The 53,134-nt window shown below is 63.0% G+C and carries 59 protein-coding genes, 1 tRNA gene, 1 pseudogene and 1 riboswitch; of the genes and pseudogenes, 31 read left to right on the top strand and 30 right to left on the bottom strand.

Annotated features, from left to right (window positions below; genetic code table 11):
* Window positions 1-179: 179 nt before the first annotated feature.
* Window positions 180-1,916: a sulfotransferase gene (locus VKS22_15465; protein HLW72010.1), complete on the bottom strand. Its 1,737-nt coding sequence runs from the start codon at window positions 1,914-1,916 to the stop codon at window positions 180-182.
* On the opposite strand from VKS22_15465, the gene VKS22_15460 reads away from it, so the two are divergent.
* Window positions 1,893-2,390 (top strand): hypothetical protein, encoded by a 498-nt coding sequence (locus VKS22_15460; protein ID HLW72009.1) that lies wholly within the window; start codon window positions 1,893-1,895, stop codon window positions 2,388-2,390. The genes VKS22_15465 and VKS22_15460 overlap by 24 nt on opposite strands.
* A gap of 136 nt (window positions 2,391-2,526) precedes the next feature.
* Window positions 2,527-4,257 (top strand): choice-of-anchor Q domain-containing protein, encoded by a 1,731-nt coding sequence (locus VKS22_15455; protein HLW72008.1) that lies wholly within the window; start codon window positions 2,527-2,529, stop codon window positions 4,255-4,257.
* Here VKS22_15455 and arsB read toward each other — a convergent pair.
* The 3 genes from arsB to VKS22_15440 all read right to left on the bottom strand — a co-directional run bounded on the left by arsB (window position 4,254) and on the right by VKS22_15440 (window position 6,262).
* Window positions 4,254-5,378: an ACR3 family arsenite efflux transporter gene (gene arsB / locus VKS22_15450; protein ID HLW72007.1), complete on the bottom strand. Its 1,125-nt coding sequence runs from the start codon at window positions 5,376-5,378 to the stop codon at window positions 4,254-4,256. The genes VKS22_15455 and arsB overlap by 4 nt on opposite strands.
* The gene (locus tag VKS22_15445) at window positions 5,375-5,776 is read right to left on the bottom strand and encodes a hypothetical protein (protein ID HLW72006.1); all 402 of its coding nucleotides are present in this window, start codon (window positions 5,774-5,776) and stop codon (window positions 5,375-5,377) included. Before VKS22_15445 ends, arsB begins: the two co-directional genes overlap by 4 nt.
* Before the next feature lie 102 nt (window positions 5,777-5,878).
* A complete protein-coding gene (locus VKS22_15440; GenBank protein ID HLW72005.1) occupies window positions 5,879-6,262 on the bottom strand; it encodes a metalloregulator ArsR/SmtB family transcription factor in 384 nt (127 codons plus the stop codon).
* 213 nt (window positions 6,263-6,475) lie between these two features.
* Between VKS22_15440 and xseA the strand changes: the two genes are divergently transcribed.
* The 7 genes from xseA (at window position 6,476) to VKS22_15405 (ending at window position 12,319) form a co-directional block, all read left to right on the top strand.
* Window positions 6,476-7,834 carry an exodeoxyribonuclease VII large subunit gene (gene xseA, locus VKS22_15435; protein ID HLW72004.1) on the top strand — a complete coding sequence of 453 codons (1,359 nt, stop codon included), beginning with the start codon at window positions 6,476-6,478 and terminating at the stop codon, window positions 7,832-7,834.
* A gap of 12 nt (window positions 7,835-7,846) precedes the next feature.
* Window positions 7,847-8,161, top strand: a complete 315-nt coding sequence (locus VKS22_15430; GenBank protein HLW72003.1) for an exodeoxyribonuclease VII small subunit — start codon at window positions 7,847-7,849, stop codon at window positions 8,159-8,161.
* Window positions 8,162-8,193: 32 nt separating this feature from the next.
* Complete coding sequence (locus VKS22_15425) at window positions 8,194-8,925, top strand: TlyA family RNA methyltransferase (protein HLW72002.1); 732 nt, start codon at window positions 8,194-8,196, stop codon at window positions 8,923-8,925.
* Between the two features lie 74 nt (window positions 8,926-8,999).
* A complete protein-coding gene (locus VKS22_15420) occupies window positions 9,000-9,947 on the top strand; it encodes a LysM peptidoglycan-binding domain-containing protein (GenBank protein HLW72001.1) in 948 nt (315 codons plus the stop codon).
* 166 nt (window positions 9,948-10,113) lie between these two features.
* Complete coding sequence (gene msrB / locus VKS22_15415; protein ID HLW72000.1) at window positions 10,114-10,521, top strand: peptide-methionine (R)-S-oxide reductase MsrB; 408 nt, start codon at window positions 10,114-10,116, stop codon at window positions 10,519-10,521.
* A gap of 17 nt (window positions 10,522-10,538) precedes the next feature.
* Window positions 10,539-11,537 (top strand): ATP-binding cassette domain-containing protein, encoded by a 999-nt coding sequence (locus VKS22_15410; GenBank protein HLW71999.1) that lies wholly within the window; start codon window positions 10,539-10,541, stop codon window positions 11,535-11,537.
* On the top strand, window positions 11,534-12,319 hold the full coding sequence (locus tag VKS22_15405; GenBank protein ID HLW71998.1) for an ABC transporter permease: 786 nt from the start codon (window positions 11,534-11,536) through the stop codon (window positions 12,317-12,319). The genes VKS22_15410 and VKS22_15405 overlap by 4 nt, the downstream gene beginning before the upstream one ends.
* Before the next feature lie 331 nt (window positions 12,320-12,650).
* Here VKS22_15405 and VKS22_15400 read toward each other — a convergent pair.
* The 3 genes and pseudogenes from VKS22_15400 to VKS22_15390 form a co-directional block, all read right to left on the bottom strand.
* Window positions 12,651-12,870: pseudogene (locus VKS22_15400) on the bottom strand (IS5/IS1182 family transposase).
* Between the two features lie 350 nt (window positions 12,871-13,220).
* Window positions 13,221-13,679 carry a hypothetical protein gene (locus VKS22_15395; GenBank protein HLW71997.1) on the bottom strand — a complete coding sequence of 153 codons (459 nt, stop codon included), beginning with the start codon at window positions 13,677-13,679 and terminating at the stop codon, window positions 13,221-13,223.
* Between the two features lie 112 nt (window positions 13,680-13,791).
* Window positions 13,792-14,235 carry a VOC family protein gene (locus tag VKS22_15390; GenBank protein HLW71996.1) on the bottom strand — a complete coding sequence of 148 codons (444 nt, stop codon included), beginning with the start codon at window positions 14,233-14,235 and terminating at the stop codon, window positions 13,792-13,794.
* A 52-nt stretch (window positions 14,236-14,287) separates the two neighbouring features.
* On the opposite strand from VKS22_15390, the gene VKS22_15385 reads away from it, so the two are divergent.
* Window positions 14,288-14,761: a hypothetical protein gene (locus VKS22_15385; GenBank protein ID HLW71995.1), complete on the top strand. Its 474-nt coding sequence runs from the start codon at window positions 14,288-14,290 to the stop codon at window positions 14,759-14,761.
* 38 nt (window positions 14,762-14,799) lie between these two features.
* Here VKS22_15385 and VKS22_15380 read toward each other — a convergent pair whose 3' ends face one another.
* The 3 genes from VKS22_15380 to VKS22_15370 are packed head-to-tail and all read right to left on the bottom strand — an operon-like array spanning window position 14,800 to window position 16,684.
* Window positions 14,800-15,309 carry a hypothetical protein gene (locus tag VKS22_15380; GenBank protein ID HLW71994.1) on the bottom strand — a complete coding sequence of 170 codons (510 nt, stop codon included), beginning with the start codon at window positions 15,307-15,309 and terminating at the stop codon, window positions 14,800-14,802.
* A 58-nt stretch (window positions 15,310-15,367) separates the two neighbouring features.
* On the bottom strand, window positions 15,368-16,255 hold the full coding sequence (locus VKS22_15375) for a 4-(cytidine 5'-diphospho)-2-C-methyl-D-erythritol kinase (protein HLW71993.1): 888 nt from the start codon (window positions 16,253-16,255) through the stop codon (window positions 15,368-15,370).
* A gap of 21 nt (window positions 16,256-16,276) precedes the next feature.
* Window positions 16,277-16,684 (bottom strand): hypothetical protein, encoded by a 408-nt coding sequence (locus VKS22_15370; GenBank protein ID HLW71992.1) that lies wholly within the window; start codon window positions 16,682-16,684, stop codon window positions 16,277-16,279.
* Between the two features lie 157 nt (window positions 16,685-16,841).
* Between VKS22_15370 and meaB the strand changes: the two genes are divergently transcribed.
* The 4 genes from meaB to VKS22_15350 all read left to right on the top strand — a co-directional run bounded on the left by meaB (window position 16,842) and on the right by VKS22_15350 (window position 20,300).
* Window positions 16,842-17,840, top strand: a complete 999-nt coding sequence (meaB, locus tag VKS22_15365; GenBank protein ID HLW71991.1) for a methylmalonyl Co-A mutase-associated GTPase MeaB — start codon at window positions 16,842-16,844, stop codon at window positions 17,838-17,840.
* 10 nt (window positions 17,841-17,850) lie between these two features.
* Window positions 17,851-18,585, top strand: a complete 735-nt coding sequence (locus VKS22_15360) for a metallophosphoesterase family protein (GenBank protein HLW71990.1) — start codon at window positions 17,851-17,853, stop codon at window positions 18,583-18,585.
* A gap of 63 nt (window positions 18,586-18,648) precedes the next feature.
* Window positions 18,649-18,725 (top strand) — tRNA-Met (locus tag VKS22_15355).
* 117 nt (window positions 18,726-18,842) lie between these two features.
* Window positions 18,843-20,300 carry a Mur ligase family protein gene (locus tag VKS22_15350; protein ID HLW71989.1) on the top strand — a complete coding sequence of 486 codons (1,458 nt, stop codon included), beginning with the start codon at window positions 18,843-18,845 and terminating at the stop codon, window positions 20,298-20,300.
* On the opposite strand, the gene VKS22_15345 is transcribed toward VKS22_15350, so the two are convergent.
* Together VKS22_15345 and VKS22_15340 are read right to left on the bottom strand one after the other, a co-directional pair.
* Window positions 20,297-20,986 (bottom strand): HAD family phosphatase, encoded by a 690-nt coding sequence (locus VKS22_15345; GenBank protein HLW71988.1) that lies wholly within the window; start codon window positions 20,984-20,986, stop codon window positions 20,297-20,299. The genes VKS22_15350 and VKS22_15345 overlap by 4 nt on opposite strands.
* A gap of 17 nt (window positions 20,987-21,003) precedes the next feature.
* Window positions 21,004-21,489 carry a hypothetical protein gene (locus VKS22_15340; GenBank protein HLW71987.1) on the bottom strand — a complete coding sequence of 162 codons (486 nt, stop codon included), beginning with the start codon at window positions 21,487-21,489 and terminating at the stop codon, window positions 21,004-21,006.
* Between the two features lie 209 nt (window positions 21,490-21,698).
* Between VKS22_15340 and VKS22_15335 the strand changes: the two genes are divergently transcribed.
* Window positions 21,699-21,911: an ArsC/Spx/MgsR family protein gene (locus VKS22_15335; GenBank protein HLW71986.1), complete on the top strand. Its 213-nt coding sequence runs from the start codon at window positions 21,699-21,701 to the stop codon at window positions 21,909-21,911.
* An 81-nt stretch (window positions 21,912-21,992) separates the two neighbouring features.
* Here the strand turns inward: VKS22_15335 and rpmB are convergent, their stop codons facing one another.
* Window positions 21,993-22,184 carry a 50S ribosomal protein L28 gene (rpmB, locus tag VKS22_15330; protein ID HLW71985.1) on the bottom strand — a complete coding sequence of 64 codons (192 nt, stop codon included), beginning with the start codon at window positions 22,182-22,184 and terminating at the stop codon, window positions 21,993-21,995.
* Between the two features lie 153 nt (window positions 22,185-22,337).
* Here rpmB and mutL point away from each other — a divergent pair, with 153 nt between their 5' ends.
* From mutL to VKS22_15275, 11 genes are all read left to right on the top strand, one after another.
* The gene (mutL, locus tag VKS22_15325; GenBank protein HLW71984.1) at window positions 22,338-24,179 is read left to right on the top strand and encodes a DNA mismatch repair endonuclease MutL; all 1,842 of its coding nucleotides are present in this window, start codon (window positions 22,338-22,340) and stop codon (window positions 24,177-24,179) included.
* A complete protein-coding gene (miaA, locus tag VKS22_15320; GenBank protein ID HLW71983.1) occupies window positions 24,176-25,168 on the top strand; it encodes a tRNA (adenosine(37)-N6)-dimethylallyltransferase MiaA in 993 nt (330 codons plus the stop codon). Before mutL ends, miaA begins: the two co-directional genes overlap by 4 nt.
* A gap of 7 nt (window positions 25,169-25,175) precedes the next feature.
* A complete protein-coding gene (locus VKS22_15315; GenBank protein HLW71982.1) occupies window positions 25,176-26,069 on the top strand; it encodes an acetyl-CoA carboxylase carboxyltransferase subunit alpha in 894 nt (297 codons plus the stop codon).
* 100 nt (window positions 26,070-26,169) lie between these two features.
* Entirely contained in the window at window positions 26,170-27,312 is a 1,143-nt protein-coding gene (gene pheA / locus VKS22_15310; protein HLW71981.1) for a prephenate dehydratase, read from the top strand.
* On the top strand, window positions 27,309-28,409 hold the full coding sequence (gene hisC / locus VKS22_15305; protein HLW71980.1) for a histidinol-phosphate transaminase: 1,101 nt from the start codon (window positions 27,309-27,311) through the stop codon (window positions 28,407-28,409). The genes pheA and hisC overlap by 4 nt, the downstream gene beginning before the upstream one ends.
* A 38-nt stretch (window positions 28,410-28,447) precedes the next feature.
* Window positions 28,448-29,311: a prephenate dehydrogenase/arogenate dehydrogenase family protein gene (locus tag VKS22_15300; GenBank protein HLW71979.1), complete on the top strand. Its 864-nt coding sequence runs from the start codon at window positions 28,448-28,450 to the stop codon at window positions 29,309-29,311.
* A complete protein-coding gene (cmk, locus tag VKS22_15295; protein HLW71978.1) occupies window positions 29,308-29,994 on the top strand; it encodes a (d)CMP kinase in 687 nt (228 codons plus the stop codon). The genes VKS22_15300 and cmk overlap by 4 nt, the downstream gene beginning before the upstream one ends.
* Before the next feature lie 74 nt (window positions 29,995-30,068).
* Window positions 30,069-31,808, top strand: coding sequence for a 30S ribosomal protein S1 (locus tag VKS22_15290; GenBank protein ID HLW71977.1), 1,740 nt, complete (start codon window positions 30,069-30,071; stop codon window positions 31,806-31,808).
* A gap of 48 nt (window positions 31,809-31,856) precedes the next feature.
* Window positions 31,857-32,156 (top strand): HU family DNA-binding protein, encoded by a 300-nt coding sequence (locus VKS22_15285; GenBank protein HLW71976.1) that lies wholly within the window; start codon window positions 31,857-31,859, stop codon window positions 32,154-32,156.
* 101 nt (window positions 32,157-32,257) lie between these two features.
* Window positions 32,258-33,667, top strand: coding sequence for a hypothetical protein (locus VKS22_15280; protein ID HLW71975.1), 1,410 nt, complete (start codon window positions 32,258-32,260; stop codon window positions 33,665-33,667).
* A complete protein-coding gene (locus VKS22_15275) occupies window positions 33,639-35,276 on the top strand; it encodes a VWA domain-containing protein (protein HLW71974.1) in 1,638 nt (545 codons plus the stop codon). Before VKS22_15280 ends, VKS22_15275 begins: the two co-directional genes overlap by 29 nt.
* Window positions 35,277-35,283: 7 nt before the next feature.
* Here VKS22_15275 and VKS22_15270 read toward each other — a convergent pair whose 3' ends face one another.
* From VKS22_15270 to VKS22_15255, 4 genes are all read right to left on the bottom strand, one after another.
* Window positions 35,284-36,063 carry an MBL fold metallo-hydrolase gene (locus tag VKS22_15270; protein ID HLW71973.1) on the bottom strand — a complete coding sequence of 260 codons (780 nt, stop codon included), beginning with the start codon at window positions 36,061-36,063 and terminating at the stop codon, window positions 35,284-35,286.
* A 285-nt stretch (window positions 36,064-36,348) separates the two neighbouring features.
* On the bottom strand, window positions 36,349-36,936 hold the full coding sequence (locus tag VKS22_15265; GenBank protein ID HLW71972.1) for a hypothetical protein: 588 nt from the start codon (window positions 36,934-36,936) through the stop codon (window positions 36,349-36,351).
* A 53-nt stretch (window positions 36,937-36,989) separates the two neighbouring features.
* Window positions 36,990-37,988 (bottom strand): methyltransferase, encoded by a 999-nt coding sequence (locus VKS22_15260; protein HLW71971.1) that lies wholly within the window; start codon window positions 37,986-37,988, stop codon window positions 36,990-36,992.
* A 48-nt stretch (window positions 37,989-38,036) separates the two neighbouring features.
* Window positions 38,037-39,005: a quinone oxidoreductase gene (locus tag VKS22_15255; protein ID HLW71970.1), complete on the bottom strand. Its 969-nt coding sequence runs from the start codon at window positions 39,003-39,005 to the stop codon at window positions 38,037-38,039.
* Window positions 39,006-39,124: 119 nt separating this feature from the next.
* Here VKS22_15255 and VKS22_15250 point away from each other — a divergent pair, with 119 nt between their 5' ends.
* A complete protein-coding gene (locus VKS22_15250) occupies window positions 39,125-39,760 on the top strand; it encodes an HAD family hydrolase (GenBank protein ID HLW71969.1) in 636 nt (211 codons plus the stop codon).
* A 101-nt stretch (window positions 39,761-39,861) separates the two neighbouring features.
* On the opposite strand, the gene VKS22_15245 is transcribed toward VKS22_15250, so the two are convergent.
* Window positions 39,862-40,278: a hypothetical protein gene (locus tag VKS22_15245; GenBank protein HLW71968.1), complete on the bottom strand. Its 417-nt coding sequence runs from the start codon at window positions 40,276-40,278 to the stop codon at window positions 39,862-39,864.
* Between the two features lie 37 nt (window positions 40,279-40,315).
* On the opposite strand from VKS22_15245, the gene VKS22_15240 reads away from it, so the two are divergent.
* Window positions 40,316-40,594: a hypothetical protein gene (locus VKS22_15240; protein HLW71967.1), complete on the top strand. Its 279-nt coding sequence runs from the start codon at window positions 40,316-40,318 to the stop codon at window positions 40,592-40,594.
* 331 nt (window positions 40,595-40,925) lie between these two features.
* Here the strand turns inward: VKS22_15240 and VKS22_15235 are convergent, their stop codons facing one another.
* From VKS22_15235 to VKS22_15180, 12 genes are all read right to left on the bottom strand, one after another.
* Window positions 40,926-41,078: a hypothetical protein gene (locus VKS22_15235; protein HLW71966.1), complete on the bottom strand. Its 153-nt coding sequence runs from the start codon at window positions 41,076-41,078 to the stop codon at window positions 40,926-40,928.
* A gap of 462 nt (window positions 41,079-41,540) precedes the next feature.
* A complete protein-coding gene (gene sat / locus VKS22_15230) occupies window positions 41,541-42,716 on the bottom strand; it encodes a sulfate adenylyltransferase (GenBank protein ID HLW71965.1) in 1,176 nt (391 codons plus the stop codon).
* A complete protein-coding gene (cysC, locus tag VKS22_15225) occupies window positions 42,713-43,258 on the bottom strand; it encodes an adenylyl-sulfate kinase (GenBank protein ID HLW71964.1) in 546 nt (181 codons plus the stop codon). Before cysC ends, sat begins: the two co-directional genes overlap by 4 nt.
* Before the next feature lie 93 nt (window positions 43,259-43,351).
* Window positions 43,352-44,254: a sulfite exporter TauE/SafE family protein gene (locus VKS22_15220; GenBank protein HLW71963.1), complete on the bottom strand. Its 903-nt coding sequence runs from the start codon at window positions 44,252-44,254 to the stop codon at window positions 43,352-43,354.
* A 218-nt stretch (window positions 44,255-44,472) separates the two neighbouring features.
* The gene (locus VKS22_15215; protein HLW71962.1) at window positions 44,473-45,189 is read right to left on the bottom strand and encodes an HAD family hydrolase; all 717 of its coding nucleotides are present in this window, start codon (window positions 45,187-45,189) and stop codon (window positions 44,473-44,475) included.
* Between the two features lie 30 nt (window positions 45,190-45,219).
* Window positions 45,220-45,822: a hypothetical protein gene (locus VKS22_15210; protein ID HLW71961.1), complete on the bottom strand. Its 603-nt coding sequence runs from the start codon at window positions 45,820-45,822 to the stop codon at window positions 45,220-45,222.
* 49 nt (window positions 45,823-45,871) lie between these two features.
* On the bottom strand, window positions 45,872-46,207 hold the full coding sequence (locus VKS22_15205; protein ID HLW71960.1) for a hypothetical protein: 336 nt from the start codon (window positions 46,205-46,207) through the stop codon (window positions 45,872-45,874).
* 19 nt (window positions 46,208-46,226) lie between these two features.
* Window positions 46,227-46,472, bottom strand: a complete 246-nt coding sequence (locus VKS22_15200) for an NIL domain-containing protein (GenBank protein HLW71959.1) — start codon at window positions 46,470-46,472, stop codon at window positions 46,227-46,229.
* Window positions 46,442-47,506, bottom strand: coding sequence for a PLP-dependent cysteine synthase family protein (locus tag VKS22_15195; protein HLW71958.1), 1,065 nt, complete (start codon window positions 47,504-47,506; stop codon window positions 46,442-46,444). The genes VKS22_15200 and VKS22_15195 overlap by 31 nt, the downstream gene beginning before the upstream one ends.
* Entirely contained in the window at window positions 47,460-47,738 is a 279-nt protein-coding gene (locus tag VKS22_15190) for a ubiquitin-like small modifier protein 1 (protein ID HLW71957.1), read from the bottom strand. The genes VKS22_15195 and VKS22_15190 overlap by 47 nt, the downstream gene beginning before the upstream one ends.
* 37 nt (window positions 47,739-47,775) lie before the next feature.
* Window positions 47,776-49,038, bottom strand: coding sequence for a threonine synthase (locus VKS22_15185; protein HLW71956.1), 1,263 nt, complete (start codon window positions 49,036-49,038; stop codon window positions 47,776-47,778).
* Window positions 49,039-49,079: 41 nt separating this feature from the next.
* On the bottom strand, window positions 49,080-49,793 hold the full coding sequence (locus VKS22_15180) for a HesA/MoeB/ThiF family protein (GenBank protein HLW71955.1): 714 nt from the start codon (window positions 49,791-49,793) through the stop codon (window positions 49,080-49,082).
* Window positions 49,794-49,887: 94 nt separating this feature from the next.
* Window positions 49,888-49,999, bottom strand: a riboswitch (SAM riboswitch).
* A 279-nt stretch (window positions 50,000-50,278) separates the two neighbouring features.
* Between VKS22_15180 and VKS22_15175 the strand changes: the two genes are divergently transcribed.
* The 3 genes from VKS22_15175 to VKS22_15165 are packed head-to-tail and all read left to right on the top strand — an operon-like array spanning window position 50,279 to window position 52,814.
* Entirely contained in the window at window positions 50,279-51,463 is a 1,185-nt protein-coding gene (locus tag VKS22_15175) for an acetyl-CoA C-acyltransferase (protein HLW71954.1), read from the top strand.
* A gap of 19 nt (window positions 51,464-51,482) precedes the next feature.
* The gene (locus VKS22_15170) at window positions 51,483-52,376 is read left to right on the top strand and encodes an NAD(P)-dependent oxidoreductase (protein HLW71953.1); all 894 of its coding nucleotides are present in this window, start codon (window positions 51,483-51,485) and stop codon (window positions 52,374-52,376) included.
* Window positions 52,377-52,436: 60 nt separating this feature from the next.
* Window positions 52,437-52,814, top strand: a complete 378-nt coding sequence (locus tag VKS22_15165; protein HLW71952.1) for a carboxymuconolactone decarboxylase family protein — start codon at window positions 52,437-52,439, stop codon at window positions 52,812-52,814.
* Window positions 52,815-53,134: the final 320 nt, after the last annotated feature.

Below are 53,134 nucleotides of genomic sequence, written 5' to 3'. Positions count from 1 at the left end.
GATCAGGTGGCGTATCGCGATCTCGGGTCGCTCTACTTCGCCCGCATGGATAAGGAGCGGACCGCGCAACGTCTCGCGCGTCGCATCAAAGAACTCGGCTACGAGGTCGAAATTCGCAAAGCCGCCTGAGTTTCTTGGTAGAATGGCCGTTCAATACGATCGAATTAACCGATTGCAGCCTAGCTTTCGGGTAATTGCTCGAAAAGCCTGTGCAAGAACGGTTCGTAGCTACCGGAGCGTCCGACCGAGTGCCGGTACACCGGCTCACGGACCTGGACCACGCTGGCAGTACGAACCGGTCGCATACTCTCATGGAATTTGAGGCATGCATCTTCCCAGTCGAGGCCGAGCCAGTCGAGCATCCGGCGCACCGTGACTCCCGGATTCTCAACCATCCTCTCATATTGCACTTCCAGCGTCCGGTTGGGCAGGACTTGCCGCCAATGTTCAGTAATGCGGAGGTAGTCCTTGATGCGCTCGGCGATATGGTCTGCCTGCGACGCCCATCTTATCGAGCGAAAATTCGTCAACCAGCACGAGAGTGCGATGTCGCGCAAATTGCGGCGGCAATGAATGATTCGGGCTTGAGGAAACATCACATGCAAGACGCCGACGAGAAGATAGTTGTCGGGCATCTTGTCGGTGATGCGAGTTTCCCCGCAACCGGATCGAGGCAGGTGGTTGAGGTAACGCGAGGCCGCTTCCCGGACGTTGCTCTCCTCAAGCTGAGGGATGCAGTCAAGGGGCGCGCCGCGATTGCCGCAGATCTGGGGCAGCGCGTCGAAACATTCACGCAGCAGCTTCAACTCGCCCGCCGCATGAACCTGCGAATGGCTCGCGAGGATCTGTTCGACGAGCGAAGTGCCCGACCGCGGCATACCGACGATGAACACTGGAAGTTGAGTATCGACCCCCATTCTCTCCGAGCGTGCAAAGAACTCCGGGGTGAAGATCGCACGTAACTGCGTTATGAAAGCGCGATGCTCCCCGGGATCGTACAGTTGACCCTGGCGCGTTCGCCGCTCCACGACGAGCGCATTACCCTTCGCTGAGTTTTCCGCCGCCTCGGCGAATTCCCCCCGCGCATCAAGCGCGTGCGCCAGTCCGAAATGCAAACCTGGCAACCGACTCTTTCGCACCGCGGTACTTGCAAGGCGGCGCAGACACTCAAGATCCGCCTCCGGCAGACGCCGGCCCATCAGCGACGCCAGCAGACCATAGGAGTCGCTGTCAGCCCGATCGCAGCGAATTGCGTCGCGCAACGCCCGCTCTGCTTCCGCCAACCGCCCGAGTTCCGTGTCTAGCTGGGCGAGCCCGGCATAGGCGGGTGCGAAATCCGGTCTGACAGCGAGCGCTTTGCGGCAGAGCGCATACGCCTGATCGTAATTACCCTCATCGCGAAGGATCGAGCTCAGCCCGACATTAGCTTCAGGCCATGCGGGGTCGCGCCTGAGCGCCTCCTCGTAGGCGGTGCGCGCCTCGACCATGCGTTCCTGCTCAGCCAGGCAACTGGCGAGATTCGCATAGGTCCGCGCCAATGCGGGATCCGCCTGCAGCGCTCTGTCGTACCAGGCAAGCGCTTCGTCGATACCGCCCTCCTCCTGGAAGGCTTGCGCGATGTTGCCGAGGATCATCGGATTGCGCGGGTCGAGGCGCAGCGCCTCGGCATAACGGCGCTGCGCCTCATCGAGCTTGCCGGCCTCCCTCAAAGCATTTCCGAGGTTGTTTTGCACCTCCGCTAGATGGGGCATCAGCTCCGCCGCGCGTGAACAGTGACCCAGCGCAGTAGTAATCTCGTGACGGTCGAGCAGGAGCTGGCCCAGATTGGAGTGAGCCTCGCCATATGAGGGGTCCGCCTGGACCGCCCGCCGGAATGCTGCGACGGCGCCAGCGTGATCGCCGAGCAGACGCAGCACGTTGCCAAGATTGTTGTGCGCCGTAGCAAACTCGGGATTGAGGCGCACGGCCTCCTCAAGGACCTCGCGCGCCTCGCCGGCCGCGCCCTGCTCCAGCAGTGCGACGCCCAGGTTGTTCATCGCGCCGACGTGCTGCGGATCGAGCGAAAGCCCGGCGCGGCAAGCCTGGATGGCGCGGGCCGAGTCCCCGAGGCGCCGATGGGCCTCGCCCAGATGCGCATGGAAGTCCGGGTTCCGCGCGAGTGCGATTGCCCGCATGATCCGCTCGACTGCGAGCTGCGGGTTCCCGGTTTGCATGGCCAGGACCCCCGCGAGATGGAGAGCGTCAGCATTATCTGGTTGGCGCTGAAGCACTGCGCCATAGAGCCGGTCTGCTTCAGACAAGCGCCCGCCCTGATGATGCGCCAGCGCCTCGGCCAGGGTATTCGGGATGGAGAATTTCTCTGGCAACGCCACTCCTCGAGCTCCAGCTAAGTCTTATCGAAGCGATAGAGAAGTTAGCGACAGTGACGATAAGAAAGACGTGGAGCGTGAATATTCTGCTTAGAGAGATTTGCACAAATTGCAGCGCGCAGCTATCGTTCAGCCATCACCGCCTCTGGGGAAGACCATGCGTAAGTATCAGCAAGTTGCGCGACAGCTTACGGCAGTTGAACGGACGGCGTCGAGCGACCCGCGTTTGCGCCGGCTGCTCGCCGCGGCCCCGATGGTGGTGCTGTTTGCGCTCCTGAACGTGCGTCCGGTCCGCGCTGCCTGCACCTTAAGTCCGAGCCCCGATCCGACCGTCGATGGCTCTTCCGCCAGTCTCCGCGCGGCCATCGAGACGGCGAATGCGAGCACAGAGGATTGTGTGATCAACCTCGCGACCGGGACCTACACGCTGACCATCAAGAACACTGACGGGCAGGATGACACTGCGGCGGAGGGCGATCTCGATATAACCGCCCCCGGCCAAACGGTGACCCTGCAGGGTGCGGGCCGTCGGCTCAGTATCGTCAATGCCAACGGCATCGACCGAGCTTTTCAAGTGCTCGGCGGCGCTAATGCAGTCTTCCGCGACCTGACGATCGAGGGCGGTGTTGCGCAAGACGACGGGACTGCGGGCGCGCTGGCCGGCAGCACCGAAGCGGAGGGCGGCGGAATCCTGGTGCAGGACGGCGGCCATGTTCTTTTGTCGCGGGTCTGGCTCACCAACAATCAGGCCATCGGCGGACTCGGAACTCAGACTGGTAGCTTCCTTGACGGGATCATCGGAGGAGCCGCGGCCGGTGGGGGACTTTTCCTTTCCGCCGGCACGATTCAGTTAACGAACTCCAAAGTGTTCGGGAATACAGCGACCGGCGGTGCTGGCGCTCGCGGCTTCTTCGGCGGGAGTACTGTCTGCCTTGTATGCGGCACCTTTTATGGTGGCGCCGGAGGCAGTGGTGAGGGCGGCGGGCTCTACGTCCTTTCCGGGAATGTGGCAGTGTCAACCTCTACGCTTTCCGGCAACAATGCCACCGGGGGCGCCGGCGGCTTAAGCGAAGCGCCCGGTACTTCGAATTACCAGCTTACAGGTCCTCCGGGAAACGGTGGAGCTGCGGAGGGCGCGGGCTTGTTCCTTGCTTCAGGCACGGTAACCGTTGGGCAAACGACGCTATCTGGCAACGTGGCAACAGGAGGTATAGCCGGCTATATTCCGTATGCGAACTATACTGGGGCGAGCGGCTCCGCGCTGGGCGCTGCGGGATCTATCGCCAGCGGCAATTTAAGGCTCACGAACAGCACGCTCTTCGGCAATACGGCGGAGAACGGCACGTTTGGCTATGGCGGTACCGTCGCCGGCGGTGGTCTCTACGCGGGCGGCGGGTCCCTTGAGCTCAAGGGTGTGACGGTCGCATCCAATCAGGCGTTGGCGACTTCAGGACGCTTGTCGCCGATTCCAAGTTCGGGCGGCGGGATCGCCAACGCCGGCGCGACCAACCTGCTCATCAACACCACGCTGATCGCCAACAACACCCAGAATTCCGGCAATCCTGACAATGGCGCGGACGTTTCCGGCGCGATCACTGCATCATTTTCGCTGATCGGTCAGAGCGCCGGCGCGACCATCACGGACGACGGCCACAACCTGCTCGACGTTAACCCGGTGCTGGATCCTCTGGGTCTCAGATCGAACGGCGGACCGACCCAGACCGTCGCATTGGAGAGCGGCAGCCCGGCGATCGATGCAGGCGACAACCCCATCTGCGCGGCAGCGCCGCCAAGGGGCCTGGGCGGCATCGACCAGCGCAGTTTCGCGCGCTCCGATTCCGCCGGCGACCACTGCGACATCGGCGCGTTCGAGGTCCAGGCACCCTAGCTATCACCATCGCGGCCCGACGCGATGAACCGAGCGTCTTCGACGGCGGCCGGCGGTGCCTGAAAAACCCTCGCCCGCGCCCAGCGCGCGACATCCACCAGCCCGATCATTACCGGAACCTCGATTAGCGGCCCGATTACCGCCGCGAACGCCGCGCCGCTATCGATCCCGAAGGTCGCGACCGCCACCGCGATCGCCAGTTCAAAATTGTTGGAGGCCGCCGTGAACGATAGCGTCGCGCACTGCGGATAAGTCGCCCCGACCCGCCTGCTCAGCGCAAACGAGACCGCGAACATAATCGTAAAATAGAGCAGCAGCGGCACCGCGATGCGCACCACGTCGAGCGGCATCCGCACGATCGCCGCGCCCTTAATCGAGAACATTACGACGATCGTGAACAGCAGAAACGTCAGCGTCAGCGGACTGATCTTCGGAATGAACCGTTGCCGATACCAACTCTTGCCCTTAGTCCTGGTCAGAATCATCCACGTGCCGAGGCCCGCGACAAATGGCACGCCGAGGTAGATGCCGACGCTCTCGGCGATCTGCCCGATCGTGACGTGGACAATCGCGCCGCCGAGGCCGAGCCAGTGCGGCAACACGGTGATGAACACGAAGGCGTAGAGCGAAAAAAACAGCACCTGAAAGATCGAATTGAAGGCCACCAGCCCGGCACAGTAATCCGAATCGCCCTCCGCCAGATCGTTCCACACGATGACCATCGCGATACAGCGCGCCAGCCCGATCATGATCAGGCCGACCATGTACTCCGGGCGGTCGCGCAGAAAAATCACGGCGAGCGCGAACATCAGAATCGGACCGATGATCCAGTTCTGCACCAGCGACAAGACTAAAATTTTCACATCGCGGAAAACGTCGCCCAACTCGTCGTAGTTCACCTTCGCCAGCGGCGGATACATCATCAAGATGAGGCCGAGCGCAATCGGCAGCGAGGTCGTGCCGACGCTCATGCGATCAAACGCCGCCTTCATCCCGGGGAAAACGGCGCCGAGCCCGATCCCGGCCGCCATCGCGAGAAAAATCCACAGCGTGAGATAGCGATCGAGGAACGAAAGCCGGCGCAATATCGACGCCGGCGCCACTGCGATACTTGCACTCATTTCCCCGGATCTCCTCCGCACCAAGCCCGTTGTTGCGTCTGCGATCCGGAGCAACAGGCGCTGCTCGCCGAGGGCGCGGGCGCGCAGCACGCCTCCTCCACCGGCCCTTTCGGTGTTGCCGGACGCGATACAACATCGGCGCCGTAAACCGTGCTCTCACCGAAGGTATAAAACGTCTCCCACGAAATCCCGCTCGGATCGGCGACCCAGCCCTTGTTGCCGCGCGCATAGCAGCACGATGCATTCTCCTGCTTCCTCACTGACTGCCCGGCGGCTTCCAGGCGCCCCGCGATTATCGTCAGCTCCTCATCCGAATCGACCTGCAGCCCCAGATGGTCGAGCCCGGTGACTGACGCTCCCGCGGTGATCGCAAAGTTCACCCGCGGATCATCGAGCATCCACTTCGGCTTTCAGCACGACCGGTTCAGTCCCGAACAGTGTCGAGTAAAAGCGCACCGAGGACTCCAGGTCCTCAACCATGACGTGAGCGTGAAAGCGTTTCATCCCGATACCCTCCGAGTTTTTCTGGTTGCAATCGTTGATTGTGGCGCGCACTCCGATTCGCAGCCGGACAAGCTGGCCGGAGCGCAGAGCTCAGGCCGCCCGCCGCAGCAATTTTCGGTCAGGTAACCAAGCAATGCGGTCATCAGCTTGAAGTTGGCGCTGTAGATGATCGACCGGCTGGCGCGCCGCGAGCTCACCAGCCCGGCGAACTTGAGCTGATTCAGGTGAAACGATAGCGTCGGCGACGGCTGCCCCAGCCGCGTCCCGATCTCGCCCGCCGGCAGGCCCTCGGGCCCCTTCTGCACCAGCAGGCGAAAAATATCCAGCCGGGTCTCCTGCGCCAGCGCGCCCAGCGCGCCGATCACCGCTGATTTCTTCATAGTTCTATATTTATAGAGATTTATGTATACAGAGTCAACCCACCGGACGCCGCGATTTGAAGCGCGAAGCACGGCATGGCGCGACCATCCTGCTCGTGTCGCCGCGCTCCACGCGCAAACCCGTGCGCAACTGGATTTCATCGATTTAAGCTCTGTGGCGATTCCCTGGCGCCGACTCCGCTTCACCCCCTCCGCGTGCTAGCCTGCTCAACGATGGCCGGGCAACTGGAATTCGCGCTGCGCGAGACGCCCCGACGGGTCGCGCTCAACGTCACGCAACTCGTCCGCGCGGTGCGCGAGACCCTCGAAGTAAACCTCGGCGAATATTGGGTCGTCGGTGAGGTCTCGAACGCCCGCCTCGCACCCTCGAACCATCTCTATTTCACGCTCAAGGACTCGCGCAGCGCCATCAGCGTCGTGATGTTCAGTACGGCCGCGCGCCGCCTCCGCTTCAGCCTCGAGAACGGGATGCAAGTCCTCGTGCGAGGACGGGTCAATCTGTATGAGGCGCGCGGGACGCTTCAGCTTTACGCCGAGGAGCTCGAACCGCGCGGACTCGGCGCGCTCCAGGCCGCCTTCGAGCAGCTCAAGCAGCGGCTCAGCGGCGAAGGGCTGTTCGATCCCGAGCGCAAGCGTCCGTTGCCGCTCTTGCCGCGCAGCATCGGCATCGTCACGGCGCTCGGCGGGGCGGCGCTATACGACATGCTCCGCGTGCTTTTTGATCGTTTTCCGAATCTGCATGTCATCGTGCGCCCAGCGCTGATCCAGGGTCCCAAAGCTGCCGCGGAAATCGCCGCGGCGCTCGACGATCTCAGCCGCGACGCGCGCGCCGAAGTCATTATCGTCGGCCGCGGCGGCGGTTCCCTCGAAGATCTCTGGCCCTTCAATGAGGAAGTCGTCGCGCGCGCGATTCGTCGCTCCGCGGTTCCGGTGATCTCTGCGGTCGGCCACGAAATCGATTACACGATTGCCGACTTTGCCGCCGACCTGCGCGCGCCAACCCCGACCGCCGCCGCGCAATTGGTCGTGCCGGTGAAAGACGACCTGCGCCGCCGCCTCGACGAACTGGGCGCGGCGATGGCGGGCTCGATGCGACTGGCGCTCGCGGCTCATCGCCGCCATTTCGGCCAACTCGAAGCGCGCCTGCGCGATCCTCAAGGCCTCATCCGCCAGATTCGGCAGCGTGTCGACGAGGCCGCGGCGGATCTCAGCCGCGCGATCGCGATTCGGCTCGCCGCCAGCCGCAGTCGCTTGCACGAGATGCGCGCGCGGCTCCGCAGTCCCGCCGCCCTCGCCCGCGAGCAGCGGCTCCGCCTGGCGATGGATTCGGCGCGGCTCACGGCTGTGATGCGGGTGCGTCTGGAGGTCGCCCGCGCGCGGCTCGCCGCGGAGGCGCGTCGGCTCGACGCGATCTCGCCACTGCGCGTGCTCGAACGCGGCTACGCCGTGGTCACCGATCCGCGCGACGGCCGCGTCGTCACCGACGCCGGCCCGGTTGCGCTCGGCGACGAGCTCATTCTCCGCCTCGCGCGCGGCCGCCTCCGCGCCGCAGTCATACAACGAGATCCTTGAGGAGCATTGTGCATGGCTGTCAACTCCGAGCGAAAATTCGAAGACGAACTGGCCGACCTCGAGGCCGTCGTCACGCGCATCGATTCCGGCGAGCTCTCGCTTGAGGATTCGATCAGCGCCTTCGAGCGCGGCGTCGCACTCGTGCGCTCGCTCAATCAGAAGCTCGATCAGGTGGACCGGCGCGTGGAAATCCTCACCCGCGGCCCGCACGGCGAGCTGAATAGCGCGCCGTTTGAACGTGACGACTCAGCCGCGGACCTCGCCAATGGCCAGTCTCCAGCCACGACCCGGAACGGACCAAAGGATGACGACGATATTCCCTTTTGATCCCGAGCTGTTGCGCGCAACGATTTAGCCCTATGCGCTCACGGCTCGATCTGGAGATGACGCGGCGCGGACTCGCCGAGAGCCGCGAAGCCGCCCAGCGCCTGATCATGGCCGGCCGCGTCCGCGTCAATTCCCGGCCCTCGGCCAAACCTGATCTCAAGGTGGACGATTCCGTCCCGATCGAGCTGGTCCGCGGCGCACGCGAATATGCGAGCCGCGGCGCGTACAAGCTGCTCGCCGCGCTCGAGCGCTTCGCGACCCCCGTGGTCGGACGCTGCGCGCTCGACGTCGGCGCCTCGACCGGCGGCTTCACCGACGTTCTGTTGCGCCGCGGCGCGGCTCACGTCATCGCGCTCGATGTCGGCTACGGCCAACTCGCCGAGCATCTGCGCACCGACCCGCGCGTCACCGTGATGGACCGCACCAACATCCGCGGCGTCCGCCCGGCTGATCTGCCTTGGCCGCCCGAGCTCATAGTGATCGATACGAGCTTCATCTCGCTGCGGCTCGTATTGCCCGCGGTCGTTGGGCTGCTCGCGCATCCGGGCGAGATTCTGGCCCTGGTGAAGCCGCAATTCGAGGTTGGCCGCGGGAAGGTCGGCAAAGGCGGGCTCGTGCGCGACCCCGCCCTGCGCGAAGCCGCCTTGCGCGACATCGTCAACGCCGCCGCGGCTCTCGGTCTCGAATTCGGCGGTTCAATCGATTCGCCGATAACCGGCGCTACCGGCAATCGCGAAATTCTGACGTACTTCGCCGCTCCTTGAGTCAAGCGCAGGTGCGCGCGCGGTCGCGAATTTCGCGTTTGCATCGCCCGGCGATTCTATTACGCTTAAATCCATTGGACTCAATCGCAATCAACAGCGGCCGGGCGCTCTTGCCGGGCCGTCTGCTGGCGACTGCGGCCGCGACGATGCTCGCGCTGCTGGTCTGTCGCCTTCCCGCCAATGCCCTGTCCGAGGAATCAATCGAGCCGTCGCCGACGACCCATACCACCTCACACGCGACGACTGCCCGCGATGAATCCGTCGAGGCGGCGCCACTACCGCCGCGCGCGACCTTTCCTTATGCGATTCGAGAGGGCGACACACTCGGCGCGATCGCAAATCAGTTCGGCCTCGCCGTCACGGACCTGACCCGCATCAATCACGTCACCGAGGAGACCGATCTTGAAGTCGGACGCGTGCTCCGCATCCCCAACCCGGCGGTCGCCCACGAACGTGAACTGACCGCCGAGATCGCACGGCTCCAGCGCGCACTGCAGGATGCGACATACGGCGCGCAGGCCGCAGATCAGCGGCTGGCCGCCGCCCGCACACGCACCAACGAGCTGGAAACCTTCGTCGGCCAAACCGGCCATGCGTTGCGTCTTTTGACCTGGTGGCGCGCCGCCGCCTACATTTCCGGTGCTCTGGGACTTCTCGCCGTCGGCGCGATGCTGCTGGCGTTGATCGAATGGTGGCTGCTGCGCAGCCGTTTTCGCGCCGTCGCTGAGGCGAACGAATCGATGCGCCGCCTCGACTATCGCTACCGCACCGCGTTGGCCAAAGTCGAGCTCCGCCTCCAGGAACTCTATGGTCGCCGCCGCCGCGGTCTTCACGACGGCCAGGAGCGGCCCAAGCTCGCCGAAGAAGCTGAAATCGAACGTCTCAATCGCGAGCTCAGGATGGTGCTCGAACGCCAACTCGAGCAGCTCGGCCCGCCCGGCGCGATCGCGCGCCGCGCCCGCTGGCGTCTGCGTATCGCCGGCATCGGCTCACCGGTCGAGGCGCGCTCGCTCCGTCGTTAGCAGCGCCCAGCTTCCCACTCAAGTTGTGCGCGCATCAAGGGTGGGATGCGAGTACACGCAAGACCTTCTTCGAGCACCGAATCATTTGTGCCATCATTGATTGGGACGGCGCGCGCCGCACTCTACTCAGGCCCGCAAGTAAGAATCCGCGAGGAAGTTGAAATCGATGAGCGAAAAAATTGAAAAAACCGACGAGGAATGGCGCCAGTTGCTGACCCCTGAGCAGTTCCAGGTCGCGCGCAAAAAAGGCACCGAGCCCGCCTTCACGGGCAAGTACTACGACCTGCATGATCAGGGCATGTTTCTCTGCGTATGCTGCGGCAATGAACTGTTCTCCTCCGAGACCAAATACGACTCCGGCTGCGGCTGGCCGAGCTTTTACGCGCCGCTCGATCAGTCGAAGGTCGAGAATACCGAGGACCGTTCGTACGGGATGCGGCGGACCGAGGTCACCTGCTCGCGCTGCGGCGCCCATCTGGGCCACGTCTTCGAGGACGGTCCGCGGCCGACCGGCTTGCGCTACTGCATGAACTCCGCGTCGCTGAACTTCGTCAAGGGCGACGGCGAAAAATAAGGCCGCCCCGCCCTCGGATGACCGCCACGTTTCCAGCTCCGGCCGCACTCGGCCTCGACGATCGGCCGTCGGCTGCGTCCGTGGCCATCGAGCTGAGCGAGATCAGTTTCAACTACGGCGAGCGCCGCGCGCTCGAGGCTATCAGTTGCGTGATCGCCGAGCGTGAAATCTTCGGCCTGCTCGGACCCAACGGTGGCGGCAAGACCACACTGTTCAAGCTGCTCTCGACCCTCGTGCCCATACAGGCCGGCGACGCTCGCATTCTGGGCTGCGATCTGCGCACTGCTACGGCCGCGCTCCGCCGCCGCCTCGGCGTGGTCTTTCAGCATCCGAGTGTGGACGGCAAGCTGACCGTCGCCGAAAACCTGGCGCATCACGGTCGCCTCTACGGCATGAGCGGCGCGCATCTGCGCGCACGGTCGGCCGCGATGCTCGAGCGGGTCGACCTGACCGCGCGCGCCGGCGAACTGGTCGAAACCCTATCGGGCGGCCTGCGCCGGCGTGTCGAATTGGCCAAGGCGCTGCTCCATCAGCCCGAGCTGTTGATTCTCGACGAACCCAGCACCGGACTCGATCCGATCGCGCGGCGCGAGTTCCTCAACTATCTCACGACGCTCCGCGATCAGGACGGCATCACGATCGTCTTGACCACCCATCATATGGAAGAGGCCGACCGCTGCGATCGGATCGGCCTGCTCGATGAGGGGCGGATGGTCGCGCTTGCGCCGCCGGGTGAGCTCAAGTCGCGAGTCGGCGGCGACGTCGTCGTGATCCGCGCAATCGACCCCGAGACGCTGCGCGCCAAGGTCGAAGCGCGGATGCACGTCAAGGCGGCGTTGGTCGACGGCACGCTCCGCATCGAGCGCGCACGCGGCCACGAGCTGGTGCGCGACGTGGTCGAGGCGTTTGGTCCCGAAATCGAATCGGTGTACTTCGGCAAGCCCACACTCGAGGACGTTTTCGTCCACCTGACCGGCCGCAGGTTTACCTGGAATTCCGCGGAGGCCGGCAGTTGAGCAATGCACTTCTCGGCGCCGGCACACTGTGGCTGCGCGAAATCACGCGCTTCTGCCGCCAGCGCAGCCGCGTTATCGGCTCGTTCCTGCAACCGCTGGTCTTTTGGCTCCTGCTCGGCGCCGGGCTCACCGGATCGTTCCATCCGGCTGGGATGCCCGCCGACATGAACTATTTCGAATACCTCTATCCGGGCTTCATCGTGCTGGTGCTGCTGTTCACCGCGATCTTCGCGACCATCTCGACCGTCGAGGATCGCCACGAGGGCTTCTTGCAAGGCGTCCTGGTCGCGCCGGTCTCGCGCGCGACCGTCGTGATGGGCCAGGTGCTCGGCGCGACCACGCTGGCCTGGGTTCCGAGCTGCATCTTCCTTGTTCTCGCGCCGCTCGCCGGTATTCGCCTGTCCGTCGGCGCCGTCCTGATGTCAGCGGCGATCATGGCGCTCATCGCTTTTGCTCTGACCAGTATTGGGCTGCTGATCGCGTGGCGGATTGAATCGACCCAGGGCTTCCACGCGATCATGAACCTGATTCTGATTCCGATCTGGCTCTTGTCGGGAGCATTCTGGCCGGTGAGCGGCGCGCCGGTCGCGCTAGAATGGGCGATGCGGCTGAATCCACTGACCTACGGCGTCGCGGCGCTGCGCGAAGCGTTGTACACGAGTCAGCCGGGTACCGTTGCGGAAATGCCGAACTTCGGCTTGTCGTGCGCCGTCGCGATCGTCTTCGCGGTCGCCACCTATCTGATGGCCGCGCGCGTCGCTCAGCACGCGATCGTGCATTAATCTCTTTCACCGTCCGGACATCGCGCCCGCTCCGTTGTCGCGGCTCTTGCTTGATCGGACAGACAAAATTGTTTCGCGTGAAACATTTTTGTCGGCTTCCGGAGGGTCCGCCCTCCGTCCGACCGAGCAAAAGCCGCGACAACGGAGCGGCGTGCCGTCGTGGCGGTGAAACAGAATGTTTCACGTGAAACGATCTAACAAGTTTCTTCAAACGGGCGGCGCAAAGTGAAAGGTTTCACCCTTGTATGGTTCTGCAAGCGAGCGGAGCGCGGAGCGTGCGGCCGGTGAAAAACGCGACAACGAGCGCGTACTGTCAGAACGGTCAAAAAGATTCGGAACGGATGCCGTAGGCGTAGCCAACCAGCAGCATCATCAACATCAGTTCAGGATCCACCGAGGGGCCTAGCGGGCTGTAATGCTTCGCCAGAACCCTTCTCGCCTGCAAAGTTAAGTACCGCATCGAGCTGGCGCAGAAGGTGATCGGAAGGAACGTGGTTCTCAAGACGGAATTGATAAAACAACTTCTCCGATGCATTCTGCCTTCCCATCATTACCCCTTCCTCCGCCGCTCCGCCGGTCAAACGGAATCATAGCCAAACCTCCATTACAACTACTCCTTCAAAAACTACCGATCCATTTTGAGCGGTGGTGATTGCTTTCTAAACGGCTGCGATCGCGAGAACGCATATCGTCCTCGCCGTTGTCACAGTTACGGCAAATTTCAGTGGTCGCGTTCACAGGTTCCGTCCGCGTCCGGTCAGCGTCGACGTCCCCAGCCGCTAATGGCTAGGCAGGGAAGAAGGCAATACAGGTGAAAGGGTTGTCACCAAGGCTGTACGGCGGAGCGGTTTCGGCGCTTGAGTGTAAAGCGGGGCTGCGGACGACCGTCGTCCAGCCGGACTCAAGCGTTCTTCTGCTCTTTTAAGGCGTTTACAAAGTCGTCCATTGTCAATGTACCGATAACATTTAGCTCATCATCAAGCACTTCGAATAAGACGCCATCTTTTCCGCGAACACTATAGAATACAACGCCGCCGTCATCTCCGGCTCCTTCCCGATGCGGCTCGCCCGGAGGAGTGGAAGTATAACTCCCTACGGGGCGCACCTCCTTGAGTGCGCCATTCGGCTCGTACAAACGATGCTCGCCCTGAACTACTAGCGTGTTAGTCAGCGCCAAGTGACGATGCAGAAAGATCTGCTTGTTTGCTGGAAATTTGAGAATAAAGTCGACGATTTTGCCCGGCACATCTACGTTGAACATAGCAAATACGAAGTTCTCGAAGTCACCTAGTTTATACCAGCGAATGTTTCGGTCATCGAACGCGTATGAGGTTGCTTCAACCGGGACTGCGGCGGCCATCAGATCGTTCCTCCTCAATTGGTGGATCTACGCTTAAAGCTCGTAGCAGATGGTGGGCGGTAGTGCGAGCTGTTCAAGATTGCTTTCAAACAAGACTTCTTCAACATCATCATTACTTTTTGAACCACTCGGCGGCGCGCGCGAGCGTCGGATAGCCCGAACCGATCTGAATCAGGACGCCGTGGCTGCCGCGTGGCGAAATGAACGCCTCGTATGAACTTGGCGAAAACTCCCGTTCATCGACCAGCTTGATGCCCCGTCCTTTCAGTTCAGCGATTTTCGCCTTCGCGTCGGGGACGTCGAGGGTCAGATGATGCACCCCCTCGCCGCGTCGCGCGAGAAAGGCGTGCAGATAGGAATCGTCGCCCAGCGGTTCGAGCAATTCGAGCACGAAGCCATTGAAATCGAACTCGGCGATCTTGTAGCCGGCCGTAGGGTTCTCGTGCTCATAGAGCAGGGTCGCGCCTAACACGCCCTCGAAGAATTTGCGCGCCTCGGCGACGCTCTTGACCGCGATTCCCAGGTGATCGATTTTGCCGATTGGCTGATTTGCCATCTGAAGCCCGTCCCGGATTTCCTTAGCGTTGCGCACGGGAGATAGTACACGAATGCCGGTCAATGGACCGTGGAAAATGCCGCCGCTGATCAAGGTCTACGAGGCGCTTGGGGCGATCGGCGATGGCCGCGTCATGATCGTCGATGAACGGGAAGCGACGGTCGCCTCCTCCGACGGCCGCAAGCACTACGAGGTCGTGAGCGAGGGCCGCACGATCTCAGCGAACGACAACGCTTCGTATTGGCAGGGCTATCTGGGCTATCCGGCGATCGCGGTGCTGCTCGCGCGGGGGGTTCTCACGTGCAATCACGAAACCACGATGGCGCTGCGCGGGATTCCATGGAAGGAGCTCAATCGCCGCTCGCACAACGATTATGTGCGCGCGCTCGCCGAGGTTGCGACGACGCTCGAAACGCGCGGCGCCGATCCGGAGCTTGTGCGCGGCGAGTGTATGGCGCTTCTGGAAGCCTTGCGCACGCTGGCGCCGCTGATGGGGCCGCGCCGCCGCCCGGCTCCCTCGCACTAGCGCACGGCCAACTACGGCGCTGGATAGACCGGTGATTGTTATTCGAGCTTGCGCGCGCGCCAGACGCCACGCTCGAAGACCGCGCCGCCCGAGGAGGCGGTATAGCCGCCATTGACGCGGTCGCCGGAAGTGCGTCCGTTGAAGATATAGCTGGTGCCTTCGGGAAGAATCACGCGCATCGTGAGCAGCGCTCCATTGATCGTGGCCGACGCCACTTTGCCGGTCTCCTGCTGATGAAAGCAGTTTTGATTGCCATAAGCGCACTTGTAATAGCCCTTGAGCTTCCCGTCCACCCCCTGGATTACGCTGATCGTCACCTTCTGCTGCGCATTGCATCGATCGGGCAGCAAACTGGCGGCGCAGCTAGCGAGCGTGGTGCCCTTATAGATGCCGACGATTTTCTCCCCCGGATTTGTGGCGACGGCGTCGCCTGCCGGAGACGGCGGCGCCTCCTGAGCGCGGCTTAGGCCTTGCCCCAACGCCAACACGGCAACCAGTGTCATGGAAAGGATCAAAAGAATTCCGGCCCGCGTATTCAGTTGGATCATGGATGCCCTCATATCCTCCGCGTGGATACTCAACAGTAAGGAATGACGATTCTGGTCGTCAACGACGAATCTTCGCCGTCGAGAGGTGGCCGAGGGTAACGGCGTCAAAGACTTTTGCTCGGGGTGCTTGGACGCGAAGCTGCTCGGCGGCGTGCGATGCATCCGCGGCAGTCGGGAAGATACCGAAGACCGCGCCGCCGCTGCCGCTCATCGCCGCGCCGAGCGCACCCAACTGTTCGAGCAACGACTTGAGCCGCGCGATCTCCGGCCACGCGGTCATCGCCGGCGCCGCGAGATCATTGATCAGAACGTCGGAACTGAGCCGTCCGGCGATCGCGGCTTCGATAATGTGATTTGGGGCCGGGCCGCTCCAGCCTTCGCGCGCCAGGAGCTGGAAGACCGCCGCGGTGGATACGGCAACGGGCGGGACGGCGATCAGCAGTACGAGTGGAGTGAAGCCGGCCAGCGGCTCGATCCGTTCACCGATACCGCGCACGCGCGCGGGCGCCGGATCGAGAAAAAAGGGCACGTCCGCGCCGAGCCGGAGCGCGATCGCAGCGAGGCGCGCGGGATCTTCGATCCGCGTTAGGCGCGCCATCATGCGTAGCACCGCGCCGGCGTCGCTCGAGCCGCCACCCAGCCCGGCGCCGACCGGAATCTCCTTGTGCAAGTCGATCATGACCTCGGCGGTTAGGCCGAACTTGGTCATGAAGGCGCGGGCGGCGCGGACAGCGAGGTTATCGTCGTCGGGACCGAGGTTCGTGTGCTCGCAGCGGAGCGAGATCGCGCACTGCGGCGCCGGCCGGATCGCGAGGCTGACGCGATCGTAGAGCGAGATCGGCGCGAAGAGTGAATCGAGCTCGTGATAACCGTCGGCGCGCCGTCCGGTCACGCGCAGAAATAGATTAATTTTCGCTGGCGCGAGTTCGCTCAGCAGCTTGACCATCGTGAGGGGCTCGAGGCGGCGTCAGGGGAATGGCGGGCCGGCGCCAATCACGCGAATCGTCGGAGCGCCGGCGGCGCGCTGGGCGTCGCGCCGGATTAGACGCACGAAGCCCAGGAAGGTCACGATCAGTCCGACGATCACCAGGCCGTAGCCGGTCACATAAGTCGCGTGGTAGAAATCCATCCGCGCGGTCGCATAGGAAACGCGGCGCTGCTCTTCGGTGAAGGGCTGGAGGACGGCGTCGACGGCGCCGGCGAGTTCGTCGAAGCTGCGATAGGAATCGTTGGCGGCAGGGTCGGGTTGTGTCGCGACGATACTGTCGTACTGGCGGGTGCGATGGCGTCCGACCAGCCAGTTGGCGACGCCAATCAGCACCAGCCCAAGGCCCAGCGCCACCATCCAATCGCGCGAAACGTCGGCGACCTTCATGCTCAGTTAAAGATATGATTCGTTTGGCGCAGAGACAATGCGCGCCCCCGCCTCAGCGCGTTTCGCTCGACTGTTGGCGTTACAGAGTGTGCTTTATCGCAGTGGGCCTTACTAATACGATGGAACTATAAATCACGCAGCCACCGTCTCAAGATTAATGCCCGAGAACAAACTCGACACTCTCATCGACCGTTTCCTTCAGCGCGACCGCGTTGCGCTGGCCCGCCTGGTCACGCTGGTGGAGAACCGCGCGGCTGAGGTCAGCGCGGTCATGGAGCGCATCTACAATCGCACCGGCCACGCCTACGTGATCGGACTGACCGGGGCGCCGGGCGCGGGTAAATCGACGCTGGTGAATCGGCTGATCGCGAAGTATCGCGCGCAGGACAAGCTCGTCGCCGTGCTCGCGATCGATCCTTCGAGCCCCTTCTCTGGGGGCGCGGTGCTGGGCGATCGCGTGCGCATGACGGATCACTATAAGGACGCGGGCGTGTATATCCGCAGCCTCTCGTCGCGCGGCCATCATGGGGGCTTAAGCCGCGCGGCGCGCGAGGTCGTCAAGCTGCTGGACGCCTTTGGCCACGACGTCGTGATAATCGAGACGGTCGGCGTGGGGCAGACCGAGCTGAGCGTGATGGATTTGGCCGAGACCACGGTGGTCGTCACCGTGCCCGAAGGCGGCGACGGGGTGCAGGTGATGAAGGCCGGGCTCAACGAGATTGCCGACCTCTACGTGGTCAACAAGGCCGATCGCGACGGCGCTGATCGGATCAAGGCGGAGCTCGAACTAAGCGTGCATCTGCGCCGCGAGGGCGGCTGGCGGCCGCCGGTGCTGTTGACTCAGGCCGCGGCGGACGTCGGCGTGGACGCGGTGGTCGCGGCGATTGAACGCCATCGCGCCTACCAGCGCGAGCATCGCGACCCGGCGCGCGAACGCGAGCGGCGCGCGCACGAGTTTATCGAGGTGCTGACCTCGCAAATCGAGGAGCGCACGACGCGCGCGCTCAAGGCCGGCGCCGACGGCCTGCAAAGTGTACTCGCGGAGGTGCGCGCCGGCGCGCTCAATCCCTACAGTGCGACGCGGCGGATTATTCTGAATCGCGCCGTGGTCGCGGATCTACTTGCCGATCCGCGCGAGCCCGAGACGGAGCGGTAGAGCAGCACCGATGGCAACGCGCAAACACGCTGCGAGCGAGCAGCGTTCGAGCGATCACCGGCTGTTCGCGATCGGGGACGTTCACGGCTGCGCGGACGAGTTGGCAGTGATGCTCAAGGCCCTGGAACTCAGGGCGGGCGACACCATCGTCTTCGTCGGCGACTATATTGACCGCGGGCCGGATGCGCGCGGCGTCGTCGAGCTGGTGCTCGAACTGCAAAAAGGCGCGGCGACCGCGGTATTCCTCAAGGGCAATCACGAAGACATGCTGCTGAGCTATCTCGGTCTCCCCGGTCATTATGGTGAATCGTTCCTGTTCAATGGCGGGATGCAGACGATCGCGAGCTATGGTCTCAAGCGCGCCGACCCGGCGGAGGCCTGTGCGGCGCTCCCCGCGCCCCATCTCGAATTTTTCCGCAGCCTGACGAACAACTATCAGCGGCCGCCCTACCTCTTCGTCCATGCCGGCGTGCGCCCCGGCCTCCCGCTTGAAGATCAGGAGGCCGAGGACCTGCTCTGGATTCGCCACGAGTTCATCTTCAGCCCGCATCAGCTTGACGCGACCGTGGTCTTTGGCCATACGCCGATGCGCACCGTGATGACGGACTTACCGTATAAGATTGGGGTTGACACTGGGTTGGTTTATGGCGGCAGCCTGAGTTGCGTCGAGTTTAGCGAAGGGGTCCTCTATCAAGTCGGACGCGGCAGCCGCGCGGTCAAGAAAAGCGCAATCAAAGTCATCTGAACAAGGTCAGCTGAATAACTCTTTCGCCCGATGCGAGCGCCCGCTATTGTGATGCGTTCCGGTGGCGGCGTAGCTCAGTTGGTTAGAGCATGCGGCTCATATCCGCAGTGTCGCAGGTTCGACTCCTGCCGCCGCCACCACTCCGCACCGTTCCTCCTGAAAGCCCATAAGCGCGCGCGTCGAGCCGCAGATTTGCCGCAGCGCGGAGTCGAGCCTGATGGTACGATTGCAATAATGCGTGGCGGATGGTGGGGGTGATGGCGGCAGTTTCGGCAGACTCGAGGGCACGACTCGCACGGATTCCCGAGGCGGTGCGGCACGTCCATCTAATCGGGGTGGGCGGCTCGGCGATGGCGGCGCTGGCCGGGATGCTGGCTCATCGCGGTTTTCACGTCACCGGCTCCGACACGCAAGTCTATGAACCGACCGCATCGATTCTGAAACGGCTCCGGATCCAAGTGCAGGCGGGTTACGACCCGGCCCATCTGGCGGCACCCGATCTGGCAGTGGTCGGCAACGTCGTGATGCGGAGCAATCCGGAGGCCGCCGCGCTGCTCGCCAGCGCGATTCCTTATGTCTCGATGCCCGAGGCGCTCTGGCATTTCTTCCTGCGCGAGCGGCGCGTCCTGATGGTCGCCGGGACGCATGGCAAGACCACCTCGACCGCGATGATGGCGCGCGTGCTCGAATCCGCCGGGCGCGATCCGTCGATGCTGGTGGGGGGCGTGGCGCGCGACTTCGCCGCGAACTATCGGCTCGGCGGCGGCACGGATTTCGTGATCGAAGGCGACGAGTACGACACCGCCTTCTTCGACAAAGGACCCAAGTTTCTGCATTACCGCGCGCGCGGCGCGATCGTGACCGGGGTCGAATTCGATCACGCCGACATTTATCGCGATCTCGACCATGTGCAAGCGTCGTTTCGCGCGCTCGCGGCCCAACTCGACGCCGGCCGGGTGCTCGTGGTGTGCGCGGATTTTCCGCACGCGTTGACGGCCACGGCGGCGACCGCGGCGCGACGGCTGACCTTCGGGTTGAGTGCCGGGGAATTCCGCGCCGTCGACATTGCGATCAATCCCGATGGCGCGCACTTCGCGATCGCCCGCGACGGCGTAATCCTGGCGCGCGGGTTGCATCTGCCGGTGGGCGGCCGGATGAACGTCGCGAACGCGCTCGGCGTCTGGGTGCTGCTCAAGGAGTTCGGGCTGACCGACGACGAATTGTCTGAGGGGCTCGCGAGCTTCAGCGGGGTCGCGCGCCGCCAGGAGATAGTCGGCGAGGCCGGGGAGGTGATCATAATCGACGACTTCGCGCATCATCCGACGGCGATCCGCGTCACGCTCGAAGCGATGGCCGAGCGCTACGCCGGGCGGCGCCTGATCGCGGCCTTCGAGCCGCGTTCAAACAGCGCGCGCCGCGCCGTTTTCCAGGAGGGTTTTGCGACCGCTTTCGATCGCGCCGCGCGGGTTTATCTGGCGCCGGTCTATTTCAAGGAGAATGATCCACTGCCGGTGGAAGATCGCCTCGATGTGCCAGCGCTCGCTCGCGCGATCAGCGGACGCGGCCCAACCGCCGCGGCTTGCGATTCGGTGGATCAGATCGTCGAGCGGATCGCGGCTGAGGCGCGGGCGGGCGACGTCGTGCTGTGCATGTCCAACGGCCCCTTCGAGAATCTGCCCGCGCGGCTATACGTGGAACTTGGACGACGCGGCTAGCTCGACGCGAGGAGCTGCAAGAGCTCGTCGAGATCGGTTTCGCGGAGCGAGGGTCGCAGCAGATGCGCGCCGCTTAGTTCGCCCGCCGGCGCCGTCTGGCTGACGCCGAGCACCTTCATTCCGGCTCGCCGCGCCGCGGCGATGCCGGCGGCGGTGTCTTCAATCGCCAGGCATTCGGCGGCCACGATCGAGGGGCGCGGGCGCAACAAAAAGCCCAGACGGCCGAGCGCAGCCAGAAAGCCGTCCGGCTCGGGTTTGCCGTGGGCGACATCTTCAGCGGCGATGACATCGAGAAAAAGCTCGCGAATTTGTCCGCGGGTCAGGATTAGTTCGGCTTCAGCCTTGAGCGTGCCGGTGGCGATTATCAAGGGAAACCGTTCGGCGCATCGCCGGACGAAGTCTGCCGCGCCCGGGTAGAGCACGTCGCAGCCGGCGATGCTCGATTGGTAAAGCGCCGCCTTTACCGCCATCAGGTTTGCGACCAGCGAAGCGTCTGTGATCCGACCGCGATCGGCGAGCAGCGTCGTGAAGAGGTCCTGATCGGTGAAGCCAATCAGGCGGTCGAAGTACTCGTCGCGATCAAGCTCGATCCCATACGGCGCAAGGCTCTCGCGGAAAGCCTCGAAGTGCAGCGACTCGGTATCGGCTAGCGTACCGTCAAGATCGAAGATGATGGCGCGAATCATCGAGGCGGCGACGCGGACTAATTCTGATTCACCCCGATCACCGAGAGCTCGCCGGTCGGCAGCACGACGCTGTCGTGCGTCATGATATTCGCGGTTGACGGGGCAGCGCTGACCAGTTGGGCGGGCGCGAGCGATTGGAGATCCCAGATCCGCGACGGTGCGAGCGGCGCCAGCTCGCTCACGTTACCTAATGGAACATCGGCCACGCTAACTGTGATTGCCCGGGCAATGATTGCGCCGTGCTCCTCGCGCAGCCGGTAGGTTCCGGGCGGCAGATCGGCGGCGAAGGAGCCGTCAGCCGCGGTCGGAGTCATATAGATGTCGCGCGTGGCGCGGTTTTCAAAATGGAGATATCGATTAGCCAGGGGCGCCGCGGTTTCATAGCCGGTAAACGTACCGTTGACGTGCGCCGCGCGCGCCGGCAGCGCCGCAACGAGAAGCGTCAGAACCGTCGCGATCGCCGCGAGGGCGCGCCGAGAAGAAATCCGGGTTTTCGAAATCATCTTCCTCGAAATCATGTGCGGCCTGTTGTATCCTGAAGTCATCTCGAAGGCAAAAAGGCGGCGCAAACAGGATGGCATCGGTAACGCTCTATCACAACCCAGGTTGAGGCCACTCGCGCGACGCCCTCGGATTACTCGAAGGGCGCGGTGTCGAGTTCGACACTGTTGAGTATCTCAAAACGCCACCGACTCGCGCCACGCTCGAGCAGATTATTGCGATCCTCGAGGGGCCGGTTGGTGAGCTGGTGCGTAAGGACAAGCGCTTTGCGGAGCTGAAGCTTGAGAGCGGAGCTTACACGACCAAGGAGGCGGTCGTCGAATTGCTGCTGAGTCATCCCGAGCTGATGCAGCGGCCGATTGTGATTCATGCGGGCCGTGCGGTGATTGCGCGTCCAGCGGAAAAGCTCGCAGCGTTATTTTAGCAGGCTCGAGGAATCTGGCGGGCGCTCGAACGCGGAACTCGTTTGCTCGCTTCGGCTAGCAATCGAGGCCAGGGCGTCCGCTCAGGCGCTTTTGGCGACCTTGCCGCCGCGAATACATCGGGTGCAAACGAGGATCCGGCTGACTCCGCCGGCGAGCGCCGCGCGCACTTCCTGCAGGTTGGGATTCCAGCGCCGCTTGGTTTTGTTGTTGGCGTGGCTGACATTATTGCCGACCGAAGGCCGTTTGCCGCAAATTGCACAGTGTCTCATCAGTAGCGTTCTCCAAAGTCGCGGCCTCGCGCGGCCTGCCCGAACGGATAAAATAGCGGTACGGGCGACCGGATTAAAGGCCCGCGATGGGAGACGCGGCGCTACAGCTTGAGTCGGAGCGTCGAAAACCTCAGATTGTTGGCAGAGCCGACGGTCATGACGGAACGGACTATCCATATTCTGCCGGAGCAGGTTGCCAGCCAGATCGCTGCGGGTGAGGTGGTCGAACGGCCGGCATCCGCCCTGAAAGAGCTGGTCGAGAATTCGATAGACGCGGGCGCACGCAGTATCGACATTATTATAGAGCGCGGCGGCGGCGGACTGATCGCGGTGAGCGACGACGGCTGCGGTATGGGGCGCGAGGACACCATCCTGGCGCTGCGGCGGCACGCGACTTCGAAAATTCGCGACGCGTCGGATCTCGGCGCGATTCGCACGCTGGGTTTTCGCGGCGAGGCGCTGGCCGCGATCGCCAGCGTCTCGAAACTGCGGATGCAGACGCGGCGCGCCGACGCTGCCGAGGGCGTCGAAATTATCGCGGAAGGCGGCGAGATCACGGCGACGCGCGCCTGCGCGATGGCGTGCGGCACGCAAATCGAAGTGCGCGATCTTTTCTTCAACACTCCCGCGCGCCTGAAATTCCTCAAGACTCAGACGACCGAACAAACGGCGGCGGTGGAAGCGATTCAGCGCCTGGCGCTCTCCAGTCCGCGCCTCGCCTTTGCGCTCAGCGCAGAAGGGCGGACGATAATTCAGGCGGCGCGCACGGCATCCACTCTGGAGCGGGTCCGGCAGCTCTTTGGCGCGCACATAGCGAATCGCATGCTGCCCTTCGAAGCGAGCGGCGCCGGGATGCGCGCCAGCGGGCTCGCGGCCTCGAGCCAGGAATCCTATCCGACCGCGCGGCTGTTGCTGACTTTCGTCAACGCGCGCACGGTGCGCGATCGCGCGCTGATCCGCGCCGTCACGCAGGCCTATCAGACCGTGATCCCGCGCGGACGCTATCCGGCAGTCGTGCTGTTTCTCGAATTGTCCCCGGAAGAGGTGGACGTTAATGTCCATCCGATGAAGACCGAGGTCCGTTTTCGGCGGAGCGGTGCGGTCTTCGAGCTGGTTCATCATGCGCTGCGCGCGCGCGTCGCCGATCAGGTTCAGGCGGCGCCCGCCGCGGTGGTGATCGCCGCGGGGACGACGGCGCCGGCTCAGGCGGCCTCGCCGCCGCCGGTCGCAGACCGGGGCGCAGCGACCGTTAGGGAAGCGCCGGAGCGACCGCTCCGGCTCGTCCCTAACGGCGTCCCGGTGCGCATGTCGCAGTCGGCGCTGGGGTTGGGCTTCGGTCGCTCTGCGCCCGAAGCCCAACCCCAGCCGGCGCAACCCCAGTATGTGTCCGACAATGCAGGTCCGCGTAGCGCGGCGGCGCCGCGCTACGCGGACCTGCGCGTCCTCGGGCAGATCTTCACCGGCTTCATCGCACTCGAAGGCGACGACGGCCTCATCCTGATCGATCAGCACGCAGCGCACGAGCGGGTGACTTTCGAAAAGCTGCGCGCCGAGCTACGTGGCGGCGCGATCCGCGTCCAAGCGATGCTGACCCCGGCGACCATCGAGCTGAATCCGGCGCGCGTCGCGCAAGTGACGGCGGCGATGCCGGAGCTGCGCGCGATGGGATTCGAGCTCGAACTCTTTGGCCCGGCCGCAATTTTGATTAAGGGGGCGCCTGCGGTCTTTGGCGCCGAGGGCGGAGCGCAACTGCTCAGCGATATGATCGATGCGATGGGCGAGCAGGGTTTTCGCGGCGGCCGCGAGACCCTCGAGGAGCATCTCAAGACGCTGGCGTGCCATGGCTCCGTCCGCAGCGGGCGGGTGCTCCGAGCGCCGGAGATAACCGAGTTGCTGGCCGAGCTCGATCGTACGGAATTCAAAACCAACTGCCCGCACGGACGGCCGGTGCATATCGAGTTTCGCCGCGGGACGATCGAGCGGATGTTTCGGCGATGAGAGGAGAATTAGCGGCGCGCAACCTTCATGGGCGTGAAAGTTCCGCGTTATCGAAAACGCGCGTCGGCTTTATCGTTGGACCGACCGGCGTGGGCAAGACCGCGGTCGCGATCGCGATTGCGGAGCGGCTCGGCGCCGAGATCGTCAATGCGGATTCGCGGCAAGTTTATCGCGGAATGGATCTGGGCACCGCGAAGCCGTCGATAGAAGAGCGACAACGCGTGCCGCATCATCTGATCGATATCCGGACCCCGGATCGCCCGCTCGATGTCGCTGAATTTGCGCGGCTGGCGCGGGAGCAGATCGACGAAATCGCGGCGCGCAACCATGCGGTCCTGGTAGTGGGCGGCAGTGGACTCTATTTGCGCGCGCTGCGCGACGGCATTTTCGCCGGTCCGCCCGCGTCGCTCGCCGTGCGCGCAAAACTCATGGAATTCGCCGCGCAACACGGCACATCGGCATTGCATCGGCGGCTTGTGGGGATTGACGAGTTGGCGGCGGCGACGATTAGTCCCAACGATCTCAAGCGGAGTGTGCGAGCGCTCGAGGTCTTCGAGCTGACCGGAACGCCGCTCAGCGCGCATCATGCCCGCCATCGTTTCACTGATCGTCCATATGTAACGCTGACGGTGGGCCTGACGCTGCCGCGTGATCAGCTTTACGCACTTATTGATCAGCGCTTCGATCGGATGATCGAAGCAGGCTTTGTCGACGAAGTGCGCGCTCTGCTGGACCGCGAAAGCGGCGCGCTCGCGCTGGCTGACACGATTGGCTATCGTGAAATCGCGGAGTTCATCGCGGGCGGGATCGACCTCGCGAGCGCGATCGTGCGGGCCAAGCGCGAGAGCCGGCGGTTAGCCAAGAGGCAATTGACCTGGTTTCGCGCGGACGCAGAAGTTAGATGGTTGGACGCTCGCGCCGCCCTGCCCGTAGCGCTTGAACTATTCACTGATTTCTTTCAAGCGGGCCGAATGAAGACTGAGGCCTGACAACAAGATGCTCCGACTTGATGAATCCTCGCGTGCCACGAAGCCGCGGCAGACGGGGAAAGCGCTGCGCGCGAGAGCGGACGCGCCGGCCGCGGGCCTTTCTGCGATAGAACGGGTGCGGCTCGCGCGCGACCCCAATCGGCCGCAAACGCAGGACTATATCGACGCACTGATAACTGAGTTCGTCGAGGTGCACGGCGACCGCCGCTACGCCGACGACGGCGCGATTATCGCCGGGATGGGCTGGTTCCACGGGCGCGCAGTCGTCGTCGCGGGCCATCAGCGCGGCCGCTCTACCAGTGAGCGGCTGAGACGCAATTTCGGCAAGCCGCATCCGGAGGGTTATCGCAAGGCCGGACGCCTGTTCGATTTGGCGAGTCGCTTTCGTCTGCCGATCATCACCTTTATTGATACGCAGGGGGCCGAGCCCGGCGTCGGCGCCGAAGAGCGCGGACAGGCGGAAGCGATCGCCGCAAACCTGGAGCTGATGGCGCGACTGGAAACCCCAATCCTGTCGTGCGTGATTGGCGAAGGCGGCTCAGGCGGCGCACTCGCTTTGGGGGTTGCGAACGTCATCCTGATGCTCGAGAACGCCTGCTACTCGGTAATCACGCCCGAAGGCTGCGCCGCGATTCTGTGGCGCGAGGCGGGACCGGAGAAGGCGGCAGAGGCGGCGACCGCGCTTAAGCTTTCGGCGCAGGACCTTTTGCGTCTCGGGGTGATCGACGAGATCATTGACGAGCCGGCGGGCGGGGCTCATCGCGAGCCGACGGTCGCGATTGCCGCAATCGGCGCCGCGCTGACGCGCCATCTCGATCGATTGGGTGCCGTGGAGCCGCGCAAGCTGCGGCAGGCGCGCGAGCGCAAGTTCGCGGCGATGGGCCGGGCGTTTCTGCTCTGAGCGGGCGCCCGTCGTCATCCCCGACGCCGCGGAGAATTCCTTACTCGGCGCGTTGAAAAGCCCACCGGATTCGGTTAGCACTTCGACGGCCATGGCACGCGTGACAACGAAAAAGCGCAGCGCACCGCGAAAAGGTCTTGACGACCTCCGCCAGCGGATCGACGAGATCAATCTGACGCTGGTCGATTTGCTCTCGGAGCGCGCGCAGCTCGCCCAGGAGATCGGCCGCGTGAAGCACGCCGAGGGCACGCCGATCCATCAACCGGCGCGCGAACGCCAGGTCTTCGAGCGGGTCTTCGCGCACAATCCGGGACCGCTCACCGAGGCCCACCTGCAACGCATCTTCACGGAGATCATCTCGGCCTGCACGGCGCTGGAACAGCGCATCCGGATCGCGTTCCTTGGTCCGGAACATACCTACAGTCACGAGGCGGCGCGTGGTCGCTTCGGTGGCAGTGGCGAGTTTTTGCCCGAACCCTCAATCAGCGCGGTCTTTCAGGCGCTCGACGCCGAGCGCGCCGATTACGGAGTGGTTCCGGTCGAGAACTCGACCGAGGGTTCCGTCGGGCTCACGCTCGACCTGTTGATTGATACGCCGGCAACGATCGTCGGCGAGATTCTGCTGCCAATTCGCCACGCCCTGATGTCGCGGGACGGCTATGCCGCCAAAATCCGGCGAATTCTTTCTCATCAGCAATCGTTGGGGCAGTGCCGCAACTTTCTGGCCGTCAACTACCCGCGATGCGAGCTTGAAGCGGTGGCGTCCAATGCGCTGGCGGCGCAGCACGCAGCGGAAGATGAAACCGCAGCGGCGATTTGCTCGGCGGCTGCGGCGGAGGCTTATGGTTTGCGGATCATCGCGGAGAACGTTCAAGACTTGGCGCACAATGTGACGCGCTTCCTGGTGCTCGGACGGCATCCGACTGCGCACTCGGGCAAGGACAAGACGAGCCTGCTGTTCGCGCTGCCCGAGCGGGCCGGAGTGCTCCATCGCGCCTTGAGCTTGTTCGCGCGCGACAAGATCAATCTTACGATGATCCAATCGCGGCCGCAGCGTGAACGGCCCTGGGCCTATCTGTTCTTCGTCGACCTCGAAGGGCATCGCGAGGATCCGCGCGTGAAACGCGCGCTGGCGACGCTGCAGCGTCAGGCGCTTTTTTTGAAAGTGTTGGGATCGTATCCTGAGGGCCGGCTGAGCGGCGCAAAGACGCAGACGCGCCGCCCACGGGAACGCAAGCAATGAACCCCGCAGAGCTGGTTTACTCAACCGTCGCGACCCTGAATCCCTACGAGCCCGGCAAACCGATCGAAGAGCTGCAGCGCGAACTGGGGATCGGCGAACCGGTCAAGCTGGCGTCGAACGAAAATCCGCTGGGACCGTCGCCCAAGGCGTTGGCCGCGATTCGCGCGTCGATGAGCGAGCTCAACCGCTACCCGGACGGCGCGAGCTGGGCTCTGCGGGAGAAAGTCGCGGCGCGCCATCAGGTCGCGCCGAACCAGGTTTTCATGGCGTCGGGCTCGGTCGAGGTGCTCAATCTGCTGGCGTTTCTGTTTCTTCGGCCGGGTCTGAACGCGGTCTTTTCGCAGCACGGCTTTGCGATTTATCCGCTGGCGGTAGCGGCGGCAGGCGGTGCGGCGAAAGTCGTGCCGATGAGGTCCGGGTATCAGTTCGATCTCGACGGTATCGCCGCGGCGTTTGACGCCAATACGCGGCTGGTCTTCCTCGACAACCCGAATAATCCGACCGGGAGCATCTTCGGCCGCGCGGCATGGGAAGCATTTTTGGCGCGTGTGCCCGAACACGTGGTGATCGTGGCGGACGAGGCCTATTTCGAGTTCGTCCGCGCTCGCGACTACCCGGATTCCCTCGCCTATCATGACGGCGAACGAATGATCGTCACGCTCCGCACCTTCTCGAAGATTCTGGGCTTGGCCGGCCTGCGGGTCGGCTATGCAGTGACGAGCCCGGCGATGGTCCGGCTGCTCAATAACGTGCGTCAACCTTTCAACGTAACGTCGCTGGCGCAGGTGGCGGCGCTCGCGGCGCTCGACGACGCCGACCATGTGCGCGATACCCTGCGGGTCAACGTGGCCGGGATGGCGTATCTCGAGCGTGAGCTCCAACGCCTCGGGATCGCGTATGCGCCGAGCCACGCGAATTTTATTCTCGCGGAGGTGGGTGACGGCCGCGCGGTTTTCGATCGGCTGTTGCAATTCGGGATTATCGTGCGGCCGGTTGGCGGCTATGGCCTGCCGCGCCACGTGCGGATCAGCATCGGGCTCGAAGACGAAAACCGGCGGCTCGTTGCCGGGTTGGAAAAGGTCTTGAGCAAGGCTTAGCCTCCCGGTTTCAGCTCCCCGCAGTTGATAACGAAATTATGCCCGCGCTGTTTCGCCAGCTCACACTTTGCGGCGTCGGCCTGATCGGCGGTTCGCTTGCGCTGATCGCACGCAAGCAGGGATTGGTGGAACGGATCGTCGGGTTGGGACGCACCCAGCGCAATCTTGACGTCGCGATGGAGCGGGGTCTGATCGATTTCGCCACGCGCGATCCCCTCGAGGCGGCGCAAGGCGGGGACCTCGTGATGCTGGCGACACCGGTGATGACCTTTCCCGAGACGCTCGCCGCGATGGTTCCCCATCTGCCGGCCGAGGCGGTGGTCACCGACGTCGGCAGCGTGAAGAGCTGGGTGGTGCGCGAACTCGAGCCGCTCCTCGGCCCGCAGATGGCGTTCGTTGGCGTGCATCCAGTGGCGGGCAAGGAAACCACCGGCGCGGCGGCGGCGGACGAAACGCTGTATCGCGATCGCCGGGTGATCGTGACGCCGTCGGCGCGCAGCACACCGGCCGCGGTCGAGAAGGTCGAGGCCTTGTGGCGCGCGACCGGCGCCCGGCTCGAACGGATGACACCTGCGGCGCATGACGCAATCCTCGCGCGCGCGAGCCATCTGCCGCAGATCGTCTCGAGTGCGCTCGCGGCGTCATTGGTGGACGAAATGGTCGCGGGCAAGTGGGCGGCGGGATTCGGCGCGGGCGGCCTGCGCGACACCACCCGTATCGCGGCCTCGTCGTCCGAGATGTGGCGCGACATCTGCCTGACCAATCGTGACGCGATCGCGGCGGCGCTCAAACTTTATGCACAAGTTTTTGCAAAGTTCTCCGACGCCGTCACGGACGGTGACGAGCAGTGCCTGATGCAGCTTTTCGAGCAGGGGCGCGCGATGCGCGAACGGCTGAAATGAGCCTGCGCGCGCGTCCCGTGGTCGCGATCGACGGGCCCGTAGGGGCGGGCAAATCCACCATCGCGCGGGCGCTGGCGCGGGTGCTGGGCTTCAGCCATCTAAATACCGGCGCGATGTATCGGGCGGTCGCGCTGGCGGCTTCGTTGCGCTATAGTACGCAGGAGCTGAACGATCCGGCGATCGAACGGCGTCTGGGAGAACTCCTGAATTCAATCTCGATCACTTTTGACGGCGAGCGGGTATTGCTCGACGGGCGGGAGATTAGCCACGCGATCGCGACGCCCGCGATCAGTGACCTGGCGTCTCGGCTCTCCGGGTTCGCAGCGGTGCGGACGCGGATGCGCGAGCTGCAGCAGGTCGCGGGACGTGGCGGCGGGATCGTGATGGAAGGCCGCGACATCGGCACCGTGATCTTTCCCGACGCCGACTGCAAATTTTATCTGACCGCAAGCGCGGCGGTGCGTGCGGAACGGCGTTTCGCTGAGCTCGCCGCGCAGGACGCGACGGTGACCCGCGCACAGGTGCTGGCGCAGTTGCAGGAGCGCGATCAACGCGATCAGGAGCGCGCGCTCGCGCCGCTCAAGCCTGCCGCCGATGCGATCGTGGTCGATTCAAGCGAACTCGACGTCAACGAAGTCGTCGAGCTCATGGCGGAGCGTGTGCGTAGCAGATCACGAACGTGATTAGGACTTGAAAGGGCGCATCCACCCTTGTATGGATGGCATTACTTATGAGGTCCGGTAAAAGGTCTTACTAAATGGAGAAAGAGTTGTCGGAACAGGCGAACGGAGGCATGAATGACTTCGAGTCGTTGATGGAGCAGACCCTTCATGCCCCGCGGCCGGGCGATGTGCTGATCGGCACCGTGGTGCAGATTAACCGCGATAGCGTGATTGTTGACATCAATTACAAGTGCGAAGGGCAGGTGCCGCTCGCCGAATTCCTTGACCACGAGGGCAACGTCGCGGTCAACGAAGGCGACGAGGTTGACGTTTATTTCGAGGGCACCGAGACCGAGAACGGCACGGTGACCCTCTCGCACGCCAAGGCAGAAAAGTTCAAGGTCTGGCGCGAACTCGAACAGGCCTTTCAAAGCGAGACGGCGGTCGAGGGCGTGATTCTCGGCAAGGTCAAAGGCGGCTTGCAGGTGGACATTGGGGTGCCGGCGTTTTTGCCGGGCTCGCACGTTGACACGCGGCCGGCGCGCAATCTCGATCGCTATGTCGGGCAACGCGGCCGCTTTCACATTCTCAAATTTAATCGCGCGCGCGGCAACGTCGTGGTCTCGCGCCGCAGCGTGATCGAGCGCGAACGCGCCTCGCTCAAGGAACAGACGCTGCACGTGCTTGAAGAAGGCGTCATCCTTGAGGGCACGGTCAAGAATATTACCGACTACGGCGCCTTCGTCGATCTCGGCGGCATCGACGGGCTGCTGCACATCACCGATATGGCTTGGGGCCGCCTGCAGCATCCTTCCGAAGCGGTCAAGGTGGGCGACAAGGTCAAGGTCGTGGTGCTGAAGTACGACTCACAGCGCGAGCGGGTCTCGCTCGGGATGAAGCAAATCATGCCCGACCCGTGGACGCATGCGTCGGAAACTTTCGCGATCGGCGCGCGGCTCAAGGGTAAGGTGGTCAGCGTCACGGACTACGGCGCCTTTGTCGAGCTCGAAAAGGGTATCGAGGGCTTGATCCACGTCTCGGAAATGTCGTGGAGCAAGCGCGCCGTCCACCCGTCGAAAGTGGTCAATGTCGGCGATTTCGTCGAGGTGCAGGTGCTCGGAGTCGATGAGGGCAATCGGCGCATTTCGCTCGGCCTCAAGCAGACTGAGCCGAATCCGTGGCAGGCGCTCGAGCAGCTGCATCCGATCGGCAGTACGATCAGCGGCAAGGTCAAATCGATTACGGATTTTGGCGTCTTCGTCGAAATCGAACCGGGGATCGACGGACTCGCGCATATCTCCGATCTGTCCTGGACCAAGAAGGTGCGCCATCCGTCCGAGCTCTACAAAAAAGGGGACGAGGTTCAGGCCGTGGTGCTCGGGATCGAAGTCGAGCACGAGCGCGTCAGCCTGGGCGTCAAGCAGCTCACGCCGGATCCGTGGGACAGCGTGGCGCAGCGCTATCCGCTCAACAGCATGGTCAAGGGCAAGGTCAGTTCGGTGGCCGACTTCGGCGTCTTTGTCGAACTGGAAGAGGGCATCGAAGGACTAATCCACATCTCCCAGCTCGCCAACGAACGTGTGGACAAGCCGTCATCGCTGTTTAAGCCGGGCGACGAAGTCGATGCGTTGGTCGTCCAGATGGATGCGCGCGAGCGGCGCATCGGGCTCTCGGTCAAGGCGGTCACGCAGCATCACGAGCGCGAAGAGATGGCGGCCTATCTTAAGCGCGAGCAAGAGGCGCAGCGTTTCTCGATGGGCGACATGCTCAACGAGGAGTTGCGGCTGGATCGCGATGACGCTGGGCGCGCGCGCAGCGGGCGTGGCCGCAGTTAGCCGCGGCAGCATCGGAACGCAACGAGCCGGCGCGCCGGAACCCGAGCGATGACGAAGCGCGGGATCATCGAGGAGTTGTTGGCGCGACGTCCGAACCTGGCGTCGCGCGACAGCGAAGCGCTGGTCAACGCGACTTTCGAGGCGATGGCGGGAGTGCTCGCGCGGGGCGAGCGGATTGAGATCCGCGGCTTCGGCAGTTTCGGCGTCAAAGCTCGCGGAGCCCGTCAGGGACGCAACCCGCGCACCGGCGCCGTCGTCGCAGTCCCGGCCAAAGCCGTAGCATTTTTTCGCGGCGCTAAGGAACTGCGCAGCGCGGTCGGCGCGATCGCAACGGCCGATTCGGATTGAGTATTACCCTCTAACTTTGCGCCTGCCCAGATCATGCTTGCGTCGTGCGCCAAAGCGATCGACACTGCCATAACTGATTCAAAGATGGTCCGGATCGCGTTATGAATGATGACGTAACCAGGTGCACTACGCTCGGCGAGCTGACTCGCGCCGGCTATAGAACAGCGCCAGTGCGGCTCGAGATGCGCAACAATCTCGTCAAGCTGCTGCGGCGCAACGAGAAAATCCTGCCCGGGATTATCGGCTACGACGAGACCGTGGTTCCCGAGATCGAAAACGCGGTGCTCGCGGGCCATCACATGATCCTGCTGGGTGAGCGCGGCCAGGCCAAATCCCGCATCATTCGCGCGCTGGCGGCGCTGCTCGACGAGCAGGTGCCGATCATCGCCGGCTGCGAGATCAACGACGATCCTTATCGGCCGATTTGCGCGCGCTGCCGCCGGCTCGTCACCGAGCAGGGCACCGCCACGCCGATTGCATGGATCGGCCGCGATCAGCGTTATGCGGAGAAACTGGCGACGCCCGACGTCTCCGTCGCCGACCTGATCGGCGAAATCGATCCGATCAAGATCGCCGAAGGCCGCTATCTGGCCGACGAAGAGACTATCCACTACGGTCTCATTCCAAGAGTCAACCGCGGCCTGTTTGCGATCAATGAACTGCCCGACCTCACTGAAAAGGTCCAGGTCGGCCTGTTCAACCTGATGGAAGAAAAAGACGTCCAGATCAAGGGTTACAAGATTCGTCTGCCGGTGGACGTGATCTTCATCGCGAGCGCCAATCCCGAGGACTATACGTCGCGCGGCCGGATTATCACGCCGCTCAAGGATCGTTTCGATATTCAGATTCGCACGCACTACCCCAAAACCATCGATCACGAAATCGCCATCATGGAGCAGGAGTGCGCCTATCCGCTGCGCGCCGAGCTGCCGCTGCGGATTCCACACTTCCTCAAGGAGACTTTGGCGCAGATCACCTTTGAGGCGCGCGCGTCTAACGAGATCAATCAATCCTCAGGCGTCTCGGTGCGGGTGACGATCAATAACTTCGAGACGCTCATTTCAAATTCCGAGAAGCGCAGCATCCTCAACGGCGACAACGAAATCGTCCCGCGGCTCTCGGACTTTCACGCGCTGCGCCCCTCGACCGTGGGAAAACTCGAGCTCGAGTTCGCGGGCGAAGACAAAAAGGACGCCGAGCTGTTCGAGCGGCTGGTCAATCGGGCGGTGCTCAAGGTGTTTGATCGCTATATCAGGCTCGAGGATCTCAAGCCGGTTATCGCCTATTTCGAGCAGGGTTGGGGCGTCGAGGTTTCAGACCGGGCGCCGGCCGCGGATTATCTCGACGCCTTGCGCGAGGTCCCGGGACTGCGCGACGCCATCAACCGACTGGGCGCGTTTGAAACCCCTGGGCTGATGGCGACCGCCAGCGAATTCATCTACGAGGGCCTCCATCTTCATCAGAAGCTTAACAAGGATCGCGATGGCGGACGGTTTTCCTACCACGCCTGAAATTCTCCGGCGCGCGGCAGTCACCACCCGCTACACCCAGTGGGACGGCAGCCAGGCGCTCAAGCTCGACGCCGACAAGGTCTTCGAGAAGCTCGCCGAGCACCTCTCCCACAGTGACGACGTCCGTCAGGCCGCCGACTGGATGATGCGCCAGGGGATGGATTTCGACGGAATGAAAGTGGCCGGGCTCGAGGAGCTGCTCGAGCAGTTGCGCCAGGAGATGCGCAAGCGCTACCGCGACGTCAACCTGCGCAACGCACTCGGCGAAATCGAACGCCGGCTGAACGAAATTCTGGGGAGGGAACGCGAGACGCTCGACGCGCTGGGCGAGGACGACGCCGGCGCTGCGGCAAAACGCCGTCAGCTCGGGTCGCTACCGCGGCGGCTCTCCGAATCGCTGCGCCAGCTCGAGCACTACGAGTTCGAAAACGCCGGCGCCAAGCAGGACTTCGACGAATTGCTCGCCGAATACGACAACATCCGCGACCTCGAAAACTTCCGCGACCGCTTCAATCACATGTTCCACGGGCCGAAAAGCCTCAACTACGAGGAGGCTGTCGAGCTGATGCGCGAGATGGAGCGGATGCGCCAGCTAGAGCAGGATCTGATGCAGGGCAACTTCGAATCGCTGTCGCTCGAAGACCTGCAAGAGCTGCTCGGGCAGCAGGCTTTGCAGGATTTCCAGACTCTGCGCCAGATCATGATGCTCCTGCGGCAATCCGGCTACATGGCGCAAAAGGGCGACCATCTGCAGCTTTCGCCCAAAGGCGTGCGGCGCATCGGACAGCTCGCACTGCGCGATATCTATCAGGGGCTGCTCAAGGATCGCGCCGGCTCGCATCGCACCGACCATCGCGGCATCACCGAGATCCGCCCTGACGAAGTCAAAGCCTACGCCTATGGCGATCCGCTGAACCTGAATCTGGTAGGGACGCTCAAGCATGCGCTCATCCGCAAGCCAGGCGTGCCACTCGAGCTCGATCCCAGCGACTTCGAAGTCTATGAGAATGACTACGGCAGCTCGTCCTCGACCGTGCTCTGCCTGGACATGTCGTGGTCGATGAGCTGGGAGGGGCGCTTCGCTGCAGCGAAGAAGGTGGCGCTCGCGCTCGAAACCCTGATCCGGACCCGGTTCCCGCGCGACTATTTCTCGATCGTCGGTTTCTTCACACGCGCGGTCGAACTCAAGCTCAAGGATTTGCCCGAGGCCTCATGGAACATGGGCGATCCGTTTACTAATCTGCAGGACGGTTTGCGGCTCGCCACCGATCTCCTCGGCCGCCATCCCTCGCGCAACCAGCACGTCATCGTCATCACCGACGGCCAGCCCACGGCATATTTCCTCAACCAGCGGCTTTACTGCGAATGGCCGCTCTCCTTCGGCGGCATCAGCATGCGCGCCGCGCAGGAGACGCTGAAGGAGGTCGAGCGCGTCACCCGCCGCGGCATCACGATCAACACCTTCATGCTGGACGACTCGCCGAGCCTGCGCGCTTTCGTCGAGAAGATGACGCTGATTAACCGCGGCCGTGCGCTGTATACCCGCCCCGATCATCTCGGCGAATACATGCTGGTCGATTATCTGAAAAAGAAACGCAAGCGCGCCTGAACAGTGACTATTTAGCGGCCTGCGAGTCCCTCGGCAGGCGCCACGGGACGCCGATTTGGCGCATCACGATCCGCTCGGCGTTCACTCCGGCGGCTGCGACCAGCCGGCGCATCGGCTCGTCCATCGGCTCGCGCGACAGCCGGAAGGTCCCCCAATGGATTGGGACCAGGTAACGCGCCCCAGTCTGCACGAACATTTTCCAGACCTGCTCGGGATTCGCGTGATTCCAGATCCAGGGGTCATAGGCGGCGATTGAAAACGCGGCGACTGCCGGCGGATTCGTGGCGAGCGCGGCGAAGAGGTCGGTGTCGGCGCTGTCACAGGCCAGCAGCATCCGATGACCGTCCTTTTCCAGTATGTAGCTATTGAAACCATAGTCCCGGCCGAATGGCGGAAACCGCTTTCCCCAGTGGCGCGCGCCCATTGCGCTGATCATCAAGCCATCGGCGACAGTGCTTTCGTCCCAGCTAAGTTCACGGACATCGCGGAAGCCCAGCGACCGAAGCAAAGCGCCGCAACCGCGACACGCGACAACGATCGCGCTCTTGGGCAGCGCTTTCAGCGAAGGCAAATCCAAATGGTCCATGTGGGCGTGTGTGATCACGATAACCCTGACCGTTTGCAACTGCGCCGCGGTCAGGACCGGTGCGATTATCCGCCGCGGCCCAATTGTGAAGATCGAGTCGACCGCGACGCCGACACGACTGAAGAGCGTAGGATCGCTGATTACGCGGACGCCGAAGAAATTTATCAGCAGCGTCGCGTGACCCAGATTCTCAAGCGTCAATCCGGTATCCGGCCAGTGATCTACTAGTTCTCCCTCGTTCGAGGCACCCGCCTGACAAACATTTTTATACCTCATCGAGGTGGCATAGGTTGTCACAAGAATCAGCAACGCCGACGATAGCGTCATTATCAGTAATGGTGCGAAGTATCTATTAACTGGCTTGAAGAACTCGCGGAAAGGCAACACGTTGATCTTAACTGTGACGGAGGTAGTCAATAAGCAAGGGATTACTCTCACAGACTCTCGCTCGTTCTTCGAGGCGGCTTGAACACGTGGCCGGTCTGACTACTTTGTCGCGACCGGCGGAGGGAAGCATGGCAGCCGCTCCACCATTGCGTATTGATAAGAATGTCCCTTCCATTGGAACGTTCCGCTGCCGGAACCGAACTCTCCGGTCATATTAGTCAGTTGATCATCTTCGATCGTGGTCTCTGGCGCGGCCGGCGCGTAAACCAGATAGGTGGATTTGCCCGGCTTGAATGAGGGCGAAAGCGGCGGCCGGAAACTCATCTCGCGCAGGTTCTCCGCCGGATGCCAACCGGCGTCCCGATTCGACGCGTCGCCCACGACCCATCTCGGGTTTTGTCCCGCATTATCCACGCGCAGCTCGCGCCACTGCAGGGCGTCGTTCCCGCCGGTCTGCCGCAACTCGATCACGTTCGGCGGCGCGTCTTCGAGTTCGCCGCAGCGCTCGCGCCGATCGACCGGATCATCTCCTGGATCGCCGGTATCGGCCACGGCGTTGGACGCGAGATAAGTCGCGCCCATGCCGACGCCCTCGGCCGCTTGGACCGCGAGCGGCGCCAGTGCGATCGCGGGCGCAAAGCATCCGCTCGCAAGCGCGGCACCCGCGACGAGCCCAAGGGACAGCACGATACGACCGCGCGCGCGGCAAATTCGGAAATTAGTAATTGGCGCCGATGGACTCAGGGCTTTGTCGCAGTGACTATCGAGGAGGTGAAAGGCGGACTTGGCAGCGTTTCAATTGTGATTCCGACGAAGCCCGCCGCCTGTAGCCAGTTGGAGACCTCGATGAAGCTGTAGTCGCGTCCGCGTGTCGTCAGAAGAAGATAGAGCGCGAAGACCGCGCCCGCTGCAGGCACGACCAGCTCCGCGTCCATGATGTGATCCTTGATGATAACGCGTCCGCCGCTCGCGAGCGCGCGGAAGCACTTGGCCACCAGCTCCGCGTTAGTCGCTTCGTCCTCGCTATGGATGATGTTGGACATGAAGATCACATCGACCGGCCCGGGCAACTCGCCGGCGCGATAGTCCACCTCGCACAATTCGATTCGCGGAAGCGCCCAAGACTCGCGTGTGGCGAGCAATTCGCGCGCGACGGCGAGTGTCGCCTTGAGATCGTAAATCGCGCCGCGAGCGTCCGGCCAGCGCCGCAGGAACTCGACCAGATAGGTTCCCGGGCCGCCGCCCAGATCTACTATCGTCCGCGCCGACGACAGATCGAGATGCTCTGCCGTCCAGCGTGCGTCGCCGCGCGAGCGCACGAGGCTGTCCATCGCGCTGATAAAGCGGACGGTCTCTTCGGGGCGGCTTTGATACATGTCAGGACGGACCGCCGGCTGCCCCGAGCGAATCGAGTCTTCGAGGCGTCCCCACGCGCCCCACAGCTCGGCGTCGAAGAGAATCATGCCGCCGAGATACTCGGGAGACGCTTCCACCAGGTAGCGCCGCGAGGTTGCGGTCAGCTCGAAACGTCCTGATTCCTTGCTCAGGATTGACAGTGCGACCAGCGCGTTCGCCAAAAGCATGGTTGCGCGCGGCTCGCATCCGATCGCCGCGGCGAGCGCAGCGGCGTCACGACCGTCGCGCGCCAAGGCCTCGAATACTCCGAGTTTAAGCGCGATCTGAATCGCGCGCGCCTCGGCATGTCCGCCGGCCATCGCCGCGATCTGCCCAAAATCCATCATGCGCCCCTTGCGAGACTTACCGCCGCGGGCGCGTTTGAATCAAGATCATGGAGTCAGGACCAGCTTGCCGACCGACTGCCGCGACTGCATAAAACGATGAGCCTCGGCGGCCTCGCCCAACGGATAACTCTTTCCGATCAACATCTTGAGCTTGCCTTCGCGCATCAACTTGAAGCAGCTCTCGGTCCCCTCTTTCATCAAATGATGCTGCGATGACGCCGTGAACAGGATGAAACCGCTGACCTTCACGGCTTTCTCAAACAGCCGCATCGGATCGAGCTTGTCCGGCGGCCCGCCCGCGCGTCCGTAGAGGATGACGTGGCCGAACGGCGCCGCGCATTTCAGCCCTTTCTCGAAGGTCGGCTTGCCCACGGCGTCGAGATTCAGATCGATTCCCTTACCGCCGGTAAGGCGCAGCGCCTCTTCGGCGAGGTCGTGGGTTTCATAGTTGATCACTTCGTCGGCGCCGTACTGGCGCGCGATCGCGATCTTGCTGTCGCTTGAGACCGTGCCGATTACGCGCGCCCCGGCCGCCTTCGCGATCTGCATCGCGACCACGCCGACGCCGCCCGCCGCCGAATGCACCAGCACGGTTTGCCCCGGCGTTAGGTGATGGCAGGTGTGGAGCATGAACCAGGCAGTAAGCGTCTGAATCGGAAACGCCGCGCCTTCCTCGAAGCTCACCGAATCGGGGAGTGGAATTACCTGATTGGCGTGGAACAGCGAGTACTCCGCGTAGCACTTAAGCCCGATCCCAGCCACGCGCATCCCGGGCTTGAGCCCCTCGACGCCCGGCGCGACTTCGTCAATTACGCCCGCCGCTTCCATCCCGGGCGTGTCAGGCAGCTTCGGCTTGATCACATAATTGCCCTGACGGAAGAAATTGTCGGCGAAGTTGATTCCGACGGCATGATTGCGCACCCGCACCATGTTCGGCCGCACCTCGGGCTTAGCGACTTCGACGAGTTGCATGACCTCGGGACCGCCAACCTCTTTGAATTGAATCGCTTTCATAATCGCTGCTCCATCGCGCGAAAAATCTGTTGCATGGCTGCTTTGAAGCCGTCGCGCACGCTTGAGAATGGGGTTATCATTTCACCATCCGCAACGCCATCGAGCGCCGCGTCTCCATCGTGCTTGAACTTGTGATCTTCGACGCCGACGGCGTGCTCTTCGATTCGACCGAATCCAATACTGCCTACTACAACGCGATCTTCGCGGCGATCGGCGAGCCGCCGATGAATCCCGCCGAAGAGCAGGCGGGGGTTTTTATGGCCGCGGCGCAGGTCTTCGCGATCCGCGCTGCCGGTGCTGAGGACAAAGTTGCACGGATGCGCGAGATCGCACGGACGATGGATTCATCGCGGTTCTTCACGCTGCTACGGCCACCGCCGCGGTTGCGCGAAATTTTGCTCGACCTCAAGCGTAGCTATAGGCTAGGGTTGGCGACCAATCGTTCCGCGACGATTCCCGCGATTGTCGATTACCTCGGACTGGAGGGGCTCTTTGACGCGATCGCCAGCGCGCGCGACCCGGTGCGCCCCAAGCCGGCCCCCGACATCCTCGCGTTATGTCTCGAACGCGCCCGCGTCAAGCCCGGGCGCGCGGTTTACGTTGGCGACAGCGACACTGATCGCATCGCAGCGCTCGCCGCTGGGACGCATTTTGTCGGGCTCGGCGAGCGTGCGCCCCATCATCACTGGATCGCAGCGCTCGATGAGCTTCCGCGCAAGCTTGGCCAGATATTTGGCAGCCGCCAGGCCGAGTGAGGCTTTGCGAAACGCAGCCGAGCGCGGGGGCGGCGAAGTCAACGACGCGCGGCCAAAATCACGAGTCTGCGAGCCGTGTTCAGAATAGAGCGAGAATCCGCCTACTTCGACTTGCGTTTCGTCTTGTTCCGGCTCTTGCCTGCCTTGTCGTCGCTGCTCCGAATCCGCGCGGATTTCCCCGCGTCGCCGATCGCGGCCGCACTGGTCTTGGCGTGACCGGCATCTTGCGCCATCATCCGATCAACCTTCATGCTGAGGTTAACCAATTGCGTGCTGAGCGTGTCGAGGCGGGATTTCAGTTCACGCACATCGCGCTTGGACGGGACGTTAACGAAATCCAGAATGCTCTCGACGTTACTGTTGAAGCTCTGCTTGTTGGAGAGAAAGCGCTCGCCCGCCCGTCCCAGTCCCTTGCGCAAGCGCTCGCTCGCCATCACTTCACTGAAAAAGCTCGCCGCGCCATCTTCGCTGAGTTGGCGTAGCTTGCCCATCAGACCATCGATTTCCCGACGTGCCATCATTCAACTATAGCCAGCCCCGCGCGCCCCGCCAACGATGACCCTGCTGGCGACGATCCTTGCCGTGACGTCGGGTTTCGTCCTGACGCGCTTTCACGAGAGCCCCGCCAACCTGATCGCGACTTCGCTCGTCCTTGATGCTGCGCTCGCGCCGGTCACGGCGATCGTGGCGGCGCGCCGGGAGCGCTCGATTGCGCGCTGGTCGCTTATCGGTTTCGTTTTCGGCGTCTGGGCGCTCGCCTGGGTCCTCCTGTTCAAGCCAGCGCGTGGCGCTCCCGGCACAGACCGCTTCCCGCCAACCTCGGCTGCGGCGTGAGCTTATTTGCGCGGTGAGCGACGCCCTCCATGTCATCCTCGCGCCCGTGCGGCCGAATCTACGAGACTCCGCCAAGACTTTTAGGGTAAATTGCTGCGATGTGGAGCGCTTGTTACGAACGCGGTGGTCGAAGGGCGAGATCAACTTGCAGGACGCGTCAACTACTTCATCGGTCGTGACCCCGCCGCTGGCACACCAACGTTCTTACAGTCGGCAAGGTACTGGTAAGCAATGCGTGGCCGCGGATTGACGTAGAATACGGTCGCGACCCGCAACGCAGCGCGGGTCGCGAGTTGAGTGCACCTTCGTCGTGCACCCGGGTGGCGATCCTTCAACGATTCGACTTGCTTTCGATGGGGCCGACCGAATTCGCACGCTGCCGGACGGCGGCCTCTCTCTGGAATGGGGTGCGCGCCAAGTCTCGTTTACCAACCTGAAAGTCTTCGAAGACGATGAGGGCGGGCGTCGCAAAGTGGCTGCCCATTTTGTGCTCCCGCCAAAATTGCACTCGGATCGTGGTGCTTCTTACGTGCAGTTTCAGCTGGCCCGCCACAACCCGAGGGCGCGCCTTACCATAGATCCGACGTCACGCGGTTGCGCTCAGAATCGACTTCTCGCCACAAACTGTCTGGGTGATGATTGCCTTTTGCCACCTGAATGGTCCGAGCCGCGTACCCGTGATGACGCTGACATTTCAGGGGTCGCCTTCGCCATAGTCCTTCAAGGTTAGCTGCGCGTTGGCTTGGTCGCGCTGATGGTGAAACCAGCTAACTGAGGGGGCAGTTGATCTTGCATCATGACTCCTGGTGAACGCGCCCCTCGACGAAGAACTTCCGCTAAAAATAGATGCTCTTAGCGCTACTGTCGCGCAGATCGGTCGGAAAACTTAAACGCCGGGATCTTTGCGGATCGCCGGCGTTGTTTCGATCGACCGCGACGGTCGCGGCTATTTGGTTTCGTGCATAGCCTTTGCCAGAATCGCCGCGATCTCCGGGCGGGTGTATTCCGCCGGCGGCGACTGCCCGGCCCGCAGCATCTCGCGCACTTTCGTGCCCGAGAGCAGCAGGCGATCGGCGTCGCTATGCGGACAGCTCTTGTATGATGCCATCCCGAGGCACTTCGCGCAGTAAAACGTATTCTCGAACATCAGCGGCGTGATGCCCATCTCTGCGGGCGTGAAACGCTCGAACATTTTCTGCGCATCGTACGTGCCGTAGTAGGTGCCGACGCCAGCGTGGTCGCGGCCGACGATGAAGTGCGTGCAGCCGTAGTTGCGCCGGATGATCGCGTGCAGAATCGCCTCGCGCGGGCCGCCGTAGCGCATATGCGCCGGCATCACCGAGAGCATCGCCCGCCCCTTCGGATAGTAGAGTTCGAGCAGCACCTTGTAGGTTTCCATCCGGATCGCCGCCGGCACATCGTCGCCCTTGGTCTCGCCGACCAGCGGATGGAGCAGCAGGCCGTCGCAGATTTCGAGCGCGGCCTTCTGGATGTACTCATGGGCGCGATGAGTCGGATTGCGGGTTTGGAAGGCCACAATCTTGCGCCAGCCGTTGGCGCGGAACTGCGCGCGCGTCTCTCGCGGCTCGAGCCGGTATTCCAGAAACGTGCGTCCGGGAATCTCGTCGAGCAGCGTGATCTCGCCTGCCAGGCACCACGGCGGCGTCGAAGTGACGTTCTTGGCGCCCGGATGAGCGTCCTCGGCCGTGCCGAAGACCGCTTCCGCCTCGCGCTTGCGATCGACCTGGTAGGTTTCCGCGAGCTTCAGAATCGCGATTGGCGCACCGCCCTCGTTAGTAAGCGCAACTTCGTGCCCTGTTTTCAATGGGCGCGCGACCGCCTCCTCGACCCCTAGCGTGATCGGAATCGACCACGGCGTACCCGACGCCAAACGCATCTCGTCGCGACTGCGGACGTAGTCCGCCTCGCCCATGAAGCCGGTCAAGGGCGAGAAGGCGCCCGACGCCAGCATCTCGAGATCCGCCAAGTCGCGTGCACTCAGGGTCACCTTCGCGAGTCCTTCGGCGTGCTTGCGCAACGCCGCGCGTTCGTCGGTAGGCGCCTTGCGATCGACCAGCTCGCCGCCGCCATGCGCGCTAATCGGATCCTGCGCGACGCTCATCGGTTCACCTTGCCCCGGTTGACAAAATTCTTCTGTTCCAGCGTCGCGAGGAGCCGCGTCAGACTCTGCTCGCGCGTCTCGGACCCGCTGTTTACGACCAGTTCGGCGTTCAGCGGCGCCTCATATGGGTCCGATACTCCAGTGAAATTTTTGATCTCGCCGGCGATCGCCTTTTTGTAGAGTCCTTTGACGTCGCGCTCGACCAGCTTATCGAGCGAACACTCGACGAAGACCTCGAAGAAATTATCGTGCATCTTGCGGACTTCGTCGCGCACATCCCGATACGGCGAGATCGCCGCCGAAATCGCGATCACGCCGTTGCGTGCGAGCAGTTTGCAGACATAACCGATCCGCCGGATGTTAGTGTCGCGATCTTCCTTCGAGAAGCCCAGTCCTTTCGAGAGGTTGGTTCGCACTTCGTCGCCGTCGAGGACCTCGACACGATGACCCCGGCTGCGTAACTCGTCCGCCACCAGATTGGCCAGCGTGGATTTTCCCGATCCCGAGAGGCCGGTAAACCACAGAGTGAATCCTTCGTTCATCTAAGCAAAGTCCTTCCTGATGGATTAGTAATCAAGTCGTGCAAGTTATATAGGAGAACGAGCAGTAGCAAACTGTCTGCTCGAGACTAGGTTTCAGACCAGACCCTCTTCCTCGGTCAGACTGGTCAAGGCCGGCTGATTGACCTTTGGGCGCAACCGTCCGACCACGAAGAAGAGATACAGGAGATAGAAATCGAAAAGAATGACGGCCGCCCAGACGCCATAGGCTTGAGCGGGCGCCAGCAGCTTTAGATCGATCAGCGTTCGGGACAGGCCGAAACCGACGATCCAGGCGTCGAAACTCATGCAGATGCGGCGAAACGTCTCGGTCGGCATGTATCTGAGGAGGTAAGTGCCGAGCGGGAGGCCCAACAGCACGGCCGGTGTGATCGGCACGACTAGCCGGATGCTGCTCGCGCGAAACAGGCCCAAAAATGCATATACAACTGCCGTGAAGGCGGTTTCAAAGACCCTCACCGTGCCAAGGGCGGCGCGAAATTCCTCTTTGTCCATACCTTGGTTGTTGAACATCATAGCGAGCGGCGGTCCGGAGATAGTCGTGGTCGCATAGAGCGTCCCGACACCGACTCCCAATGGAAACCCAGCTATATGTTCCTTCTTGATGGGCCGCCGGAATCCGGCCGCCTGCAAAAAGATCAGCGGCAGCATGACGACATAGGTCCAGAGCTTAAGCCAACCCGAATTCACGTTGGTCAGCAAAAAACTACCAAGCAGTACACCCGGAATCAGGCCGAATAAAATCGGAATAGCGCGCCGGCGAACTGCAGCCAGACTTCCCCGATTCAGAATCACGACCCAAGCGTTAACTGCCAGCTCGATCAAAACCAGCGCCGGGCTTAGAACTCTATTCGAAAAGAACAATAACGCGACGGGCACCGTCAGTGAAGAAAAGCCATAGCCCAAAGCGCCGTTGACCGTCGCGGCGAAGAGCGCGATGCAAAACAGGACGATAATCCCGCTATCCAGATGAAACATTATTAGGAAACTCGATCCAATAGATGAGTTAAACAGTAATGTAAGTCATATATTCGTGACGAGTCAACTACCGGCTCGAATCGCGCTCACTGAGACCCAAGGAGACCCGTTACACGCGCCAACACAGCCTACCGTCGCGTCCTAGAAAGGCCAAGTAGAAATCTCCTGACCCCACTGAAGCACTCGATTTATCATGGATGCCCTCAGTAGATACGGATTCAGGTAGCACCCGTAAATATCAATGAATTCTTGAGTTCGGCGGGAGAGTCGAAGACTGCGAGGGCGCCGACGCCGATGAGGCGAGTGCGCTGCAAGGGCCTAGCGGCGATACCATAGAAGCGGACGCGGGCGGCACCGGCGGCGCCCGCGTCCGCTTCCGAGTCGCCGACAAAAAACGCGTCGTCCGGAGCAGTCCGGCAAAGCTCGAGCGCGCGCCCGATAGAGTCGGGCGCGGGCTTGAGCGGCAACATCGCATCACGGCCGACGATCGCGTCGAGATGGAGCCGCGGATGCTGGAGAGCGAGCCAGCGCTCGATCGTCCGCGCGGAGTTCGAGGTTACGATCGCGACGGCGTTGTTGCGCGCCTTGAGGGCGCGCAACAACGCCGTCGCGCCGGGCAGCGTCTGCGCCCGCTCAATCCCGCGCAATTCGTAGGCCTCGATGATGGCGGAGGCGGAGCGCAATAACGCCTCGGTATCCTTGCGGGCGAGGCTGCCGAGTGCTTCGCGCTCGGCAGCCTCGCCCGCACCATCCATTAGGCGCGCGCGCAGCGCTTCATAGAGCGGAAGGTTGCCGCGCGGAATTTCGGCGAAAATCGCGTCGCCGACGCCCTCACGACGCAGATACTGTTCAAGCTCGATTCGGCTCGCCGCCCAATCGACCGCCGACTCGAGCGCGACGAGAGTATTGTCGAAGTCAAACAGCCAGGCACTCATGCTCGCAGGTCGCTATCCACAGCGCGCCTTTCAGTGGGCTGCTGAGCGAAGCGGGTTCTCGTAGCTCGCAAACTCGATAATCGACGAATGCAGCTCTGACGGATCCGTGAACAGCAATTTGAGGGCTTCGGTTGCAGCGACCATCGCGACTATCCCGGCGGCTGCGCTGCGACGCGAAAGCGGCGCGAAGAGCTTCGCTGCGACGCATGCAGGATACGACGGCAGAGCCGCGATCGTCACGACTCTCGCAGGCCGGTCGAGCCGCGCGAAGACCGTCGGCGATCGCTCATGCTTGACGCACAAGTTTGCGGCCTGCGCCAGCGCCGCGGCGCTTCCGGCGAGAATCAGCAAAGAAGCGCGTGACAATTCATCGATCGGGCCCGCGGCCTCGATTACAATGTCGGCGTTGAGCTCGCGCGCACGCGCGACGAGTCGTGCGCCATTTTGCGTCTCGTCGATCACGCAGAGATTTATCCGCCCAACGCCCGCGCCGACGAGGTAGTCGAGCACCGGCTCGACGTCTGCCGTTTCCCCGGCGATCGTGATGCGGGCTGCGAGCAGGCGTTCCTGCGCGATCCCGCCAATCGCGATGATCTGACGGCTGTAGCGCTCGATCTGCTGATCATTCAGCACCGTTCGCTGACACCGGTCATCAAGTTGCTAGCTCAGAGGACGAGCAGAGCTATTTCGGCCGGTTTACCTCGTGCCGCATCGCTTCGCGGTTCATTTCCCGGAGGTCTTCCGCGACACCCTCGTCGACATCGTTCGATGGCTCATCTTCTATCTTTTGATTGGGATTCGAATCCGGCACAGAATTCTGCGGCGCGATATTATTAGCAGGCGGGCTTCCAGATGCCGCGGGCGCACCGTTTCCGCAACTCGTATCTCCGCTTGGGCACGGAAATGCACTTGCGGCATCCTTGGCGGTTGTCCGCGCTCCCTGCGCGTGGGCGGCTCCGGTTCCAATCGCGAAAAACCATACCATCAGTATCGCGGGCAGCATCTTGTGCAATGGCATTTGGACCTCGTTCGCTGAGCTACTCGATGACGTTTTTCTCGATCGGTTCGACCGTGACCCCGGACTGGCGCAGCCACGCCAACGCGCGCTCGATCTGATCGTTGCTGCCCTCGAATTCGACGGCGACCAGGCCCATCTCCTCCGAGACGCTCGCGCCGCGGATGTTAAACACCAGGTCAAATTTCTTGACTAGATGATAGAGAATCGGCTCCTTGATGAGCGCGCGCGGATAACTCAGGTAGTAGCGCTCGCGGATACGTTCCATTTGCTCACCAGCCGCTCGATTTTTTCGCGGCGCCACTGCTGCCATCCGATCCAGAGATTGGTCGAGAGGTACTTGTCGCCGAAGTCCGGAAAGATGGTGACGACACAGCCTTCGCGCAGGCTGCAGGCGACTTTGAGCGCCGCCACCATCGCGGCGCCCGACGACTGTCCGACCAGGATGCCCTCGAGCTGACCGAGGCCATACACCATCTCATAGGCGTCTTCCGTACTGACGCCGATTTTGTCGTCGAGTTCGTCTTCGTGATAGATGCCTGGCACAATCGACGAGGCCATGTGCTTAAGACCCTCGAGCCCATGCATCGCGTCGTCGGGTTCGACGGCGATCACCTTCACCGCCGGATTGCGCGACTTGAGATAACGTCCGGCGCCCATGACGGTGCCGCCGGTGCCGATGCCGGCGACGAAATGGCTAACTGCGCCGCCGGTGGCGCGCCAAATCTCCGGGCCGGTGGTTTCAAAATGAGCGAGCGGATTCGCCTCGTTGTTATACTGATCCGGCTTGAAGTAGCGCTCGGGGTTCTCGTCGATAATTTTCCGGCACATCACGATCGCGCCGTCGGAGCCTTCCAGCGGATCCGAGTAGATGGGCTTGGCGCCAAAAGCCTCGATCACCCGTTTACGTTCGCGACTGACGTTCGCCGCCATCACGAGTTCGACCGGATAGCCGAGAATCGCCCCGACCATCGCGAGCGCGATGCCGGTGTTGCCTGAAGTCGAATCGAGAATGACCTTGCCGGGGCGCAGTTCACCGCTCGCGAGGCCGAGCTCGACCATCTTGCGCGCGGCGCGATCCTTGACCGAACCGCCGGGATTGAAACCCTCCAGCTTGGCGAAGATGCGGACGCCCGCGGGCAGCAGCCCCGCCGTCAGGCGGGAGATTTCGAGCAGCGGAGTGTTGCCGATCAGCTCGAGCACGCTGTGCGCGCGCGCGGCCGGGACGATCTCTGCGCCGGCCGCGCGCGGCGTGTTAGCAGCCGCCGGCGATCGCGGGGACGATCGAGATGTCGTCGCCATCCTTGACCTTTGACTCAAGCGCACTGAGAAAACGGATATCGTCGCCGTTCAGATAGACGTTGACGAAGCGGCGCAACTCACCCTGAGCGTCGAGCAGCCGCTCGCCGATCCCCGGATGACGTCGTTCGAGATCGGCCAGCACGGCCTTGACCGAATCGCCGCTTGCCGTCACTTCGTCGCTGCCCGCGGTGAAGCGGCGCAGCGGCGTAGGTACGCGAACCTTTATTGCCATCGTACAGTTTGGAACCTCCTCAACTAATGATCTTGTCTCACGCGGCGCCGGCGAGCGGCCGGGCGGTGCCGTTAAGGCGCTCGAACAAGGCGTCGAAGTCTTTGAGCCGCGCTTCGATCTCATATGGCCGCGCGATGGATTGCGCAACCGCTTCGAGCGTCTTGTAGCCGTTACCCGTAATGGATACTACCACGCTTTCGTCGGGGTGAATCCGCTTTTGCGCGATGAGTTTCATCGTCACGGCGAGCGTGGTGCCGCCGGCGGGCTCGGCGAAGATGCCCTCGGTGCGGGCGAGCAGTTTGATGGCGTCGATGATCTCCGGATCGGTCGCGACGTCGCCCCATCCGCCCGATTCGCGCACCGCCTTCAAGACGTAATAGCCGTCGGCCGGATTACCGATCGCGATCGACTTCGCGATGGTGTCGGGTTTGACCGGCGTGATCAGGTCGGTGCCTTTGTGCAGCGCATGAATTACCGGCGCCGAGCCGGCCGCCTGCGCGCTATGCACCTTGCATTCGCCGTCGCGTATCAGGCCAACTTCCCTCAATTCCTTGAAGGCCTTGGCGACCTTCGGCAAAATCGTGCCGCCGGCCGTCGGGATGACGATATGATTCGGCAGCCGCCAGCCCAACTGCTCGGCGACTTCGAAGCCGAAGGTCTTCGCCCCCTCGGTGTAGTAGGGGCGCAGATTGATATTGACGAAAGCCCAGCCGTATTTGTCCGCGATTTCGCTGCAGAGGCGGTTGACGTCGTCGTAGTTGCCGCGGATCGTGATGACCTGCGCGCCATAGATCGTCGAGCCGACGATCTTGCCCGCCTCGACGCCCTCGGGCATGAAGATCACACAATTCAGACCGGCGCGCGCAGCGTGTGCGGCGACCGCGGTGGCCAGATTCCCGGTCGAGGCGCACGACACCGTTTTGAAGCCGAACTCGCGCGCCTTGCTGATCGCCACCGACACCACGCGGTCCTTGTATGAGAGCGTCGGGTGGTTGACGGTGTCGTCCTTGACATAGAGGCGCTTGAGTCCGAGCTCGGCGCCGAGGCGCTTCATTTGGACCAGCGGCGTGAAGCCGGAGTGCGGCCCGATCTCGGGCTCGCCCTCGACCGGCAGCAGCTCACGGTAGCGCCACAGGTTGTGCGGGCGTTTCTCGATCGCCGCGCGTGAGATGGCGGCCTTGATCCGCGCATAGTCGTAACCGACCTCGAGCGGCCCGAAGCACATCTCGCAGACGTGCAGGGGGCTGATCGGATATTCCTGGCCGCATTCGCGACACTTCAGATTGGTGACGTAGCTCATCGCGTCCTCTTGTTCTCGAACATCTTAACTTTCGCTACGGCTTATCGCGCACTGCCGGCAACGGCGGCGAGGCCCGCCTCCGCCGCGCCGCAGCCGCATCCTGAGCGCACGCTGATTTCGGTAACTCGCACAGAGCCGGTTTTGCCGTCGTAGGTCAGCATCCGGCCCGCCAGCATGGGCGTCTCGCCGCGCAGCCAGCTCAGCGCCTCTGCCGCCTGCGCCTCGCCGATCGCGCCCGCCACCGGACCGACGATGCCGGCGTCGCGGCAGCTCTCTGCGTCGCCGTCGTCGGGCGGCCCCTCAAAGAGGCAGCGCAGACAGGCGGTGCGGCCGGGTAACACGGTCATCGCCTGACCGCTCATCATGATCGCGCCGCCATAGACGAAGGGCGTGCCACTGGCGACACAGACATCGTTGATCAGAAACTTGGTCGCCGGATTGTCGGTGGCGTCGATCACAAATGCCGCGCGTGCGATTAGTTGGGTCCCGTTGGCGGCGTCGAGGCGTTCGGCATGGGTCTCGAGGTTCAGGGTGGGAGCGAGCGCGCGCAGATGGCGCGCCGCAGCGATTACCTTGAGCGCCCCGATATCCGCATCGCGGTAGAGCGTCTGCCGCGGCAGATTCGAGAGCTCGACTGGATCGGGATCGATCAGCGCAAGTTCGCTGACGCCGCCGCGCACCAAGGCCATCGCGGACGGCACTCCGAGTCCGCCGACGCCGACAATCAGTACGCGTTGATTTTTGCTCTCGCCCATCGCTCACTCGCAGCGACATCCAGAGCGCGGCGGAAAGGGCGAAAAAAGAAAACCCTCTCCTCAGATAATAAGGACGAGGGTTGGCACAACTCTCGCCTTATCTTCCAAGACTCCTTCGTGGAGTCCCGCAGGATTTAGCACCAGCACCCAATAGGCCGGTTGCTGCGGCATCTTCGGGCCAGTCCCTCCGCCGCTCTGGATAAGGCCACAATTACTGCTCGATAGCCTTATATACACGCTCGACGATGTCAACTCCCGACCGTCCGGTCAGCGCGCCGGCGCCTGGGATCGGTGAGCCGTCAAAAGCTGCGAGCTCTATCGCGACTGCCATCGAGCGTTGCGCTTGTCGCGGGCGGTCAGTGAGTGCTTAAACTAGGGAGCGGTTTCACCGGGATCGGGTTGCGGCGCGAAGCGCTGCCGAGTCGACCCCGAAGCTCTAATCAGGATTCGAGTCGCCGGTGCGGCTCGGCATAACGGAGGAACCCATGCGAGATGTTGTGATCGTCGAGGCGGGCCGGTCGCCCATCGGCAAAAAGAACGGAGCCCTTTCCGGCGCGCATCCGGTCGACCTGCTCGGCCAGGTGATGATGGCGGTGCTGCAGCGCGCGAACGTCGCCCCGAGCGCGGTCGGCCAGGTGGTGGGCGGCTGCATCAACAAGGTCGGCGCACAGGCGATGAGCGTTACGCGCACGGCGTGGCTCGCGGCCGGCGGACCCGCGGAAGTGGCCTGCTCGACGATCGATTCACAGTGCGGCTCGAGTCAGTTCGCGGTCAACCTCGCCGCCAGCATCATCGCTTCGGGCGCCGAAGAGATCGTGATGGCCTGCGGGGTCGAGAACATGAGTCTGTTGCCGATCGGCTCGGATTCGATTGCCGGCGCGCAGGCCGGGATGGGCAAGCCCATCACCCGCAAGTATCGCGAGCACTATGAGTTCGTGAGCCAGTTCGAAGGCGCCGAGCGGATCGCGACCAAGTACGGAATCACGCGGGCGGACGCCGACGGTTTCGGTCTGGAGTCGCAGTTGCGCGCGGCGCGCGCCGTCGCGGAAAAGCGCTTCGAGTCGCAACTGGTGCCGGTCGAGGCGCCGGTCAAAGCCGAAGGCGGCGAAAAATCCACCGAGACCCGCACGATCACTCGCGACGAAGTGCCGCGCAATACGAGCCTGGAAGCTTTGGCCGGGCTCAAGCCGGTCGCGCGCCCCGACGGCATCCATACCGCGGGCTCGGCCTCGCAGGTCGCCGACGGCGCCGCGGCTGTCCTGCTGATGAGCGCGGCCAAGGCGCAGGAGCTGGGCTGCCGCCCGCGCGCCCGCGTGATCGACACCTGCCTGGTCGGATGCGATCCCGTGCTGATGCTCGAGGGGCCGATCCCGGCGACACGGAAATTGCTTGAGAAGAACGGGTTGCGAATCGGCGATATCGACGTCTTCGAGATCAACGAGGCCTTCGCGTCGGTGGTGCTGAGCTGGGCCAAGACCCTCGAGCCGGACATGAACCGCGTCAATCCGAATGGCGGCGCGATCGCGTTGGGCCATCCGCTGGGCGCGACCGGCTGCGGACTGGTCACCAAGGCGATCAACGAGCTCGAACGGACCCACGGTCAACGGGCAATCGTGACGATGTGCTGCGGCGGCGGCCTGGGCACCGGCACGCTGATCGAGCGGGCCTAGCGGGCCCGGGAGAAAATCGATGCGTATTGGATTCATTGGTCTCGGCAACATGGGCGGCCCGATGGCGCTCAACCTGCTCAAGGCCGGACACACTCTCGTGGTTCACGACGTGCGCCGCGCCGCCGCGGAACCTCATCTGGCGGGCGGCGCGAAATGGGCCGACACACCGGCGGATGCCGCCAAGGACGCCGAACTCGTCCTGACCTCGCTGCCCGGACCGAAGGAGGTCGAGGCGGTCGCGATCGGCGGCGAAAACGGCATCATCCACGGGATCGGAAAATGCGCCGTGTATGCGGATCTCTCGACCAACTCACCGACTTTGATTCGGCGGCTGCACGCTACCTTCGCAGAAAAGGGTATCCCGATGATCGACGCGCCCGTGAGCGGCGGCGTACCGGGCGCGCGCAACGCGACGCTGGCCGTGATGGTCGGTGGCGACGAACAGATCTACAACCGGATCAAACCTGCGCTCGACGGCATCGGCGACAAGGTCTCTTATGTTGGCGCGATCGGCGCGGGCGCCGTCGCCAAGCTGGTCCACAACATGATCGCAATCTGCAGTATGCAGATCCTCGCCGAAGCCTTCACGATGGGGGTCAAGGCGGGCGTCCCTGCCGAGGCGCTCTTCACCGCAGTGCAGAACGGCGCCTACGGCCAGGGGATGCTGTTGCGGGCGCTGCCCAAGGTGATCTTCAAGGGCAACTTCGATCGCGTCAGCTTCGCGCTCAAGCTGGCGCGCAAGGATCTCGCGCTCGCGACGCAGCTCGCGCGCGAAAACGACGTCGGGATGCCGCTCGCGAGCCTGGTCGAACAGGACCTCCTTGCGGCGGTGACGCACGGACTCGGCGAGAAGGACTCGAGCGCGGCCTTCACCGTGCAGGAGGATCGCGCGGGCGTCAAAGTCCGCGTCTGAGCAATTCGCAACAGACTGAGTGAAGAGATAACGCGATCGCGCGACAGAGGTATCCGCATCATGGCCGATGATTTGACTAAAAAAGGCATGGAAGTCCGCACGCAACTATTTGGCGAAAAAGCCGCCAAGGCCGGTCACGCTTATCTGAGCGAATTCGACCCGGGCTTCGCCGACTTCCTTAACGACCAGGTTTTCGGCGCGGTCTGGGGCCGTCCCGGATTAGCGATCAAGACCCGCTCGATGATCACGATGGCGGCGCTGACCGCGCTCGGCCGCGCTCCCGAACTGAAGATTCACATGCGCGGTGCGCTCAATCTCGGCATCCCGAAAGAAGAGATCAAGGAGCTGATCATCCATCTCTCGCAGTACAGCGGCGTGCCGACCGCGGTCGAAGCGATGCGGGTCTATCGCGAGGTGACGGAGCCCAAAAAAGCCTAGCCGAAACTTTTCCGCTGAGTGTCATTCTGAGCGGAGCGAAGAATCCCGGAATGCTCTCGCCTTTGCAGAGCGCGCGAAGTAAAGCAAAAAATGAAGATCGGCATTCTCTTCACGGTCAATGAGCATAGCGTCGATCCGGCGAGTCTCGCGCGCGAGATGGAGGCACTGGGCTTCGAATGGGAAGAACATACTTGACTCATCAGACTTAGACTGTCAAGCTTTCGCCCATGCTTACGAACGAGGGGCCGCCGCGCGTCCTTTTGCGGATTGGCCTCGATTCTGGAATCTCTACGACATGATTCAGTTCATGGCGTGGCAGT

This window comes from Candidatus Binataceae bacterium, from assembly GCA_035308025.1.
In the GTDB taxonomy this organism is placed as follows: Bacteria; Desulfobacterota; Binatia; order Binatales; family Binataceae; genus JAJPHI01.
The sequence above is the reverse complement of the archived record's forward strand: the minus strand, read 5'-3'. Positions and strand labels throughout refer to the sequence as shown.

Coding starts and splice junctions, on each gene's coding strand:
- VKS22_15455 (HLW72008.1), top strand. CDS start 2,527: ATGCGTAAGTATCAGCAAGTTGCGCGACAGCTTACGGCAGTTGAACGG.
- arsB (HLW72007.1), bottom strand. CDS start 5,378: ATGAGTGCAAGTATCGCAGTGGCGCCGGCGTCGATATTGCGCCGGCTT.
- VKS22_15445 (HLW72006.1), bottom strand. CDS start 5,776: ATGCTCGATGATCCGCGGGTGAACTTTGCGATCACCGCGGGAGCGTCA.
- VKS22_15440 (HLW72005.1), bottom strand. CDS start 6,262: ATGAAGAAATCAGCGGTGATCGGCGCGCTGGGCGCGCTGGCGCAGGAG.
- xseA (HLW72004.1), top strand. CDS start 6,476: ATGGCCGGGCAACTGGAATTCGCGCTGCGCGAGACGCCCCGACGGGTC.
- VKS22_15430 (HLW72003.1), top strand. CDS start 7,847: ATGGCTGTCAACTCCGAGCGAAAATTCGAAGACGAACTGGCCGACCTC.
- VKS22_15425 (HLW72002.1), top strand. CDS start 8,194: ATGCGCTCACGGCTCGATCTGGAGATGACGCGGCGCGGACTCGCCGAG.
- msrB (HLW72000.1), top strand. CDS start 10,114: ATGAGCGAAAAAATTGAAAAAACCGACGAGGAATGGCGCCAGTTGCTG.
- VKS22_15410 (HLW71999.1), top strand. CDS start 10,539: ATGACCGCCACGTTTCCAGCTCCGGCCGCACTCGGCCTCGACGATCGG.
- VKS22_15395 (HLW71997.1), bottom strand. CDS start 13,679: ATGGCCGCCGCAGTCCCGGTTGAAGCAACCTCATACGCGTTCGATGAC.
- VKS22_15390 (HLW71996.1), bottom strand. CDS start 14,235: ATGGCAAATCAGCCAATCGGCAAAATCGATCACCTGGGAATCGCGGTC.
- VKS22_15385 (HLW71995.1), top strand. CDS start 14,288: ATGCCGGTCAATGGACCGTGGAAAATGCCGCCGCTGATCAAGGTCTAC.
- VKS22_15380 (HLW71994.1), bottom strand. CDS start 15,309: ATGATCCAACTGAATACGCGGGCCGGAATTCTTTTGATCCTTTCCATG.
- VKS22_15375 (HLW71993.1), bottom strand. CDS start 16,255: ATGGTCAAGCTGCTGAGCGAACTCGCGCCAGCGAAAATTAATCTATTT.
- VKS22_15370 (HLW71992.1), bottom strand. CDS start 16,684: ATGAAGGTCGCCGACGTTTCGCGCGATTGGATGGTGGCGCTGGGCCTT.
- meaB (HLW71991.1), top strand. CDS start 16,842: ATGCCCGAGAACAAACTCGACACTCTCATCGACCGTTTCCTTCAGCGC.
- VKS22_15360 (HLW71990.1), top strand. CDS start 17,851: ATGGCAACGCGCAAACACGCTGCGAGCGAGCAGCGTTCGAGCGATCAC.
- VKS22_15350 (HLW71989.1), top strand. CDS start 18,843: ATGGCGGCAGTTTCGGCAGACTCGAGGGCACGACTCGCACGGATTCCC.
- VKS22_15345 (HLW71988.1), bottom strand. CDS start 20,986: ATGATTCGCGCCATCATCTTCGATCTTGACGGTACGCTAGCCGATACC.
- VKS22_15340 (HLW71987.1), bottom strand. CDS start 21,489: ATGATTTCGAAAACCCGGATTTCTTCTCGGCGCGCCCTCGCGGCGATC.
- mutL (HLW71984.1), top strand. CDS start 22,338: ATGACGGAACGGACTATCCATATTCTGCCGGAGCAGGTTGCCAGCCAG.
- miaA (HLW71983.1), top strand. CDS start 24,176: ATGAGAGGAGAATTAGCGGCGCGCAACCTTCATGGGCGTGAAAGTTCC.
- VKS22_15315 (HLW71982.1), top strand. CDS start 25,176: ATGCTCCGACTTGATGAATCCTCGCGTGCCACGAAGCCGCGGCAGACG.
- hisC (HLW71980.1), top strand. CDS start 27,309: ATGAACCCCGCAGAGCTGGTTTACTCAACCGTCGCGACCCTGAATCCC.
- VKS22_15300 (HLW71979.1), top strand. CDS start 28,448: ATGCCCGCGCTGTTTCGCCAGCTCACACTTTGCGGCGTCGGCCTGATC.
- cmk (HLW71978.1), top strand. CDS start 29,308: ATGAGCCTGCGCGCGCGTCCCGTGGTCGCGATCGACGGGCCCGTAGGG.
- VKS22_15290 (HLW71977.1), top strand. CDS start 30,069: ATGGAGAAAGAGTTGTCGGAACAGGCGAACGGAGGCATGAATGACTTC.
- VKS22_15285 (HLW71976.1), top strand. CDS start 31,857: ATGACGAAGCGCGGGATCATCGAGGAGTTGTTGGCGCGACGTCCGAAC.
- VKS22_15280 (HLW71975.1), top strand. CDS start 32,258: ATGAATGATGACGTAACCAGGTGCACTACGCTCGGCGAGCTGACTCGC.
- VKS22_15275 (HLW71974.1), top strand. CDS start 33,639: ATGGCGGACGGTTTTCCTACCACGCCTGAAATTCTCCGGCGCGCGGCA.
- VKS22_15260 (HLW71971.1), bottom strand. CDS start 37,988: ATGGATTTTGGGCAGATCGCGGCGATGGCCGGCGGACATGCCGAGGCG.
- VKS22_15255 (HLW71970.1), bottom strand. CDS start 39,005: ATGAAAGCGATTCAATTCAAAGAGGTTGGCGGTCCCGAGGTCATGCAA.
- VKS22_15245 (HLW71968.1), bottom strand. CDS start 40,278: ATGGCACGTCGGGAAATCGATGGTCTGATGGGCAAGCTACGCCAACTC.
- VKS22_15240 (HLW71967.1), top strand. CDS start 40,316: ATGACCCTGCTGGCGACGATCCTTGCCGTGACGTCGGGTTTCGTCCTG.
- VKS22_15235 (HLW71966.1), bottom strand. CDS start 41,078: ATGGGCAGCCACTTTGCGACGCCCGCCCTCATCGTCTTCGAAGACTTT.
- sat (HLW71965.1), bottom strand. CDS start 42,716: ATGAGCGTCGCGCAGGATCCGATTAGCGCGCATGGCGGCGGCGAGCTG.
- cysC (HLW71964.1), bottom strand. CDS start 43,258: ATGAACGAAGGATTCACTCTGTGGTTTACCGGCCTCTCGGGATCGGGA.
- VKS22_15220 (HLW71963.1), bottom strand. CDS start 44,254: ATGTTTCATCTGGATAGCGGGATTATCGTCCTGTTTTGCATCGCGCTC.
- VKS22_15215 (HLW71962.1), bottom strand. CDS start 45,189: ATGAGTGCCTGGCTGTTTGACTTCGACAATACTCTCGTCGCGCTCGAG.
- VKS22_15205 (HLW71960.1), bottom strand. CDS start 46,207: ATGCCATTGCACAAGATGCTGCCCGCGATACTGATGGTATGGTTTTTC.
- VKS22_15200 (HLW71959.1), bottom strand. CDS start 46,472: ATGGAACGTATCCGCGAGCGCTACTACCTGAGTTATCCGCGCGCGCTC.
- VKS22_15195 (HLW71958.1), bottom strand. CDS start 47,506: ATGGCGACGACATCTCGATCGTCCCCGCGATCGCCGGCGGCTGCTAAC.
- VKS22_15190 (HLW71957.1), bottom strand. CDS start 47,738: ATGGCAATAAAGGTTCGCGTACCTACGCCGCTGCGCCGCTTCACCGCG.
- VKS22_15185 (HLW71956.1), bottom strand. CDS start 49,038: ATGAGCTACGTCACCAATCTGAAGTGTCGCGAATGCGGCCAGGAATAT.
- VKS22_15180 (HLW71955.1), bottom strand. CDS start 49,793: ATGGGCGAGAGCAAAAATCAACGCGTACTGATTGTCGGCGTCGGCGGA.
- VKS22_15175 (HLW71954.1), top strand. CDS start 50,279: ATGCGAGATGTTGTGATCGTCGAGGCGGGCCGGTCGCCCATCGGCAAA.
- VKS22_15170 (HLW71953.1), top strand. CDS start 51,483: ATGCGTATTGGATTCATTGGTCTCGGCAACATGGGCGGCCCGATGGCG.
- VKS22_15165 (HLW71952.1), top strand. CDS start 52,437: ATGGCCGATGATTTGACTAAAAAAGGCATGGAAGTCCGCACGCAACTA.